A 56045-nucleotide genomic window follows, 5' to 3' on the forward strand; every position below is an offset into this window, starting at 1 on the left:
GCCCAGCGAGTTGCCGTCGAGGTAGGCGACGAGGTCGTCGTCGATCACGAAGCGGTCGCGGAAGGGTGCCAGAGGATCGGCCGCGTCCAGGACGTCAGGGGGTGTCATCACCGGCTGATGCTCTCACGGCTGCGGGCCGCCCAGCCGCTCGAACGGTGGATTCTCCACCTTCTGGCGACTCAAACGGTGGAACTTCCACCGCTCATACCCAAACGGTGGAGAATCCACCGCCCAGGGCAGGGATGCCGAAGGGCCCGGCTGCCGAAGCAACCGGGCCCTGCAGACGTACGGATCAGGCGTCGGAGCTGACCGGCTCCTCGGCCGGGGCAGCCTCGTCGCCCTTGTCCTCGAGCACGGGGACCAGCGAGAGCTTGCCGCGGTCGCCGAGCTCGGCGATCTCGACCTGGATCTTCTGGCCGACCTTGACGACGTCCTCGACGTTGTTGACGCGCTGGCCGCCGTTGAGCTCACGCAGCTTGCTGATGTGCAGCAGGCCGTCGCGCCCCGGAGCCAGCGACACGAACGCGCCGAAGTCGACCGTCTTGACGACGGTGCCGAGGTAGCGCTCGCCGACCTCGGGCATCGTCGGGTTGGCGATGGCGTTGATCGCGTCGCGGGCGGCCTCGGCAGCTTCGCCGCTCTCCGCACCGACGTAGACCGTGCCGTCGTCCTCGAGCGAGATGTTGGCGCCCGTCTCGTCCTGGATCTGGTTGATGATCTTGCCCTTGGGGCCGATGACCTCACCGATCTTGTCCACGGGGATCTTGATCGTGATGATCCGCGGGGCGTAGGGGCTCATGTCGTCGGGCTCGTCGATGGCCTCGGCCATGACGTCGAGGATCGCGACACGCGCACCGTATGCCTGGGTCAGCGCGCCGGCCAGCACGTCGGCGGGGATGCCGTCGAGCTTGGTGTCGAGCTGCAGGGCGGTGACGAACTCGCGCGTTCCGGCGACCTTGAAGTCCATGTCGCCGAAGGCGTCCTCGGCTCCCAGGATGTCGGTCAGCGTGACGAACGTCTGCTTGCCGTCGATCTCACCGGAGATGAGGCCCATTGCGATGCCGGCGACCGGCGCGCGCAGCGGCACACCGGCGTTGAGCAGGCCCAGCGTCGAGGCGCAGACCGAGCCCATCGAGGTGGAGCCGTTGGAGCTGAGCGCCTCGGACACCTGACGGATCGCGTAGGGGAACTCCTCGCGCGTCGGCAGGACCGGGAGGAGCGCACGGCCCGCGAGGGCACCGTGGCCGATCTCGCGGCGCTTCGGCGAACCGACCCGGCCGGTCTCACCGGTCGAGTAGGGCGGGAAGTTGTAGTTGTGCATGTAGCGGCGCGACGTCTCGGGCGAGAGCGTGTCGAGCTTCTGCTCGAGGCCCAGCATGTTGAGCGTCGTGATGCCCATGATCTGGGTCTCGCCGCGCTGGAACAGCGCCGAGCCGTGGACGCGAGGAACGATGCCGACCTCGGCACTGAGGGCACGGATGTCCTCGAGGCCACGGCCGTCGATGCGGACCTTGTCACGCAGGACGCGCTCACGGACGACGGCCTTGGTCACGGCGCGAACAGCGGCGCCGATCTCCTTCTCACGACCCTCGAACTGCTCACCGAGCTTGTCGATGACGTCGGCCTTGATCTCGGACTCGCGCTCCTCGCGGTCAGCCTTGCTGACGATCGTGAGGGCCTGGGCCAGGTCGGCCTTGGCTGCGGCCTCGACGGCGGCGTAGACGTCGTCCTCGTAGTCGAGGAAGATCGGGAAGTCGCGGACCGGCTTGGCGGCGGTCTCGGCGAGCGCGATCTGCGCCTCGCAGAGCTGCTTGATGAAGACCTTGGCGGCGTCGAGGCCACCGGCGACGATCTCCTCGGTCGGCGCCTGGACGCCACTCTGGACGAGGTCCCAGGTCGACTCGGTCGACTCGGCCTCGACCATCATGATGGCGACGTCGTCACCAGCGATGCGGCCGGCGACGACCATGTCGAACACGGCGTTCTCGAGCTGGCTGTGCGTCGGGAAGCCGACCCACTGGCCGTCGATCAGGGCGACGCGGGTCGCGCCGACCGGGCCGGTGAACGGCAGGCCCGAGATCTGGGTCGACGCGGAAGCCGCGTTGATCGCCAGGACGTCGTAGGGGGTGTCGGGGTTGAGCGCCAGGACCGTGATGACGACCTGGACCTCGTTGCGCAGGCCCTTCTTGAACGTGGGGCGCAGCGGGCGGTCGATCAGGCGGCACGTGAGGATCGCGTCCTCGCTGGGGCGTCCCTCACGGCGGAAGAACGAGCCCGGGATGCGGCCGGCGGCGTACATCCGCTCCTCGACGTCGATCGTCAAGGGGAAGAAGTCGAAGTGGTCCTTGGGGTGCTTGCCGGCCGTGGTGGCCGACAGGAGCATCGTGTCGTCGTCGAGGAAGGCTGCGACGGAGCCGGCAGCCTGCTGGGCGAGGACGCCGGTCTCGAACCGGATGGTGCGGGTGCCGAAGCTGCCGTTGTCGATGACGGTCTCAGCGGTGTGAAGTGTGGATTCCGACATGGAAGTCCCTTCCGCAGGCGTGTGCCTGCCTGTTGGGACGAGAGGTGCCAGACGGTGGAACCTTGTCGGTCTTCGATCGAGGCCTGCGGGCGTTCGTTGCCGAACATCCCGAGGGCCACTACCGAGGACCGAGCACGTCGTGCCTGGGCACTCTCGTCATGGGTCGTGCGATGTGCAGTTATGTGGAAAGGCGGTCACTCCACGGGGAGTGACCGCCTCAGGGGTCTAGCGGCGCAGACCGAGACGCTCGATGAGCGAGCGGTAGCGCTCGATGTCGTTGTTCTGCAGGTAGTTGAGCAGACGACGACGCTGTCCGACGAGGAGCAGCAGACCACGACGGCTGTGGTGGTCGTGCTTGTGCTCCTGCAGGTGCGCGGTCAGGTGCGAGATGCGACCCGTCAGAAGAGCGATCTGGACCTCAGGGGATCCGGTGTCGCCGTCGCTGAGCGCGTACTGCTTGATGATGTCTTCCTTGGCGATTCCTGCGACCGTGGGCGCAGCAGTCTTCTTTGACACTGTTCTCCTCTGAGGGTTCCGTTGCACGGCGCGCCCGGGCTTGTCCACCGGGGCACTCTGGATCCGTGGCCGATCAGACGGCAACGTCCAGAGTATCAGCGCCACTGCTCCCGGGGCGAATCGCCGGTGGAGCCCAACGCCTCCGGCAGAGCGGCGGTGACCACGTCCCGGCTAGCGTCGTGGCATGTCGTGGAGAGCCCGGATCGCCGGCGTTGCCGTCGTGGTGACGGCACTGCTGGCCGCGTGCTCCTCAACCCCCGACGATCCAGGGCCCACGCGGTCCACGCCGACTGCGAGCCCGACTCCCATGCGTACGCCTGACCTGCCGACCGTACGTTCGTACGTCGCCCTGGGTGACTCGTTCACCGCCGGTCCGGGGCTTGCCGACCTGCGCAAGGGCGGTGAGCTGTGCTTGCGGTCCGACCACAACTGGCCGTCGCTCGTCGCGCGACGGCTCGACGCGAGGTCGTTCACCGACGTCAGCTGCGCCGGCGCGACGACCCACGACGTGCTGCAGAAGGGCGGCGGCCTGGTCGGTGCGCCACCGCAACTCGCCGCCGTCAGGACGGGCACGGACCTCGTCACGGTCGGCATCGGAGGCAACGACGGCAACCTGTTCGCGTCGCTCATCTCGGCCTGCACCCGCGGTCAGGGCGCGTGCGCGCCGTTCTCCCGCGACTCGGCCCCCACGATCCTGCGACAGACCGTCAGCGACATCGCCACGGTGCTCGACGACGTTCGCGCCAGGGCACCCGAGGCGACCGTGCTGCTGGTCGGCTACCTGCGGATCATGCCGAGCTCGGGCACCTGCCCGACGATCGGCATCCCGGCGGCCGACGCTGCTGCGGTCGCCGCGACCGAGGCGGCTCTCGACCAGACACTCGCCGACGCCGCCCGGCAAGCACGTGTCCCGTACGTCTCGATGCGGCGCGTGTCGCGCGGCCACGACGCGTGCGCCGGGGCTCGCGCCTGGACCAACGGACGTACGGTTCGGGACGCCGACGGCATCGCGTTCCACCCGCGGCTCGCCGGCATGAAGGCGGTCGCGCGGGCGGTCGAGGCTGAGCTCGCGCGCTAGCAGGTGCCTCCGCCGATGGGCAGCTGACCGTCGAGCGGCAGGTCGCGCGAGGAGAACCCGACCTTGACCGCGGCGCAGCCCTTGGTCACCTTCCATGACGACGAGGTGGTGTCCCAGTACGACAGTGCGCGCTCGTCGAGCGGGAACGACACCGTGCGCGACTCCCCCGGTGCGAGCTGCACCTTGCTGAAGCCCTTGAGTGCCGACGGGGGCTGCTGCACGGACGCCGACTGGTCGGGCAGCCCGAGGTAGAGCTGAGGCACCGCATAGCCCTTGCGTCCGCCGGTGTTGGTGACGACGGCCTTGACCGTCGCACCGCTGGCGGTGCGCACGACCTGCAGGCCCGACAGGGAGAACGACGTGTAGGACAGCCCGAAGCCGAACGGGTAGGCCGGCGCCAGCTTCTTCTCGTCGTACCAGCGATAGCCGACGAAGACGCCCTCGTCGTAGTGCGTGTCCAGACCCAGCACACCGCTGCCGGGATAGCGCGCCGCGCTCACCGCGGTCGGCAGCTGCGACTGGCTCTCGGGGAACGTGATGGGCAGCCGTCCGCCGGCGTCGACATCGCCGAACAACACCCTGGCGAGTGCCGGGCCACCGTGGGCGCCGGGATACCAGGCCTGCACGAGCGCTGCGATCTTCGACCGCCACGGCGTCAGATCGGCTCCGCCGGACTCGAGCACGACGACCGTCTTGGGCTGGGAGGTGGCCACCGAGTCGATCAGCGCGTCCTGGTTGCCGTTGACGCTCGGGCACTCCAGCGTCAGGCAGTTGCGGTCGGAGCCCTCGCCGTACTGGTCCTTGGCCACCACGATCGCCAGGTCGGCCGCCTTCGCGGCAGCGCTGGCTCGCGCCTTGTCGGAGCCGTCGTCGTACGTGACCTTGACCCCGGACCCTGCGCGGGCCGTGATGCCCTCGAGGAGCGAGTGGTTCGCGAACGGCTCGACCTCACCGGATCCCCCGCCCACCGCGAACTGGGTGGCCGGCTTGCCGATCACGACGATCGACCTCACTGCCGACGAGATCGGCAGGATGCCGTTGTTGCGCAGCAGCGTCGTCGACTGCTCCGCGATGCGTTGTGACGCGAGACCGTCTGCGGTCTGGTCGATCTGCGCGTCGTCGTTGCGGTACGCCTCGCGGTCGAACACACCGAACCGGAACCACGTCTCGAGCATCACGCGCACGTGCTGGTCGATCGTCGCCCGCGAGACCTGGCCGAGCGTGACGGCGGTGCTGACCAGCAGGGGCTGGTAGCCGACCGGCGGCCAGGGCTCGAAGTCGAGGCCGTTGTTGAGGCCCCCGGCGGTCGTGTGGATCGCCAGGTAGTCCGCGATCGTATAGCCCTTGAAGCCCCACTCGTCGCGCAGGATCTGCTTGAGCAGCGTCGGGTTCTGGCAGGCGTACTTGCCGTTGACCCGGTTGTAGGCGCACATGATCGTGCCGACCTTGGCCTCCTTGACGGCGGCCTCGAACTGCGGCAGGTAGATCTCGCGCATCGTGCGGTCGTCGACGATCGAGTTCTGCGCATAGCGGGTCCCGATGACCCCGAGCCCGGCCGGCAGGTATTCGTTGAGCGCTCCTCCGGTGAGGTCGATGCCCTCCTGGTTGTTGGCGGCGAAGTGCTTGACGTTGCCGATCACGCCGGTCGCCTGCGCACCCTCGATCCACGCGACACCGAGGCGGCTCGTCAGCCACGGGTCCTCGCCGTATCCCTCGAACGTACGGCCGGCCAGCGGGGACCGGGCGATGTTGACCGTCGGGGCGTAGATGACGTCGTTGCCCTTGGCCTTGGCCTCCGATGCGGCAACCGTGCCGTGCGCTCGAGCCAGCTCGGGGTCGAACGTCGCGGCGAGCGTCAACGGCGCCGGCAACCCGATCGACTTGCCCTGGCGGGGTCCCACCGGACCGTCGCTGTAGTAGATCGTCGGCACGTCGAGCCTCAGTATGCCCTTCTGGACGCCGGTGTGGGTCTCGGGGCTGCTGACTGCGCCGCCCTTGAGCTCGTCGCCGCCGAGCATGCCGATCTTCTCGCTCAACGTCATCTGGGCGAGGAGCAGGTCCGCGCGCTTGCTGGGACTCAGCGACGTGTCGCACCACGGATGATCGCCGCAGCGGCCGGCCGCGACGGCCGGCGAGACCGGCATCAGGGCGAGGGTCGAGCTGACCGTCGCAGCGGCAATGGCCAGGCCGAGCAGGCGTCGCGTCGTCATGGGGCTCCCCACGTCAGGCGTGCGCACGCACGCAGAATGCGGACAACGTACCCGCGTTCCGCCCGAGGTGGAACAGGTTTCAGGTTTGGAGAATCTGACGCGTCTTCTCGACGTCCTGGTGCATCTGCGCGATCAGCGGGTCGATGCCTTCGTACGTGACCATGCCCCGCAGGCGGTCGACGAGCTCGACCCGGATCGCCTCGCCGTAGAGCTCGAGATCCGTGCGGTCCAGCACGTACGACTCGACGCGTCGCTCGACGCCGTCGAACGTCGGGTTGGTGCCGACCGAGATCGCCGCCGGCAGCCGCTCGCCGTCCGCGCGCACGAGCCAGCCCGCGTAGACACCGTCAGGCGGCACGGCATACGCCTCGTCGACCGGCACGTTGGCGGTCGGGAAGCCCAGCTCACGGCCCCGCTGGTCGCCCTTGGTGACGACTCCGGACACCTCATGGGGACGGCCGAGCACCTCCGCGGCCTCGACCAGCCGGCCTTCTGCGACCAACGTACGGACCAGGGTCGAGGAGTACGGCACGGCACCGCCGTCGAGGGCGAGCCCGTCGACGGCGAACCCGCCTCGCTCCCCCGCCTCGCGGAGGAACGTCGTGTCGCCACTGGCCTTGGAGCCGAAGCGGAAGTTGTCGCCGACAGCCACGAGAGCCGCGCTCAGCTGCTCGACCAGGACCCGGTCGACGAACTCCTGCGGAGACCACGAGGCCATCTCGGCGGTGAAGTTGAGGATGCGGACCTCGTCGGCACCGGCGGCGCGCAGCAGCTCGACGCGGCGCTCGATCGTGGTGAGCCGGGTCGGCGCCTGCTCAGGACGTACGACGGCCAGTGGGTGTGGCACGAACGTCACCGCGATGACCGGCAGCCCGCCGGACAGCTCACGGGTGCGGGCCAGCACGTGCTGGTGACCTTTGTGCACGCCGTCGAAGTTGCCCACCGTGACAGCGGACGGCTCGGTTCGCGGATCCGTCGCAGCTCCGCGGAAGTCACGCCAGATCATCACGGCAAAACTGTGCCACACCGCCGCACGCCGCCCGGCAGGGGCCGAACCTAAGAACACTCTCATCGCCACCTCATCGACCAGTGCCGAGGCATGGGGCAGGCTGGAGCCATGGACCTGCGCAGACGACTCCCCGCGGCGGCGCTGGCCGTCGTGGCGCTGGCGCTCACCGCGGTCATCGTCTCGAGGGTCTCGGCCGGCGCCGACCCCGCACCCCAGGACCTCAGGCCGATCGTGATCTCCCCCGCCGCCAGCCCGACTCCTCCCGCCACGACCACGACGCCGTCGTCGGACGACGACGGCGATGATGACGACGACTACGAGCGCGAGGTGCCCGAGCCCAAGGACATCGACGACGGCGACGACCACAGCGGCAAGGGCCGCGGCGGGGACGACGACCACAGCGGCCGCGACCATCCAGAAGACGACTGAGGTCCGATGGCAGTCCCCTCCCTGTCGCGCCTGTCGGTGCGGCATCGCCTGACCATCACGATCGCGCTGCTCACGACGCTGGCGCTCGTCGCCGTCGGCCTGACCCTGTACGTGCTCGAGGCACGCCGGATCGACCGCGCGATCGAGACCAGCCTGAGCCAGGAGACCGGTGAGTTCCGCGCGCTCCAGAAGGAGCCCGATCCGCGGACGCAGCGTCGATTCGCCTCCGCCGACCGGCTGCTCGAGGTGTTTCTGCAGCGCAACCTGCCCGACGACAACGAGGAGCTGTTCGCGTTCCCCACGAGCGGGACCCCGACGTACCAGGGCGAGTACGACCCCGTCCTCCAGCGGTCCCAGGCGTTCCCGGCGTTGGTCGAGAGGCTGAAGGCGACCGGCGGCACTCGCTCGCTCGAGGTCGGCGGGCGTACGTACCGGGTCGCCGTGCAGCCCGTGAAGGTCGGCGCGCAGTCGGCGGCGTTCGTCGTCGTGCACGACGTCGGCTCCAGCCGCGACGACCTGCACGAGCTGATGGTCACGTATGCGCTCCTGGCGGCGTTGTCCGTCATCCTCATCGCCGGGCTCGCGTCATGGAGCGCAGGACGACTGCTCCGACCCGTCCGCCGGCTCCGGGACACCGCGCGAGGCATCAGCGACGGGGACCTCGGGAGACGGCTGGAGGTCACCGGCCACGACGACCTGTCCGACCTGCAGCGCACGTTCAACGACATGCTCGACCGGTTGGAGTCCGCGTTCGCCACCCAGCGCCAGCTCCTCGACGACGCCGGCCACGAGCTGCGTACCCCGTTGACCGTCCTGCGCGGTCACCTCGAGGTCCTCGACACAGCAGACCCCCACGACGTCGCCACCACCCGAGCCCTCCTCCTGGACGAGATCGACCGTATGGCTCGCCTCGTCAACGACTTGCTGATGCTCGCCAAGGCGCGGCGGCCGGACTTCGTCGACCCGCACCCGACGGACGTCGAGGCACTCACGCACGGCGCGATCGACCGGGCGCGCGCCCTGGCAGACCGCCGGTGGCTGCTGGACGGCGTGGCGCGACACTCCGCACTCCTCGACGGGCAGCGCATCACCCAGGCGCTCCTGCAGCTGTCGGACAATGCCGCGCGTCACACGGCCCCTGGCGACGAGATCGGCATCGGCTCACGCCTGCACGAGGGATGCCTCGAGCTGTGGGTACGCGACGAGGGTCCGGGCGTCGATCCCGCCATGCGCGCGAAGGTCTTCGAACGGTTCACGCGTGGCGACCACGACGACGAGGGCTTCGGCCTGGGACTGTCCATCGTCTCCGCGATCGCCGAGGCGCACGGAGGTGAGGTCGTGATCGACGAGACGCCGTCCGGTGCCACGTTCAGGCTCCGGCTACCGACGGGAGAGGTCGCGTGACGAACCGGATATTGATCGTCGAGGACGAGGACCGCATCGCCTCGTTCGTGTCCAAGGGGCTCAGGGCCGAGGGATTCACGCCGACGGTCGTCGGTGACGGGATCACAGGGCTCGACTACGCCCTGACGGGCGAGTTCGACCTCATGGTGCTCGACATCGGGCTGCCCGGCATGGACGGCTTCCGCGTCCTCGAGCGGGTCACGGCGGAGCGCCCGACCTTGCCGGTCATCGTCCTGACCGCCCGCGACTCGGTCACCGACACGGTCGCCGCGCTCGAGGGCGGAGCCGCGGACTACATGTCGAAGCCGTTCACGTTCGGCGAGCTGGTGGCCCGTGTACGCCTGAGGCTGCGCACGCCAGGTGAGGCAGCGCCTGACGACGAGCTGTCGGTGGGTGACGTCCGCGTCGACCTGCGCCGCCGGCGGGCATACGTCGGAGACCGCGAGGTCGAGCTCTCGGCGCGTGAGCTGACCCTCGCGGAGGTCCTGATCCGCAACCGCGGTCTCGTCCTGTCGCGCGAGCAGCTGTTGTCGCAGGTGTGGGGCTACGACTTCGACCCCGGCTCCAACGTCGTCGACGTCTACGTCGGCTACCTGCGCAAGAAGCTCGGCGCCGAGCTGGTCACGACGGTGCGCGGGCTGGGTTACCGCGTCGACTGACCTCGCGATCAGAGGCTGATCTTGAAGCCTGACAGCCGGGCCTGCGGGAGGCGCTCCAGCATGGGCTCGAGCGCACGCGCGGCCTCGTCGGGCAGGGGACGGTCCGCGGGGTCGCGGGACAGGCACGCGTGGAGCAGGTCGCCGAGCGCGGTCGGCACGAAGTGCGGCAGGACGTACGGCTCCTCGGTGAGCTGCTGCCAACGGGGCTCGCGCTCGAACGCCCGGTAGCCCGCTGCGGCGCGGAACATCGTGGCGCCGAAGCCCCACATGTCGCTCGCGTGACCGACCGTGCCGCGCTCTCCCGGGACGCACTGTTCGGGCGCCATGTACTCGTCGCTGCCGAGCGGATCGGTCAGCTCCACTGCGGCCTTGGCCTCCATCGCGATGCTGAAGTCGATGAGCTTCGCAGGCGCACCCATGATGACGTTGCTGGGCTTGACGTCGAGGTGACAGACCTCCCTCGCGCGCAGGTAGTGCAGCGCCGAGGCGAGCTCGAGACCCAACGGCAGCAGCTGGTGCAGCGGCACATACCCGTGCTTGCCGATCAGGGACGACAGGCTCGGCCCGTCGATGTTCTCCAGCACCAGATAGGGCCGCTCGCCCTCGTCGTCGTACGCGAACAGCCTCGCGATGCCGGGGTGGCTCAGCCGGCTCACCATGCCGACCTCCCGTTGGAGGTCGCGTCGCGCCGACTCGCTGACCTGACCGGGTCGCATGACCTTGGCGACGACCGGCGCATACAGCCGCTCGTCGAACGCGAGCCAGGCCTCGTACATCGTGCCGCCGCCGACCGGCTTGACGGCCGTGAGGCCGGGGGCGATCGTGTCGCCCCCGGCCAGGCCCCAGGTGTCGGACATCAGCGGGTGTTCGCGGACGGCGCCGTGTTCCTGGTCGGCGCGGTGTTCACGGTCTTGACGGTGTGGTGCGTGTTCGTCGTCGGCGCGGTGTTCTTGCTGTTCGCCGTGTTCGCCGTGTTCGCCGTGTTCGCCGTGTTCGCCGTGTTCGCCGTGTTCGCCGNGACGGTGTGGTGCGTCGGCGAGTCCGCCCTGCCGGCCTGGTCGTCGTCCGGGTCGTCGTCGACGTTCGCGGACTGGACCCAGGAGCTCGACGTGTCCTCCCGCTTGACCACCGGGTCGGCGTCCTTCGCCGTCGCGCCGGCCAGCGCGAAACCCGCTGTGCCGATGGCGACGGAGCCTGCGACGGCCACGATTCCTGTGCGTACCAACGTGTGCATGTGTCTCTCCTCGTTCGGATGTGCTGTGGGATTCAGCCTGTCGCCGGTTCATGAGGCCGCAGTGAGTGCGGCATGAGAGGCCTCTCATGTGCCCGGCCGGCAGAACGCGGAACGGCCGGGGGTGCGAGCACCCCGGCCGTTCACACGATGCGGTCAGTCGTCGTCAGATCCCGAGCCGCTGTCGTGGTGGCCGGAGTCGTCCGACCCGGGTCCGCTGTTGTCGTCGTCACGGCCGGAGTCGTCCGACCCGTGATGGCGGCCGTGGTGCCCGTCGTCGTCACGATCGTCACCCGGCTCGACCCGGTCGTCACGGTCCCGGAGCCCGCCCTTGTCGTCGTTGACGTCGTGGTCGGCCGGGTCGTCCGCACCGTGCCGCCGTGCGTCGTCGTCGCGATCGTCACCCGGCTCGACCCGGTCGTCGCGGTCGCGGAGCCCGCCCTTGTCGTCGTTGACGTCGTGGGTCGAGCTCGGTGCCGGGACGGCCGTCGTGGCGGACGAACGTGCCGGGTCCGGTGAGTCGTCCGAACCGTTGCGCGCCACGGCCACTCCTGCGGTTCCCACGACGACGGTGGCAGCCAGGGCCACGACTCCTGCGCGGATGTACCTGTCCATGATGTCTCCTCGAAATCGGTGGTGCTGACAGCGCTGAGACTCCGCGGCGCACGTGAGGCGCCCATGAGCCGGGCATGAGAGGTCTCTCATGTGGCGGCGGTCCCGGGTCGCGCCTAGCGTCGAGACCATGCCGACCGCACCCGACCTGACCGTCCTGCGCGACACCGTGAGCCTCGTGACCGGCGGGGCCTCGGGCCTCGGCGCGGCCGTCGTGTCCGAGCTCGCGTCCCACGGCGCGCACGTCGTGGTGCTCGACCCTGACGCGGCGGCCGCTCGCGAGCTGGTGGGGAGCATCCAGCACCACGGCGGCAGCGCGGAGGCCGTGGTCGCGGACGTACGCGACGCGGATCGCCTCGCCTGGGCCGTCGACCTGGCTTCGTCACAGGGCACCCTGTTCTCCGTCGTCAGCAATGCCGGCGGGTGGGGCGGGCTCACCAGTCACTACCCCGACGTCTCACCCGACGACTGGCTGAGCGTGCTCGACCTCAACCTGGTCGCACCCATGCGCCTGCTGCAGCTGGCGCGTGCGGCAGTGGTGGACGGCGGCGCGGTGGTCCAGGTGTCGTCGAGCGCCGGCATCGAGTCCAGTCCGTACGCCTCGCCTGAGTATGCCGTCTCGAAGGCCGGCGTCGTCCGCCTCACCTCGGCCGTCGGGGCCTGGGCGAGCCCACGCGTCAGCTGCGTCGTGCCGGGCTGGATCGCGCTGCCCCGCGCTCAGCGCGAGCTCGCCGCGCTCGACCCGGAGGACCGGGTCTCGGCTCCCCCGCTCGTGCCGGTCGGGGACGTGACCGACGAGATCGTCCGGCTGATCGTCGATCCGTCGTCCGCCGGTGAGGTCGTGGTGCTCGACGGGGCCGGTCCGCCGCATCCCCTCTAGAGCAGCGGCCGCAGCGGCGCGAGGATCCACTCGCACGCCTTGGCGACCAGCGGGCGCGACGACCACTCGGCCCGGGTCAGCACCCGCGCGTTGGACGCATCGGTCTCGAACACCGTCTCCAGGTGCTGCGCCAGCGCGTCGTCGAGGATCTCGAGGTTGATCTCGTAGTTGCCGGTCAGGCTCAGCCGGTCGATGTTGGCGGTGCCGATCGTCGTCCATCGGCCGTCGATCGTCGCGGTCTTGGCGTGCACCATCCAGTCCTGGTAGAGCAGGATCTCCACGCCGCCGTCGAGCAGCTGAGAGTAGAAGCCGCGCGAGAGCCAGTCGGCCACGACGTGGTTGGAGATCTCGGGAACGAGGATCCGCACGCGCACGCCACGGGCGGCCGCCGCGAGCAGCCCGTCGAGGATGTCCCGGTCGGGAATGAAGTAGGCCGCCGTGATGTAGATGTGGTCGCGGGCCCGGTCGATCGCCTCGATGTACATGCCACGGATCGGGAACAGCAGCTGTCGCGGCACGTTGCGGTGCGCACGGATCTGCGGCTCCCAGCTCGCGTCGCCGCGCTCCTTGAGCATCCGGGCCCGCCTGCGGCGTCGCAGGTTCCAGAAGTCGACGAACGCGTTGTCGAGGTCCCACACCGAGGGACCCTCGATCTTGAGGTGCGTGTCGCGCCACTCCGACGCGTACAGCGAGCCGATGTTGTAGCCGCCGACGTAGCCGACCTCGTCGTCGACGACCAGCACCTTGCGGTGGTCGCGGCCCATCTGTCGCGGGCTGAAGAACCGCCAACCGGTGGCGAACACGGGATAGCGCAGGACGTGGATCGGCGCGGGGAACGTGAGGAAGCTCGGCGTGACGACCAGGTTGGCGAAGCCGTCATAGATCACGTAGACGTCGACGCCGCGCTCGGCCGCATCGACGAGGGCCTGCTTGAAGCGGCGGCCCATCTCGTCGGCCTTGATGATGTAGGTCTCGAACAGGATCCGCTCGCGCGCGTTGCCGATCGCCGCGAGCATGTCCTCGAAGAGATCGGAGCCGTACGTGTAGACCGTCGCCGTGTTGCCCGCGCCGACCTCGAGGGGCGCTGGCGGGGTCACCGGGAACGTGTCGTGGCTCTTGCTCCCGCGCATCAGCTTGCGCACCTTGGTCGTCACCATGAGCGCGACGACGATCAGGAACTGCGCCGAGAGCATCGTGAACAGGGCCCGCTTGAGGATGCCGCGGGTCGACGGCCGGCGCATACGCATGGTGGACCTCACCCTAGCGATTCAGACGAAGACGGCGACGGGCTTGGCGACGCCGCCACGCTGCTCGTAGAGCGCGAGGAACTCGCCCGACGGCGCGAACACCGCGACCGCGCCGGGAGCGCCGAGGTCGATGCCCGTGAGCGGACGGCCGAAGCGTACGTCCGAGGCCTCGCGTTCGGCGAGGTCGTACGACGGGAAGCTCGCGCGCGCCACGTCGTCGAGGCCGACCACGACGAGCTCCTGCTCGAGCTCCTCGAGCGTGTGAGCCTGGTCGAGCGAGAACGCTCCGACCCGCGTGCGCCGCAGCATCGTGAGGTGTCCGCCGACGCCGAGGTCGGCGCCGATGTCGCGCGCCAGGGCACGGATGTAGGTGCCGCTGGTGCACACGACCCGCACGTCGACGTCGACCACGTCGCCCTCGACGCGCAGCGCGTCGAGCTCGAACACCGAGACGGTCACCGGCCGGGCCTTGAGCTCGACCTCGTCACCGGCGCGGACTCGGGCGTACGAGCGCACGCCGTCGACCTTGATCGCCGAGACCGACGACGGGACCTGCTGGATGTCGCCCGTGTAGGCCGGCAGCACAGCGCGCACGGCGGCTTCGTCGACATGTGAGGCCGGCGTCGACGACGTGATCTCGCCCTCGGCGTCGTCGGTGACGGTGGCCTGGCCGAGCCGGATCGTCGCGACGTACTCCTTGTCGGCGAGCGTCAGGTGACCGAGCAGCCGCGTCGCCCGGTTGATGCCCAGCACGAGGATGCCGGTCGCCATGGGGTCGAGCGTTCCGGAGTGGCCGACCTTCTTGGTGCCGGCGATGCGGCGCATGCGGCCGACGACGTCGTGCGACGTCCAGCCGGCCGGCTTGTCGACGACGACGAGCCCACTGACGAGGTCAGTCATCGAGCTCCGCGTCGTCCTCGTCCTTCTTCTTGTACGGATCGGGGTCGCCGGCATACTGCGCACCCGCCGAGCGGGACGCGACCTGCTCGTCGGACTCCTTGACCTTGGCCAGCAGCTCCTCGATCTCCTTGGCCGTCTCCGGGACGGCGTCGAGGAAGAACTCGATCGACGGCGTGATGCGGGTGCCGAGCTGCTTGCCCACCTCGGAGCGGATCAGGCCGGTCGCACTGCGCAGCGCCGCTGCGGTCTCGGCGCGAGCGGTCTCGTCGCCCATCACGGTGTAGAACACCGAGGCCTGCTGACCGTCACCGGTCATGCGTACGTCGGTGATCGTCACGAAGCCGAGGCGCGGATCCTTGATCCGGCGCTCGAGCATCTGCGCCACGACGACCTTGATCCGGTCGGCGACCTTGTGGATCCGAGGTCCAGCCATGATTCTCTCCAAACTGAGTGGGACGCCTCCCCCACGCAAGCGCGTGGGGGGAGGCGTCCGACGGGGGTGTCGCTTACGCGCGAACCTTCTCGCGCAGCTCGAACGTCTCGACGATGTCGCCGACCTTGATGTCGTTGAAGCCCTTGAGCACGAGACCGCACTCGAAGCCTTCGCGGACCTCGGACACATCGTCCTTCTCGCGGCGCAGGCTGGAGAAGTCGAGGTTGTCGGCGACCACGGAGCCGTCGCGAAGCAGGCGTGCCTTCGCGTTGCGCCGGATCACGCCGCTCGTGACCATGCAACCGGCGATGTTGCCGATCTTGCTGGAGCGGAAGATGTCGCGGATCTCGGCGGTACCGAGCTGCGCCTCCTCGAACTCCGGCTTGAGCAGGCCCTTGAGCGAAGCCTCGATCTCCTCGATCGCGTTGTAGATGACCGAGTAGTACTTGATCTCGACACCTTCGCGGTCGGCCAGCTCCGTCGCCTTGCCCTGCGGGCGGACGTTGAAGCCGATGATGACGGCGTTGGACGCGGCGGCCAGCATGACGTTGGTCTCGGTGATCGCACCGACGCCGCGGTCGATGACCCGGAGTGCGACCTCCTCGCCGACGTCGATCTGGGCCAGTGCGTCCTCGAGCGCCTCGACCGAACCGGATCCGTCACCCTTGAGGATGAGGAGCAGCTCGTCGGTCTCGCCCTTCTCCATCGAGGACATGAAGTCCTCGAGCGTACGACGACCGGTGCGCTGCGCCAGGAGGGCGTTGCGCTCGCGCGCCTCGCGCTTCTCGGCGATCTGGCGGGCCAGACGATCGTCCGCGACGACCATGAAGTTGTCGCCGGCACCGGGCACTGCCGTCAGGCCCAGCACGAGTGCCGGCCGCGACGGAGTGGCTTCCTCGATGTTCTCGCCGTGCTCGTCGAGCATGGCGCGGACACGTCCGAACGCCGGACCGGCGACGATCGAGTCGCCGACCTTGAGCGTTCCGCGGTGGACCAGCACCGTGGCGACAGGTCCCCGACCGCGGTCAAGGTGTGCCTCGATGACGAGACCCTCGGCGTTCTGGTTGGGGTTGGCGCGCAGGTCGAGCGAGGCGTCAGCCGTGAGGATGACGGCCTCGAGCAGCTCGTCGAGACCCGTGCCGGCCTTGGCCGAGACGTCGACGAACATCGTGTCGCCGCCGTACTCCTCGGGCACGAGGCCGTACTCGGTGAGCTGGCCACGAGCCTTGGTCGGGTCGGCGTCGGGCTTGTCGACCTTGTTGACCGCGACGACGATCGGGACACCGGCGGCCTTGGCGTGGTTGAGCGCCTCGACCGTCTGCGGCATGACGCCGTCGTCGGCCGCGACCACGAGGATCGCGATGTCGGTCGCCTGCGCACCGCGGGCACGCATGGCGGTGAACGCCTCGTGACCCGGTGTGTCGATCAGGGTGATGCGACGCTCGGAGCCATCGACCTCGGTGGCGACCTGGTAGGCGCCGATGGTCTGCGTGATGCCACCGGCCTCCTTGTCGACGACGTTGCTGCTGCGCAGCGCGTCGAGGAGCTTGGTCTTTCCGTGGTCGACGTGACCCATGACGGTGACGACGGGGGGACGCGCGGCCAGGTCGGCCTCGTCGCCCTCGTCCTCGCCGAACTCGATGTCGAACGACTCGAGCAGCTCGCGGTCCTCGTCCTCGGGCGAGATGACCTCGACGTTGTAGTTGAGCTCTTCGCCCAGCAGCATCAGGGTCTCGTCGTTGGCCGACTGCGTCGCCGTGACGACCTCACCGAGGTGGAACAGCACCTCGACGAGCGATGCGGAGTCGCCGCCGATCTTGTCGGCGAAGTCCGCCAGCGAGGAACCGCGGGTCAGGCGTACGGTCTCGCCGTTGCCCTTGCGGACGCGGACGCCGCCGATGGCGGGCGCCTGCATCTGGTCGAATTCCTGACGCTTCGCGCGCTTGCTCTTGCGTCCACGACGTACGGGTCCGCCGGCGCGACCGAACGCGCCCTGCGTGCCACCACGCGTGTTGCGGCCACCGGGGCCACCCGTGCGCGGAGGACCGCTGAAGCCGCCTCCACCGCCGGGAGCACCACGACCGGGAGCACCGCCACCACCGGGACGGCCGGCGTAACCGCCGCCGCCTCCGCCGGGAGCGCCGCGACCCGGTGCACCACCGGGTCCACCGCGACCGGGAGCTCCACCAGGACCACCGCGGCCGGGCGCACCGCGACCGGTCGAGGGGCCGGCGAGGCCGGACTGGCGCGGCATCATGGCCGGGTTGGGGCGCGGCATGCCAGGTGCGCCACCGGGCGTCGGGCCACCGGCACGTGCGGCCGGCGGACGCGGGGCCTGCATGCCCTGCGTCGACGAGAACGGGTTGTTGCCGGGACGGGCACCGGGCGCCTTGGGTCCGGGACGGGGCCCGGGGGCGGCCGGAGCCGAGGATGCCGCAGCAGCGGGCGCCTCGGGCTCGGCTGCAGGTGCCGGGGTCTCCGCGACCGGAGCCGGCTCGGGCTCGGGCGTCGGGGCGACCCGAGGTCCGGGCGTGGGGCCGGGCGTACGCGTCGGGGCAGGGGCAGCGGGCGCAGCAGCCTCGACCGGGGCCGGTGCGGCCTCGGGCTCGGCGGCGGGTGCCGGTGCGGCCTTCTTGGCGGCGGCCTTGCCGCCTGACTTCTTGGCGCCCTGCGCGCGCAGGGCTTCGCCGTGCTCCTCGTTGAGGCGCCGGACGACGGGGGCTTCTACGGTCGAGGAGGCCGACTTCACGTACTCACCCATGTCTTTCAGGGTGGACAGGACGACCTTGCTCTCGACACCGAACTCGCGTGCGAGCTCGTGGACTCTTACAGCCACTCTTCTCCTTCAGGGGGGTCCGACCCCGAAGGAGGATCAGACCACTAGTTGACGAACGTGCTCATTGCGCAGTACTCATCGCGCAGTACTCACTTGGTCTTCATGAGCGAAGTGCTCCGATTTCGTGTCGTGAAGCGCCCATCGCGTGGACGCTCCTGGTGGTCAAGCTGTGGGCCCCGAGTTCTCGACCAGAGCCGCCACGGCGCCCAGGTCGAGCGGCCCCTCGACTCGAAGGGCCCGACCGAACGCCTTGCGGCGAGTCGCGAGCTCCAGGCACCGGGTCGTGGGGTGCAGGTGCGCCCCTCGCCCCGGCAGCGTGCCGTGCGGATCAGGTGTCACGACCGTGATCGTGGGCTCCTGAACTGCGACGACGCGCACCAGAGTGGTCTTGTCCGCACGCTGCCTGCAACCGATGCATGTCCGGACGACCTCGACCAGTCTACCCGTTTCGCGAAGCGGTCGCGCCACAGCCTCAGGCGCCTTCGGTGCGGGGCGCCTCGGTGTCCGAGCGGATGTCGATGCGCCACCCCGTGAGCTTGGCGGCGAGGCGGGCGTTCTGGCCCTCCTTGCCGATCGCGAGCGACAGCTGGAAGTCGGGTACGACGACGCGTGCCGAGCGCGTCGCCTGGTCGACCAGCGTCACGCCCTTGACCTGCGACGGCGACAGGGCGTGCGCGATGAATTCCGCGGGATCGTCGCTGTAGTCGACGATGTCGATCTTCTCGCCGTGCAGCTCGTGCATCACGTTGCGCACGCGCTGGCCCATGGGGCCGATGCACGCGCCCTTGGCGTTGACGCCGGGCACGTTGGCGCGCACCGCGATCTTGCTGCGGTGACCGGCCTCGCGGGCGATCGCGACGATCTCGACCGAGCCGTCGGCGATCTCCGGCGCCTCGAGGGCGAACAGCAGCTTGACGAGGTTGGGGTGCGTCCGCGAGACCTTGACCCGCGGACCGCGCAGGCCCTTCTCGACCTCGTAGACGTACGCCTTGAGGCGCTCGCCATGGGCGTACTTCTCCTCGGGCACCCGCTCGGACGCCACGAGGATCGCCTCGATGCGGCCGAGGTCGAGCGCGACGTCGCCGGGACGGCTCTGCTGGATGACGCCGGAGACGATGTCGCCGACCTTGCCGGCGAACTCGCCGTACTTGGACTCGTCCTCGGCGTCGCGGATGCGCTGCATGATGAGCTGGCGGGCGATCGTCGCGGCGAACCGGCCGAAGTCGTCCGGCGTGTCGTCGAACTCCTCGGTGAACTGCGGCGCAGGCCGCTCCTGCGGCTCCTCGCCCTCGGCGGGCTCCGGCAGCGGCTCGGCCTCGAGGCGCTCCTTGGCCCACACGGTCACGTGCCCGCTCTTGCGGTCGAGCTCGACCCGCGCGTGCGGGTGGGAGCCACCGGTCTTGTGGTACGCGGAGAGCAGTGCGGTCTCGATCGCCTCGACGACGACGTCGAAAGAGATGTCCTTCTCGTGCTCGAGGGCGCGCAATGCGGCCATGTCGATGTCCATCAGGCGTCCTTCCTGTTCAGCTCGGTTTGCACGAGCGCGGTGGTGATCTGGTCGTAGGTGAGGCGTTGGCTGGTGGTGCGGCCCTCGATCACGACGCCGTGGTCGTCGCTCTCGCCGATGCGGCCGTCGATCGACGAGTCGTCGGTGAGCCGCAGGCGTACGAGCCGGCCCGCGTTGCGACGCCAGTGGCGGGGCGCGGTGAGGGGGCGGTCGACGCCGCGCGACGTGACCTCGAGGGTGTAGGGCTGCGAACCCATCACGTCGGACGCGTCGAGCTCCTCCGACAGCGCCCGGGTGGCGTCGGTGATGTGGTCGATGCCGACACCGCCGTCACGGTCGAGCGCGATGCGCAGGACCCGCTTGTTGCCGGCCGGAGTGAGCTCGATCGCCTCGAGGTCGAGCCCGAGCGCCGAGACACATTCCTCCACGAGAGTCGCGAGTCGTTCGTCCATGGCTCGTCCTCCAGTGTTCACTTGTGATTCGGCTGTCGTCGGCACCGGCATCAGTGTCGGGTCCACCCTACCGAACGAGCGGCCCTCCGGTGAACGTGACGAGTCGGCTAGCCTGCCGTGGTGATCAGCCGACGCGCGCTCCTGGGGACCGGTGCAGCCACCGTGGCGGTCGCCGCGGGTCTCGGTGGCGCAGCCCTCGGCCACCGCCTCGACGACCTCGCGCGCTCCGTGGGCATCGAGCCGCACCAGGAGCCCGATCCTGCCGACGACCGGCTCATCGCGCGGGTCGCCACCGACCAGAACACGCTGCTCGCGCAGGTCGAGGCCGCCGCGGTCAAGCACCCCAAGCTCGGGCTCGGCCCGTTCGTCGCGATCAGCACCGCGCACGCCAAGGCTGTCGGCGTCTCAGCGGTCGTCCCTGACATCGCCCCTCCACCGGCGAACCGCGCCAAGGCCGTCGACGAGCTGGTCGCCGCGTACGCAGCGGCGTCGAAGCAGCGCGCGGCCGACTCGGTCAGGGCGGCCTCACCGGCGCTCGTCCGCGTCCTGGCGTCGATGTCGGCCGGCCTGGCCCAGTGCGCGCACGAGATCGGTGGGCTGCGATGACGTCGACCGAGACCCTGCAGGACTGGCTCGCGCTGGAGCACGAGGCGGTGTGGCTCTACCCCGTCATCGGCGCCAGGTACGGCGCACTGGCCGAGCGGGCGCGCAGGTCGTACGACGATCACGGCACCGTGCGAGACGGCCTGCTCACGCGCCTGCACCAGCTCAAGGTCGAGCCGGTCCCGCCCGCCCTGTCGTACGACGTGGGGCGCGTGCGCACCAAGGGCCGAGCGGTCGCCGCCGCTCGACAGCTCGAGCGCGACATCGCCGCGGTGTGCCTGACGCTCGTCGGCGACAGCACGGACGAGCTACGGACGTACGCGACGCGGGGGCTCCGCCGTGCGGCACTCGCCGAGCTGGCGTGGGACGGCCGCCCCGACGCGTTCCCCGGCCTCCCCTAGTCCCCGAGATGTGGATGCTGCTGCACCACGCTGGGTCCCTGCCTGGTGCAGCTCGATCCGAATCTCGGTGACTCAGTCGCGGAGGTGGGCGATGAGGTCGGCCAGCGCGACGTCGGTGCGTTCGCCGGTGGCCCGGTCCTTGACCTCGACGACGCCGTCGACGAAGCCCTTGCCGACCACGACGATCGTGGGCACGCCGATCAGCTCGGCATCCTTGAACTTGACGCCGGGCGAGACCTTGCCGAGGCGGTCGTCGAACAGCACGTCGATGCCTTCACCGATGAGGTCCTGGTAGACCTGCTCGGCTCCGGCGACGACTGCCTCGTCCTTGCCGGCCACGATCAGGTGCACGTCGAACGGCGACAGCTCCTTGGGCCAGATGAGGCCGAGGTCGTCGTGGGCGTACTCGGCGACAGCCGCGACCGCACGGGAGACACCCACGCCGTAGGAGCCCATCGTCACGGTGACGAGCTTGCCGTTCTCGTCGAGCACCTTGAGGCCGAGCGCCTCGGCGTACAGGCGGCCGAGCTGGAAGATGTGGCCCATCTCGATGCCGCGGGCGAGCTCGAGCGGACCCGAGCCGTCAGGCGCCGGGTCGCCCGGACGGATCTCGGCCGCCTCGATCGTGCCGTCCGCGGTGAAGTCGCGTCCCGCGACGAGGTCGATGACGTGCGAGCCCTCGACGTTGGCGCCGGTGACCCAGCGCGTGCCGTCGACGACGCGGGGGTCGACGAGGTAGCGGATGCCGGACTCGCTCTCGGCACCCAGCGCAGCCGGGCCGATGTAGCCCTTGACCAGCGCGGGGTTGGCGGCGAAGTCCTTGTCCTCGAACGGCTCGACCTCGGCCGGCGTGACGACGGCCTCCAGGCGCTTGGCGTCGACTTCACGGTCTCCGGGCAGCCCGATCGCGAGCGGCTCGCGGGTGCCGTCGGGGTGCCGAAGGATCACGAGCACGTTCTTGAGCGTGTCGGCCGCCGTCCACGGGCGGTCGTCACGGGGGAACGCCTCGTTGAGGTGCGCGACCAGCGTGTCGATCGTGGGCGTGCCGGGGGTCTGCTCCGCATGCGCGGCAGGCAGGCCGTCGTACGAGATGGCGTCGGGCACGACGGTCGTGACGGCCTCGACGTTGGCGGCGTAGCCACCGGGCGAGCGTACGAAGGTGTCCTCGCCGGTCTCGGAGACGGCGAGGAACTCCTCGCTCGCCGAGCCGCCCATCGCGCCGGACTGCGCGTGCACGATGACGTACTCGAAGCCCAGCCGGTCGAAGATGCGGACGTACGCCTCGCGGTGCGCCTGGTAGGACGCAGCCAGGCCGGCATCGTCGACGTCGAACGAGTAGGAGTCCTTCATGATGAACTCACGACCGCGCAGGATGCCCGCACGGGGACGCGCCTCGTCGCGGTACTTCGTCTGGATCTGGTAGAGGCTGAGCGGCAGGTCCTTGTAGGACGAGTAGAGGTCCTTGACCAGCAGCGTGAAGAACTCCTCGTGCGTGGGGCCGAGCATCATGTCGTTGCCCTTGCGGTCCTTGAGGCGGAACACGTTGGGGCCGTAGTCGGTCCAGCGGCCCGACGCCTCATAGGGCTCGCGGGGCAGCAGCGCCGGGAAGCGCACCTCCTGCGAGCCGATCGACTCCATCTCCTCGCGGATGATCTTCTCGACCTTGGCCAGCACCTTGAGGCCGAGCGGCAGCCAGGAGTAGATGCCGGGGGCCACGCGGCGGACGTAGCCGGCGCGCACCAGGAGCTTGTGGCTCGGCACCTCGGCGTCGGCCGGATCGTCGCGGAGGGTACGCAGGAAGAGCCGGGACATTCGCATGATGACGACCTTATTCGGTCGGCCTCACGTCAGCTTCGGGCGGCCTTCATCGCGATGCGGATCATCGGCAGCTGCAGCGGGAGGCGCAGCACGGTGCCGAGCGTGAACCACCACGGCCTGCGTGAGTCACGGGCCGCGTCGAGCGACATCTGCACGTTGGCCGGGAGCACCGCCACGAGCAGTGCCGCCGAACCCAGCCCACCCAGGCGGCGCCCGCGGGGATGCAGCAGCATCCCGGCCAGGGCGAGCTCTGCCGCGCCGGACACCTGCACGAGCTCGCGCTTGCGTGGCAGCGGCTTGGGCACGATCGCCTCGTACATGCGAGGCGTCACGAAGTGGAGCACACCGGACACTGCGAAGATGCCGGCCAGGACCTTGATGTCACGACTCATGCTGCGAGCGTAGTGGCGCGTGAGAGTGCCGGCCGGTCGAGTCTCAGAGCAGGATCGAGGCGAACGTCGCCGTCTGCTCGAAACCCACCCGCTCATAGGCGCGACGTGCCGCGGTGTTGTGGTCGTTGACGTAGAGCGTGACCCGTGGCGCGACCGTCGCCCGGGCTTGCTGCACGACTGCCGCCAGCGCGGGCGCGGCGATGCCCTGGCCCCGCAGGTCCGGCCTGACGTAGACGCCCTGGATCTGGCAGGCGTACGGCGTCGCGGCGCCGACCTCGGCCTTGAACAGCACATCGCCGTCCTCGATGATCGCGAACGCCCAGCCCTGCGAGATCAGCTGGGCGACGCGGGCGCGATAGCCGCTGCGGTTGCCGATCTCGGGGTCGACACCGACCTCCTCGGTGAACATCGCGACGCAGGCTGGATAGACCGTGTCGAACTCGTCGAGCACGACGGGGCGTACGCGCGGGTCAGGGCGCAGGTGGCTGTCGTGCTCCAGCACCATGAACGGCTGGTCGAGGCGCGGTGAGCGGGCCGGGCCCCAGTGCGGCTCGAGGAGCTTCCACATCGGCAGCACGGCGTCGCGAGGTCCGACGATCGACGACGGGCGTACGTTGTCGGTGATCGCCTGCCCGGCGAACGCCTCGACAGCCGCCGGCGTCGCCTGTGCCGGTACGACGTTGGCACCGGCATGGCACGCCGACACGAGAGCGCCGTCCTCGAAGTAGCCCCAGACCTGCCCGCCGAGCCAGCGGGTCTGCAGCTTGGTGGCGTCGACGCGGTTGCGGATGAACAGGTTGACCAACGGGTCACGGTCGAGCAGGGCGTTGAGCTCAGGGAGGTCGGACGTCGTCAGCGCACGGACGTGCGTCGTCGTCTTGAGCACAGCGCCTCCCTGGGTGGTGCCACCAGCCTACGACGGACCCGGGGCGGACGCCCGCGGCACACCGATCAGCTGACGGTGACGGCCGGTGAGCCGCCCTCGACGGGCTCCATGCCCTCGGCGATGCGCATGGCTTCCTCGATCAGCGTCTCGACGATCTTGGACTCCGGCACGGTCTTGATGACCTCGCCCTTGACGAAGATCTGGCCCTTGCCGTTGCCGGACGCGACACCGAGGTCGGCCTCCCGGGCCTCCCCCGGTCCGTTGACGACGCAGCCCATGACGGCAACGCGAAGCGGCACCTCCATGCCTTCGAGGCCTGCGGTGACCTCCTCGGCGAGCGTGTAGACGTCGACCTGGGCGCGACCGCACGACGGGCACGACACGATCTCGAGCTTGCGCTCACGCAGGTTGAGCGACTGCAGGATCTGGAGGCCGACCTTGACCTCCTCGACCGGCGGCGCCGAGAGCGAGACCCGGATCGTGTCGCCGATGCCCTGGCTCAGCAATGCGCCGAATGCCGTGGCGCTCTTGATCGTGCCCTGGAATGCCGGTCCGGCCTCGGTGACGCCGAGGTGCAACGGCCAGTCGCCACGCTGCGAGAGCTGCTCGTAGGCCTGCACCATCACGACGGGGTCGTTGTGCTTGACCGAGATCTTGAAGTCGTGGAAGTCGTGCTCCTCGAACAGCGACGCCTCCCACACGGCCGACTCGACGAGCGCCTCGGCGGTCGCCTTGCCGTACTTGTCGTAGATGCGCTTGTCGAGCGAGCCGGCGTTGACGCCGATGCGGATCGAGACGCCGGCATCCTTGGCGGCGCGGGCGATCGCGCCGACCTGGTCGTCGAACTTGCGGATGTTGCCGGGGTTGACGCGTACGGCGGCACAGCCGGCGTCGATCGCGGCGAAGACGTACTTGGGCTGGAAGTGGATGTCGGCGATGACGGGGATGTTGGAGTGCTTGGCGATCTCCGGCAGCGCGTCGGCGTCGTCCTGGCTCGGGCAGGCCACCCGCACGATGTCGCAGCCGGCCGCGGTGAGCTCGGCGATCTGCTGCAGCGTCGTGTTGACGTCGGACGTCAGCGTCGTGGTCATCGACTGCACCGAGATGGGCGCGTCACCGCCGACGTCGACCGTGCCGACCTTGATCTTGCGGGTCTTGCGGCGCGGCGCCAGCACCGGAGGCGGCATGGCGGGAAGTCCGAGATCAGTCATCTTTTCAGCTCAGTTTCACGGGGTTGACGATGTCGGCGTAGATCAGGATCACACTCATCAGCATAAGGAGGGCACCCACGGCGTAGGCGACCGGCAACATCTTGGCGACGTCGACGTATCCGGGGTCGGGCTGGCCACGCAGCCGGGCGATCGCGCGGCGTACGGCCTCGTAGAGCGCACCGGCGATGTGGCCGCCGTCGAGGGGCAGCAACGGGATGAAGTTGAACAGCGCGAGGAACAGGTTGAGCCCGGCGAGCAGCACGAGGACGCGTTGCACCCGCTCGCCCCACGTCGGGTCGTCGACCGTGACCATCTCACCGGCGACGCGGCTGGCCCCGACGACGCTGATCGGCCCGTCGGCGTCGCGCTTGCCGCCGAACGCGGCCTTGGTCACGTCGACCATGCGCTGCGGCAGGTGGACGATCGCGGTGGCCGTGCCCTTGACGTACGTGCCCATGGTCGACGCGACGTAGCCCGGGCCCTGCCGGACGTACGTCTCGGTGGGTGCGACGCCCAGGAAGCCCACGTCGACGGTCTTGGTCGGGTCGTTGACGTCGGCCCGCGCCAGCACCGAGGTGGCGACGCTGACCTCGCGGGGCTTGCCGGCGCGCTCGAAGCCGATGTCGGCCTCACGGGAGCCGTTGGCGCGGATCAGCGTCGTCAGCTCGTCCCACGACGAGACCCGGTGCCCGTTGAACGAGGTGATCCGGTCGCCCGGGAGCAGCCCGGCCTTCTTGGCGGGCGTGATCGGGTCCTTGGACGTGCACGTGCGGCCGGCCTCGGCGTCGCTGATGGCGCAGTCGGACACGGTCTGGACCGTCGTCGACGGCTTGAGCGCGCCGAAGCCCATGAACACGATCGTGAACAGCACGATCGCGATGAGGACGTTGACCATCGGGCCGCCGGCCATGACGATCAGCTTCTGCCACCACGGCTTGCGGTAGAACAGCCGGTCGAGGTCCTTGTCGTCGACGTGCTCGTACTCGGCGTTGCGGGCGTCGGAGATCAGCTGGGTGAACAGGCCCGTGTTGGTCTTGCGCACCTCGTGCGGGTCGGCGTCCTTGGCCGGCGGCAGCATGCCGACGAGCTTGACGTAGCCGCCGAGCGGGATCGACTTGATGCCGTACTCGGTCTCGCCGCGCTTGACCGACCACACGGTGTTGCCGAATCCGACGAAGAACTGGGTGACCTTGATGCCGAACTTCTTGGCCGGATACATGTGGCCGAGCTCGTGCAGGCCGATCGAGACCGCGACGCCGATGATGAATCCCACGACACCGAGGGTGTAGATCAGCGCGTTCATCGTTTCTCCACCAGCTCCGCGGCCCGGGTGCGGGCCCATGCATCGGCGCCGAGCACGCCGTCGAGGGTCAGGTCCTGGCGGGCGACGTCCGGTTCGCCGAGATGCTCCTCCAGGACGATGCCCACCGTGTCCACTATGCCGAGGAAGTCCAAGTCGCCGCTGACGAATGCGTCGACGCACACCTCGTTGGCGGCGTTGAACACGGCAGGGCCCGTGCGCCCGAAGGTGCCGGCCTTGCGAGCGAGGCTGACAGCCGGGAACGCCTCGTCGTCGAGTGGGAAGAACTCCCAGGTTGCCGGCTGCGTCCAGTCGCACCCTGCGGCGGCGTCGGGCACGCGGTCGGGCCAGGCCAGCCCGAGGGCGATCGGCAGCTTCATGTCGGGCGGCGACGCCTGGACCATCGTGGCGCCGTCGATGAACTCGACCATCGAGTGGACGATCGACGGCGGGNGCCCCTTGTTGACCAGCGTTGCCGAGTTGATCGTGATGACCGGGCCCATGTCCCACGTCGGGTGCGCCATCGCCTCGGCGGGCGTGACGTCGGCGAGCTCCGCGCGCGTACGTCCACGGAACGGGCCACCGCTCGCCGTGACGATGAGCCTGCGGACCTCGTCACGCCGTTCCCCCCGCATCGCTTGGGCGAGGGCCGAGTGCTCGGAGTCGACCGGCACGAGCTGGCCGGGCTTGGCGGCGCCGATCACGAGCTCTCCGCCGATGATCAGCGACTCCTTGTTGGCGAGCGCGAGGGTCGTGCCGGCCTCGAGCGCGGCCAGGGTCGGGAGCAGTCCGACGGCGCCCGTCATCCCGTTGAGCACCACGTCGCACTCGATGCGAGCCACGTCGACCGCTGCGTCGGGCCCAGCGATCAGGCGCGGCACGCGGTGGTCGCCCTGGGCGTACCCGTTGCGCTGGGCCTCGGCGTAGAGCGCGAGCTGGACGTCCTCCGCCGCGCTCGCCTTGGCGACGGCCACGAGGGGCACGTCGAACGCGATCGCCTGCTCGGCGAGCAGTCGCGGGTTGCTGCCGCCGGCTGCGAGCGCGACGACCTCGAACCGTTCGGGGTTGGCGGCGATGACCTCGAGGGCCTGGGTCCCGATGGATCCTGTCGAGCCGAGAACGGCGACACGCTTGCGCATCCGACCATTGTCCCCGATGCACCTGCGGTGACCTAGGCCGGACATGCAGGATGGCGACCTCCTCGCAAGGAAGTCGCCATCCTGGGTGAGCCCCGGAGCGGCGGCAGACGAGGGATGTCCTGTCGCCGCGCCCCCTCCGCTCCGGGAGTTCGGTTACTTGACCTCGGACTTGAGGACCGCCATGACGCCCAGGGTCAGCGGGATGATGAACCAGATCAGGCTCGAGGTGCCGATCTGGGCCCACTGCTCACCGCTCGGACCACCGTCGAAGAGCGGGGTCTGCGCGTCGTTGAAGTCGATCCACGGCTGGATCTTCTCGAACCAGTCCTGGGTCGCCGCCAGGAACCCGAAGATGCCGGGGATGACGAACGAGTACACGAAGTAGGCGACGATCGCACCGGCGGAGTTGCGGATCAGCACACCGAGCATGAAGCCGACCATCAGGCCGAGAATGTTGGCCAGGACGATGTAGAGCATGTCGGCGAGCGACACGTCCCACGTGGTGTCGACACCGTTGAGCGCGGAGCCGATGACGTTGCCGAGCGCGCCGACCGCGAACGAGAAGATCATCGAGACGACCGCGACGAGGATCGCCGCGATGGCCTTGGCGAGGATGACCTGCCCGCGGTGCGGCAGCAGCGTGAACGTGATGAGTCCCGTCCGCTGGCTCCACTCCCCTGTCACCGACAAGATCGCGACGACCGGGAGCAGGATCGCGAACGGCACGCCGATCGCGGTGCCGAACACCGAGTACTCGAGGTTGTCGTTGGGCACGAAGATGATGCAGGCGATCGTGGCGATCGTCGCAACGATGCCGATGCTCATCATCAGCCAGAACCCTGAACGAGTGTCGAACATCTTGCGGAGCTCGACCTTGACGAGGCGGCTCAGCGGAATTGCGGGCCTGGTCGTGTCGATCGTGGCGACTGCGGTGCTCATGACTGTGCTCCTTCAGGAGTGATCTCTTCGCGTTGGGTGTCCGAGGTCAGCTCGAGGAACATCTCCTCGAGTCCGGCGCCCTCGGCGGGCCGCAGCTCGACCAGGGCAACTCCCGCGGACGCGGCTGCCTTGCCGACCTGCTCAGGCGTGGCTTCCGAACGAAGCCCGCCATCGCCGGAGGGAGATGCCGTGATGCCCGCCGAGGTCAGCGCGTTGGCGAGAGCCGACATGTCGCCGGCCTTCACGAACGTGCCGGCGGTCTGCAGCAGCTCTGCCTTGGTGCCTTGCGCCACGATGCGGCCGTTGCCGATGACGATGATCTCGTCGGCGATGACCTCGATCTCGTGCAGCAGGTGAGACGACAGCAGCACGGTGCCGCCACGGTTGGCGTACTCCCGAAGCAGGCTGCGCATCCAGTGGATGCCGGCCGGGTCGAGGCCGTTGGCCGGCTCGTCGAGGATCAGGATCTTCGGGTCGCCCAGCAGCGCGTTGGCGATGCCGAGCCGCTGGCGCATGCCGAGCGAGTAGTTGCGTACGCGACGCTTCGACTCCTCAGGCGTCAGGCTGACGAGCTTGAGCATGTCGTCGACGCGTGACATCGGCAGGCCCATCGTCAGCGCGCTGAGCGTGAGGATCTCTCGGCCGGTGCGGCCGGCGTGCTGTGCCGAGGCGTCCAGGAGGACGCCGATCTGGGTACCGGGGTTGGGGATGTCTTGGTACAGGACGCCGCCGACCCGCGCTTCACCGGCGGACGCGGGCGTGAGCCCGGCCATGATGCGCATCGTGGTCGACTTGCCGGCACCGTTCGGGCCGAGGAAGCCCGTGACGGCTCCTGGTCGGCACTCGAACGAGACATTGTCGACGGCCTTGAAGCCGCCGTACGTCTTGGTGAGTCCTTCAACTGTGATCATGACACCCAGTCTGCCCGCGGGAAGGGGCACAAACATCGGTCGAGCGACCATTGATCGCTAGCCGAAAGTATGAGAAGGGCGAGCCGATAGACCGTCGTGGCTCCCGCNCCGACTACCAACCACCGCTCCGCTGGTGGAACCACGCGTGGCGCTACGTCCTCGTCCTGACGATCTCCGGCACAGCGTGGTTCGAGATCGCGTACTGGCAGTGGGACCACCATCGCCTGTGGTTCTGGAGCGACCTCGGCCTCGGGCTCGCGGGTCTCGTCGCCGTGCACTGGCGCCGCCGTCTCCCCGTCGCCGTTGCCGTGCTCACCAATGTCGCCTCGTTCGTGTCATGGTCGTCCGCCGGGCCGGGCACGCTCGCCCTCGTCTCGCTGTCCACCCGTCGGCGGTGGCGCGAGATCATCCCGATCGGCCTGCTCGCGATCGCCGCAAGCCTGATCGCCGAGAACAACAACCCGGTCAGCGACGACGTCCTGGCGTTCACGATCCCGTTCATCGTCGCTGTCGTCGGCGTCTCGGTCGGCTGGGGCATGTACATCGGCTCACGCCGCGAGCTGCTCGCCACGCTGCGCGAACGCGCCCGTACCGCCGAGTCGGAGCAGTCAGCACGCGTCGCCCAGGCGCGTACGGCCGAGCGTGGCCGCATCGCGCGCGAGATGCACGACGTCCTCGCGCACCGCATCTCGCTCGTCACGATGCATGCCGGTGCGCTGACCTATCGCGAGGACCTCACGGCTGAGGAGATGCGCGCGACTGCGGCGGTGATCCAGGAGAGCTCGCACCAAGCGCTGGTGGAGCTGCGCGACGTCCTCGGCATCCTCCGAGACGACGCCGGCGATGCCGGTCCCGAGCGCCCGCAACCGTCTGCCGTCGACGTGCCGGCCCTGCTCGACGAAGCGCGGGCGACCGGCATGCGGATCGAGACCGAGGAGCTCGTCGCGCTCGACGGCATACCCGAGACCCTCGGACGTACGCTCTATCGCGTCGTGCAGGAGAGCCTCACGAATGCCCGCAAGCACGCGCCCAACACGCTCGTCACGGTGTCGGTGACCGGCAGCCCGTGGGCCGGGCTGACGATCGTGGTGGCCAACCCGCTCGAGGTCGGCTCGAGCCGAGTCGCGGTCCCGGAGTCGGGGCTCGGCCTCATCGGTCTCGCCGAGCGCACGGCCCTGGTCGGCGGCAAGCTGACGCACCGGATCACCCCGGGGCGCGAGTTCGTCGTCGAGGCATGGCTACCGTGGCCGGCATGACGACACGGGTGCTGCTGGCCGACGACGATCCACTCGTCCGGGCTGGTCTGGCACTGATCCTCGGTGGCTCCGACACCATCAGCGTCGTCGGCGAAGCGGCCAACGGCCAGGAGGCTGTCGACACCGTGCGGTCGGGCGGAATCGACGTCGTGCTGATGGACATCCGGATGCCGGTGCTCGACGGCATCGCGGCCACGGCCGCCGTGCTCGAGCTGCCGGATCCTCCCAAGGTCATTGTGCTCACGACGTTCGACGCCGACGAGTACGTCGTACGGGCACTCGCTGCGGGTGCGAACGGGTTCCTCCTCAAGGACACACCGCCGGCCGAGATCGTCGCGGCGATCGGCAAGGTGATCGACGGCGAGCCCATGCTGTCGCCCACGATCACCCAGCAGCTCATCCGTCAGGTGACGGACGCTGCGCCCGGACACCGCGACGATGCCGCAGCGGTGTCGCGGGTCGCCTGCCTCACCGAACGCGAGCGCGAGGTGGCGATCGCCGTGGGTGGCGGCTCGTCGAACGCCGAGATCGCCGCCGATCTCCACATGAGCATCGCCACGGTCAAGGCGCACATCTCGCACATCTTCACCAAGCTCGACGCGACCAACCGGGTGCAGGTCGCCATCGCGATGCACGACGCCGGCCTGCTCTAACGCGTACGCACGCCGACTTTTGAAGCGTTGCGCATGTTCTGCGGCTCAAGTACCTGCGCAACGCTTCAAAAGTTGGCCGTCGACGTCAGGAGTGGGCGGCGTTGAACGCCTCGATCACCTTGGACGGCGCTCGGCGGTTGTCGCTGACCTGGTGGCCGTTGGCTCGCGCCCATTCACGGAGGTCGTGGATCGTGTAGCCGTCCATGATCGCGACGCCGGCGCCGCCCCGCCCACGGCTGCTGCGCGGCGCGTAGGTGTCACGGACCTCCTCGGCCCCGTCCAGGAGGTTGCGGAGGAAGTCGTCGACAGCCTTCTTGGACTCGTCTGACAGGTAGAGCTCGTACGTCCGGCCGTTGATCCGATAGCGCTCCGGAGGCGTGTCGGGGTGCAGCTCCTTGCCGTCGTAGTCGTCGATCACCGTCACGATCGGCTCGGGGACGATCTCGCGCTTGGGCATACGTTCTCCTTCGGCTGGACGCGGTCAGGATAGTCCAGCCCACGCCTGCGCGATCGGGATGTCGTGCTGCAGCACGTTGACGGCGGCCCGGTGACCCGAGGCCATCGCCGCCGTCACGGTCGCCGGGTCGTCCGTCCATGTCGCCTCGCCCGCGATGTGCAGGACGCCGCCGATCGGGGTCGCCAGATCGTCGTGGTCGGCTGTCGTGGAGCCCACCGTCATGTACGCGTAGGAGCCGCGTGCGAACGGATCGCCCTGCCAGTCGGTGGTGTGGACCTCGACCGGCTCCTCCACCCGATCGCCGTACAGCCGTCGAAGCTGCGCGAGGACCGACTCGACGATCTTCGACTGCTTCCACCCGCGCGTCGCCACGGCCGCAGGCCCGGCCGCGAACGTCAGGAGCGTCGGTTCGCCGTGCAGCGACGTGAGGTCGTACCAGGAGTGCCACCACGCCCCCTCGGGACCCTGTTGGCGTACGACGTAGACGTCCTCGTCCCAGAACCGGGTCCGGAACCGCAGGAAGACCTTCTCGAAGGCGTTCATCTCAAGGCGGCCCAGCGCCCCGGCCACCGGCTCAGGCAGCGGAGGCTCGATGACCAGGTCGGCGCTGCGCAGCACCCCCACCGGCACCGTCAGGATGACGCACCGGCTCGACATCTCGGTCCCGTCGACGGTGACGACCACGCCGTCCGACCCCCAGCGCACGTGCGACACGACGTGCTCGAGGCGAATGTCGAGCCCGGCCGCGAGGCCTTCGGGGAGGCGATCGTAGCCGTCAGGGAACACCACCTCGTCGCCGTCGATCACGTCGTCGTCGAGACCGTGGGCCGCGAGGTCCTCGCTCGCCACCCCGTACTGCTCCTCTGAGCGGTGCCGGAGGTACTCGCGCACGCGCTCGCTGCGGGCCCCGTCCCACCCCAGCGACGCGACCACGTTCTCGCACACGTCGGCGTACGACGCTTCCGCCTCGGAGGCGGCGATGACCTCGGGCAGCAGGGAGTCGACCGTGTGGATGTCGTCGACGAAGCGCCGAGCCGCGGCGTCCGGCAGGCGCACGCCGTCCGGACCGAAGTAGGCGATCGGACGACCGTCGGGCTGGTAGCCGCCCACCGTGAACTCGTGCATCCGCATCCCGAACGCCGTCGCAGCCGCTGCGACCGGGCTGTCGGCGGTCCCATGGATCCACGAGGCGCCGAGATCCGTGGCACGCCCGTCACGTCGGTCGGTCCACACGCGGCCGCCGACCCGGTCACGGGCCTCCAGGACGACCACGCGTCTGCCCTCGCGTGACAGCAGCCGGGCGGCCGTCAGCCCTGCCACGCCGGCGCCGACCACGATGACGTCGTGGTGCTCCACCATCGTCCGACCCCGGCCCTAGGCGTCCAGGTTGGTCATGACGTGCTTGATGCGGGTGTAGTCCTCGAGCCCGTACATCGACAGGTCCTTGCCGTAGCCGGAGTGCTTGAAGCCGCCGTGGGGCATCTCCGCGACGATCGGGATGTGCGTGTTGATCCAGACGCAGCCGAAGTCGAGGCGCCGGGCCATGCGCATCGCCCGGCCGTGGTCCTTCGTCCACACCGACGACGACAGGCCGTAGTCGACACCGTTGGCCCACCGCACGGCCTCGTCCTCGTCGCTGAACTGCTGGACCGTGATGACCGGGCCGAAGATCTCGTCCTGGCTGGCGTGGTCGTCCTGCCGCAGGCCCGAGAGCACGGTCGGCTCGAAGAAGTAGCCCTCGCCGAGCGCCGTCATCCGCGAGCCGCCGGTCTCGAGCCGCGCGTGGTCAGGCAGGGAGTCGATGAACTCCTTGACGTGGGCGAGCTGGTTGGCGTTGTTGACCGGACCCAGGTCGACGTCGTCGTCGGGCATGCCGACCCTGGTGCCGCGAGCGGCCTCGGTCAGCGCCGCCGTGAAGTCGGCTGCCACCCGCGGATGGACCAGGACGCGCGTCGCCGCGGTGCAGTCCTGCCCGGCGTTGAAGTAGCCGGCACCGGCGATGCCCTCCGCGGCGGCTGCCAGATCGGCATCGTCGAACACGACGACAGGAGCCTTGCCACCGAGCTCCAGGTGCGGCTTCTTGAGGTCGGCGGCTGCCGCAGCGGCGACCTCCATGCCGGCGCGTACGGACCCGGTGATCGCGACCATCTGCGGCGTCGGGTGCGTCACCAGGGCCCGGCCGGTGTCACGGTCGCCGCAGACGACGTTGAAGACGCCCGGCGGGAAGAACTCCTGGGCGATCTCGGCCAGCAGCGTCGTGGACGCCGGCGTCGTGTCGCTGGGCTTCAGGACGATCGTGTTGCCGGCAGCCAGGGCGGGCGCGATCTTCCAGATCGCCATGACGAACGGGTAGTTCCACGGCGTCACCTGGGCCACGACCCCGATCGGCTCGCGGCGAATCATCGAGGTGTGGCCACGCAGGTACTCCCCTGCCGACTTGCCCTCCAGCACCCGCGCCGCACCGGCGTAGAACGTCATGGCGTCCAAGGCCTGGCCGAGGATCTCCTCGGTCAGGGTCAGCGCCTTGGGCTTGCCGGTGTCGCGTGACTCGACGTCAACGATCTCGTGAGCCCGGTCCTCGATGGCCCGGGCGAGCTGGTGCAGCATCTTCGACCGCTCGTACGGTGTCGTGTCCCGCCACGTCTCGAACGCCGTCGCGGCGGCTCCGAACGCACGATCGACGTCCTCCGCGCCGGACAGCGGCGCCGAGGCATACACCTGACCGGTCGACGGATCGATGACGTCGTACGTCGCGCCGCTCACCGCCGGGACGAGTGCTCCGTTGATGACGTTGGTGATCGCTCGGTCCATGGGCTCCATCCAACCTCAATCTCCCGCGAGAGGCAACGGAATCCGAAGCAAACAGCAGATCACACGACGAATTCCCTTGTCTTTGTGACCAGCATCTTGCGATCATGGCTGCATGAGCTACTCCGACGAGGAATACACCCGACTGCAGAAGGCCGGCAAGCGCCACCTGTGGATGCACTTCTCCCGCCACGGGAGCTACGACGATGCCCACGACATCCCGATCATCACCAAGGGCGACGGCATGTACGTGTGGGATGCCAAGGGGCGCAAGTACCTCGACGGGCTCGCCGGGCTGTTCGTCGTCCAGGCCGGGCACGGCCGCCAGGAGCTGGCCGAGGCCGCCGCGAAGCAGGCCGCCGAGCTGTCGTTCTTCCCCATCTGGACGTTCGCACACCCCAACGCGATCGAGCTCGCCGAGCGCATCGCGGCATACGCGCCCGGCGACCTCAACCGGGTGTTCTTCACGACGGGCGGCGGCGAGGCGGTCGAGACCGCGTGGAAGGCCGCGAAGCAGTACTTCAAGCTCACGGGAAAGCCGCTCAAGACCAAGGTCATCAGCCGCCAGATCGCCTATCACGGGACCCCGCACGGCGCGCTCTCGATCACCGGCATCCCGGCGCTCAAGCAGATGTTCGAGCCCCTCGTGCCGTCGACCGTGCACGTGCCCAACACGAACTTCTACCGCGCGCCCGAGCACGGCGACAACCTCGACGACTTCAGCATCTGGGCGGCCGACCAGATCGAGCACGCGATCCTCGCCGAGGGTCCCGACACGGTCGCCGCGGTGTTCCTCGAGCCGGTGCAGAACGCCGGTGGCTGCTTCCCGCCCCCGCCCGGCTACTTCCAGCGCGTACGCGAGATCTGCGACCGGCACGACGTCCTGCTCGTCTCGGACGAGGTCATCTGCGCGTTCGGCCGGCTCGGCGAGATGTTCGGCGCCACCCGGTACGACTACGTGCCCGACATGATCACGTGCGCCAAGGGCCTCACGTCCGGCTACTCCCCCCTCGGCGCGATGATCGCGACCGACCGGGTCATGGAGCCGTTCCTGCAGGGTGACAACAGCTTCGCCCACGGCTACACGTTCGGCGGGCACCCCGTGTCGACTGCCGTCGCGATGGCGAACCTGGACATCTTCGAGCGGGAGAAGCTCAACGAGAACGTCCGCAACAACGAGGCCGCGTTCCGGGCGACGCTCGAGAAGCTCCTCGACCTCGACATCGTCGGCGACGTCCGCGGCGACGGCTTCTTCTACGGCATCGAGCTGGTCAAGGACAAGGCGACCAAGGAGACGTTCGACGACGACGAGTCGGAGCGCCTGCTGCGCGGGTTCCTGTCCAAGGCGCTGTTCGAGAACGGCCTCTACTGCCGCGCCGACGACCGCGGCGACCCCGTCATCCAGCTCTCGCCGCCGATCATCGCCGATCAGAGCCACTTCGACGAGATGGAGTCGATCCTGCGATCGGTGCTGACCGAGGCTCAGGGTCACCTCTGACCTGCGGTTTACCAAGAGGTCAGGGCAAACAGCCACTCCTCAGGGCGCACGCGCCTTGCGGAGTGGCTGTTTGCCGTGCGGGGTCGACGCCCGCGCGAAGTTTGCCGTGACCTCTTGGTAAACCGCCAACCCGGTCAGGCAGCCAGGGCCTTCTCCTGGCGACGGCGGAAGATCTCGTTGCCCAGGACGATCGCGATCGCGATGACGAACATCGCCGTGCCGATCACGTTGACCTGCATCGGCACGCCACGTTGGTTGGCGCCATAGACGAACATCGGGAAGGTCACTTCCTGGCCCGCGTTGAGGTTCGTGATGATGAAGTCGTCGAACGACAACGAGAAGCTCAGCAACGCCGCACCGATGATGCCCGGCAGGACCAGTGGGAACGTCACCCGCCAGAACGTCTGCACCTCGTTGGCGTACAGGTCCATGGCGGCCTGCTCGAGATTGTCGTCCAGCCCACTCAGGCGCGCCTTGACCGTGACGATCACGAACGACAGGCAGAACATCACGTGCGCGATGAGGATCGTGACGAAGCCCAGCTGCCCGCCGAAACCACGTGACACGAAGAGCGCCAGCAGCGACGAGCCCATCACGATCTCGGGCGACGCCATCGGCAGGAAGATGATGAGGTTCGCCGCCCTGCGCCCCACGAACTTGTGCCGGGACAGCGCGAACGCGGCCAACGTGCCGAGGATCGTCGCGACCAGCGTCGCCAGGAGGGCGATCTCGATGCTGAGGATGACCGAGTCCTTCATGCCGCCGGGCTTGAACGGGTGCAGCCAGTTGTTCCACGTGAAGTCCTGGAACTTGTAGACGTTCTTGGACTTGCTGTTGTTGTTGAAGCTCATCAGCACGACGACGGCGATCGGCACGAACGTGTAGACCAGCACCAGGAGTCCGAGTCCGAGCACGAGGTGCTTGCCGATCCAGCGCCTGAGGCGCGCGAGCGTGCTCATACGAGGTCCTCCGTTCCCGAGGTGCGGACATAGACCAGGACGAGCCCGACGATGATCGCCATGAGGGTGACCGACAGCGCGCCGGCCGCCGCGTAGTCGCCCTGGGTCGTGAACAGGCTCTGGATCACGTTGCCGACCATCTTGGTGTTGGTGTTGCCGAGCAGCGTGGCGTTGATGTAGTCACCGGCCGCCGGGATGAACGTCAGCAACGTGCCGGCGACGACGCCGGGCAGCGAGAGCGGGAACGTGACCTTGAAGAAGCCGCGTATCGGCGAGGCGTACAGGTCGCTGGACGCCTCGATCAGGCGCACGTCGATCTTCTCCAGGCTCGCGTAGAGCGGCAGCACCATGAACGGCAGGAAGTTGTAGGTCAGGCCGGCGATGACGGCGAACGGCGTCGCCAGCAGCCGGTCGTCGGTGCCGGTCAGGCCGATGAAGTTGAGCAGGTTGGTCAGGTGGATCGTCTGGGCGAACCCGACGACCCAGCCGTCATCGGCGAGGATCAGCTTCCACGACAGGGTCCGGAGCAGGAACGACGTGAAGAACGGTGCGATGACCAGGACCAGCATCAGGTTCTTCCACCGGCCGGCCTTGAACGCGATCGCATAGGCCAGGACGTACCCGATGACGAGGCAGGCGAGAGTCGCGATGCCGGCGTACCAGATCGACCTCCAAAGCTGGGCCTTGTAGTCGTTGATCGCGTCGAAGTAGTTCGCGAAGTGCCACGTCATGTCGTAGCCGGTCAGGACCGATCCGTTCGGGTCGAACAGGCTCGAGGAGACCAGCGAGTAGAACGGGATGACGAAGAACACCCCGAGCCACAGCGCGGCGGGCAGGATCAGCCAGTAGCCCGTGAGCTTGCGACCCCGCGGCGCTGGCGCGGCGGTGTCGTGCGGGTTGGCCGGGGCGATGCCGGCGGTCGAGGTCATGGTCAGTCCTCCTCGATGCCGGCTTTGGCGTCCTGGCTGGCGTCGAGCAGGAAGGCGTACTCGGGCCGCCACGAGACATCGACCTTGGTGCCGACCGGCAGCATGCGTCGTGCGCCGGTGTTCTGCTCGAACACCATGAGCTCCTGGCCCCACGGCATCTTGACCATGTACTGCGTGCTCACGCCGACGAAGCTGACATCCGTGATGAACCCGCCGGTGATGACGTCACCCGGCGCGTCGATCGGCTGCCCGGCCTCGGCGATGAGCACCTTCTCCGGACGGATCCCGAGCCAGCCCTTGCCGGACTCCGAGTGAGCCCGCTCGGCCGGGATCGACGCCACAGCGCCCTGCACCCGCACCTTGACCTGGCCGCCCTCGCGACCCTGGATCTCGGCCTCGATGAGGTTGGACTGGCCGAGGAAGTTCGCCACGAACGTGGTCGTCGGGTTCTCGTAGAGGTCGTTGGGCGCACCCATCTGCTCGATCACGCCCTGGTTCATGACCGCGATGGTGTCGGCCATCGTCATGGCCTCCTCCTGGTCGTGCGTCACGTGGACGAACGTCAGGCCGACCTCGGTCTGGATGCGCTTGAGCTCGAGCTGCATGCCGCGGCGCAGCTTGAGGTCCAACGCGCCGAGCGGCTCGTCGAGGAGCAGCACCTCGGGCTGGTTGATCAAGGCGCGGGCCAGGGCGACCCGTTGCTGCTGGCCACCCGACATCTGGGCCGGCTTCTTGTGCGCCTGCGAAGTCAGCTCGACGAGCTCGAGCATGTCGGCGACCTGCTGGCCGACGTTCTTCACACCGCGACGCTCCAGGCCGAAGGCCACGTTCTTGGAGATGTTGAGGTGCGGGAACAGCGCGTAGTTCTGGAACACCGTGTTGACCGGCCGCTTGTAGGGCTTCGCGTACGTGATCTCGGTGTCGCCGAGGTGGATCGTGCCGGAGGTCGGGGTCTCGAGGCCGGCCACCATGCGAAGGGTCGTGGTCTTGCCGCAGCCCGACGGGCCGAGCAGGGCGAAGAACGATCCCTGTGGCACGACGAGGTCGAGTGACTTCACTGCGGTGAACGCGGCGTACTCCTTGGTCAGTCCGCTCAGCCGGAGGTCACGCGATCCGCTGGCGGATCGGTCCGTGGTCGTTGACTCATGAAGCTGTGACACTGGAAAAATCCCCTTCGTAGGTGCGCGCCTTGGCCTCGTCGAGAGCCATGAAGCCGTGGGTCTGGGACAGCGTCTTCTCCGTGGGGAAGATCAGCTCGTTGTGGACGTTCTCGGGATTGACCTTCTCCATCGCCTCTTGAGCCCCCTTCACCGGGCAGATGTAGCTGTTGTAGTTGGCGAGCTTCGCGCCGACCTCGGGCTCGTAGTAGTAGTTGATCCACTCTTCGGCGTTGTCCTTGTGGGTCGCGAGGTTGGGGATCAGCATGTTGTCGGCCCAGATCATGATCCCCTCCTCCGGCGGGATCCAGACGAGGTTGTCGTCGCCCGCGTTCGCGATGTCACCCGACCACGCCTCGGCCGCGAGCACGTTGCCCGATGCCAGGTCCTGGACGTAGTCGTTGCCGGTGAAAGCCCTGAACTGCCCGTCGCCGTCGGCCTTCTTGAGCCGTTCCATCGCCTGCTCCCACTGGGCGTCGGTGAAGTCCGACGGATCGGCACCCTCGAGCAGGAGCATGAACCCCATCGTGTCCCGCATCTCGGTCAGCAACGTGACGCGGCCCTTGAGATCCTTGCGGGTCAGCAGGTCGCTGAACGACTTGACCTCGCCGACCTTCTTCTTGTTGTACGCGATGCCGGTCAGTCCGCTCTGCCACGGTGCGGAGTATTCACGCTTCTTGTCCCAGCCCGGCGACTTCAGCGAGTCGATGATGTTGGCGTGCAGGTTGGGCACCTTGGAGGCATCGAGCTTCTGGATCCAGCCGACCTGGATCATCTTCGCGGCCATCCAGTCCGTCAGTGCGAACAAGTCGCGCTTCGACGAGCTGCACGAGCCCAGCTGGTTGGCGACCTTCGCGAAGAACTCGTTGTTGTCGTTGACGTCGGCGGTGTAGTCGACCTTGATCCCGGTGTCCTTCTCGAACTGGGTCAACGTCGAGACGTACTTCTTGTCGTCCTCGTCGATGTATTCGGGCCAGTTGGAGAAGATCATCCGCTTGTCAGTCGCCGAGACGTCCTTGGCCTGGCAGTCCGCGGGGTTCTGCTTGCGGTCGGGGGTGTTGAAGCCCCACTTGAGAGCCGCTGCGCTCACCCCCAGTGCGGCGACGCCGGCCGAGCCTTTGAGCAGAGTTCGTCGTTCCAGTTCAGCCATATCCCACCCTCGCGATTGCCCTGACCACGAATACTCGCAAGATAATGGGGCCACGACAAGGGATTCCGGCGTAAACATCGTGTTTCGCTCCGGAAAGCGTCAAACTTTCGCGTGACGAGGGGCGACGGAATCCGTCGTGTACGGCACAATGACCGACATGAGCGAGCGTAGACCGGAGGGCCGGGGGCAGAACCTCGACGACACCGCCAAGCAGATCATCGAGCTCTTGCAGGACGACGGACGCCTCTCCTACTCGGCGATCGCCAAGCAGGTCGGGTTGTCCGAGGCCGCGGTCCGACATCGCGTGCAGAAGCTCATCGAGAGCGGCGTCATGCAGGTCGTCGCGGTGACCGATCCCATGCAGATGGGCTTCGCCCGTCAGGCAATGATCGGCGTCAAGGTCACCGGCAACGTGCGTGAGGTCGCCGCCGAGCTGGCCGCCATGGACAAGCTCGACTACGTCGTCATCACCACCGGCCGGTTCGACATCCTCGCCGAGATCGTCGCCGAGAGCGACGACGAGCTGCTGGAGGTCGTGTCGGAGCAGATCAGCGCGCTCGACCGGGTCGTCACGACCGAGACGTTCGTCTACCTGCGTCTCGAGAAGCAGACGTACGCCTGGGGTGTGCGTTAGCAGCTCGTCCCGCTCGCTGGCGCTCGCTCGGCCCACGGTCAGCCAGAGGTGGTGATCGTCTCGCCTGCCTGCAACGCTCGGAAGATCTCGGGGTACGCCCCGCGCATCAGCGCCTCGTAACCGTCGGGGTCGGTCGGCGGTGCCGGTGCTGGGTCCATGCGACCGGCGTGGATCAGCAGGTCCCAGGTCACCTCAGCGCCCGCGGTGTGCAGCACCGGCGGGAGGCCGACGAGCCGGTGCTCGACGTCATCCGCCGGAATCGCGCCCAGCCGAGCGAGGGCCAGCACGGCGACCACGAGCTCACGGCCGTGCGGGACGTCGAGCTGCAGGCCCGTGCCGGCGACGACGCCGACGTTGACCAGCGCGCCGGCGACCGACGCCGACTCGTGGAGCAGCTCGGCGTACGACATCGTGCCGCGCTCGTCCTCGATCGCGAGTTTGTCGGCGAGCCCGTGGATCACGTGCTCGTCGAGCACCCGGTAGATCAGGCTGGCCATCATCGCCCCTCGAACTTCGGCGTACGCTTCTCAGCCCGTGCCGCCGCGCCCTCGCGCACGTCGGCGCTGGCCCAGACCGCGTCGAAGCTCGCCTCGATCGCCGCATCGTCGTCGGTCGAGCCGTTGAGGATCAGCTTGTTGTGCGCCAGCGTCAGGGGTGCGAACTCGGCGATCTCGTGCGCCCACGCGATCGCGTCGTCGAGGGTGCCGGGTCGGTCCGCCAGCCCCATGCCGAGAGCCGTGTCGCGGTCGAAGGTCTCGGCGGCGAGCATCAGCCGCCGCGCCGGGCCCGCTCCCGCGATGGCCGACAGCGTACGGATCGTCCACGCGTCGACCGCGAGACCGTTACGGGCCGTCGGCACCCCGAACTTCGCCCGCTCGTCGGCGACCCTGAGGTCACATGCGATCGCCAGCTGGGTGCCGGCACCGATCGCCGGGCCGTTGAGGGCCGCGACGAGCGGTACGGGCAGCTTGGCCAGGTGGTGCAGCATGCCGTAGAGCGCGTCGAGGAACTCCGGACCGTACACCCCGCCGAGGTCGGCGCCAGAGCAGAACGCCGTGCCCTGTCCGGTGACGACGATGACCCGTGCACCCGAAGCGACCGCCTCGTCGACGGCCTCGTGGATCGCGCGGCAGAGCTCGAGGTTGAGCGCGTTGCGCCGGTCCTCGCGCTGGAGTTCGAGAACCGTGACAGGTCCGTCCGTGGTCACACCGAGCATGGGTCTCCTTCAGGGTCTCGACCACGCTACCGGCCCCGATCGGCGGCGGCCCACCGTGCCCGCAACGCGGCTATATGACCTGTGAGTAACGTCACAGGTGCCGGATCGTTGTTGGTGCATGGCTCTGTCTCGTCGCACGCTCATCCAGTCCAGCGTTGTCATCGGAGGGGCGGCGGCGCTGACCGATCTGTCGTTCTCCACCGCGGCGTGGGCCGTCACCGGTCAGCTCTCCCCGCAGCACACGACCCTCGACAGCAGGCTCGTGCGCGGCACGCCGGGCGCCGGCGGCTACGCCCCGGTCATCGTGCAGTCGGGCGAGCCGCACCTGCTGCGCACCGACCTCGGCGGCACGGCGACCGACACACGTACGACCACGCGGACCCCGGTCCTCGCGTTCGCGCACATGACCGACGTGCACCTCGTGGATGCGCAGTCGCCGATGCGGCTGGAGTACGTCGACAGGTTCGAGGACAAGTACGCACCAAGTGATCCGGTCATCGGCCTGCTCAGCTCGAGCTACCGCGCCCACGAGATGCTCACGCTGCAGGTCGCCGAGGCCATGGTCCGCGCGATCAACAAGGTCAAGGCCGCGGCGCCGGTCAGCGGCACCCCGCTCGCGTTCGCGATCCAGACCGGCGACAACTCCGACAACTGCCAGCTCAACGAGTTCCGCTGGAACATCGACATCATGGACGGCGGCAAGCAGATCGTCCCCGACTCCGGGTTGAAGTCCAAGTACGAAGGCGTGTCCGACAACACGACGATCAACTACGACACCCACTACTGGCACCCGGACACGCCACCCAAGGGCAAGGCCCCCGACATCTACAAGTCGGTGTTCGGCTTCCCGCAGGTCCCGGGCCTGCTCGACGCCGCACGCAAGCCGTTCATCTCCGAGGGCCTCAAGATGCCGTGGTACGCCGCGTTCGGCAACCATGACGGCCTGGTGCAGGGCAACTTCCCTCACACGTTGCCGCTGAGCCTGATCTCCACGGGTGCCCTCAAGGTGACGACGGTGCCCCCTGGCGTGTCGCAGGCTGACCTGCTCAAGAGCATCTCGGGTGCCGATGCCGGTGCGCTGGTCAACGCCCTCAACCTCGATCTGCCGGTCCGGCTCGTCTCGCCCGACCTCAACCGGCGGCAAGTCACCCGCGGGCAGGTCGTCGACGAGCACTTCAAGACCACGGGCACACCCAAGGGACACGGGTTCACGGCCCAGAACCAGAAGGACAACACCGCCTACTACGCGTTCGACAAGGGCGACGTCCGCTGCATCGTGATGGACACCGTCAACCCCAACGGCTACGACACCGGCTCGATCGACGCGAAGCAGATGACCTGGCTCAAGACGCTGCTCGCGATGTCGAAGAACAAGTACGTCATGGTCTTCAGCCACCACACGTCCGAGACGATGGACAACGGGCTGGTCGTCACCGGGCTGGACCTCCAGCCCCGGGTGCTGGGACCCGAGGTCGTCGCGCTGCTGCTCGCCAATCCCAACGTCGTCGCATGGGTCAACGGCCACACGCACGAGAACCAGATCTGGGCGCGCACGCGACCGGACGGCAGCGGCGGGTTCTGGGAGATCAACACCGCGTCGCACATCGACTTCCCGCAGCAGTCCCGGCTCATCGAGCTCGTCGACAACCATGACGGCACGCTGTCGATCTTCACCACGATGGTCGACCATGCCGGACCGGCGGCCTACGGCGGTGTGCTCAACAATCCCGTGGCGCTGGCCGGCCTGGCCCGCGAGCTGGCGATGAACGATCCGCAGCAACGCACCTCGGGTCAGGAAGGCACGCCGACGGATCGCAACGTCGAGCTGCTGACCCCGAAGCCCGTGCTGGCCTAGCCTCCCCGCGATTCGTGAAGCTGGAGGCGCTTCACGCGCGTTGAGACGCCTTCAACGTCACACATCGCGGAGGTGCGGTGCTACTCCGCGGCGGCGAGCTGGCCGCAGGCGCCGTCGATGTCGCTGCCGCGCGTGTCGCGGACCGTCGTCGGGATGCCCTTGGCGATCAGCCGGCGGACGAACTCGCGCTCGTCCTCGGGCCGCGACGCGGTCCACATGGACCCCGGCGTCGGGTTGAGTGGGATCAGGTTGACGTGCACCCAGCCCCAGTCGCCGTACGACTGCAGGACGTCGCCCAGCAGGTCGGCGCGCCAGGCCTGGTCGTTGATGTCCTTGATCATGGCGTACTCGATCGAGACGCGGCGCTTGGTCTTGTGGGCGTACTCCCACGCCGCCTCGACCGCCTCGTGCACCGACCAGCGGGTGTTGATCGGCACGAGCTCGTTGCGCAGCTCGTCGTCGGGTGCGTGGAGCGACAGCGCGAGCGTGACGGGGATGCCCTCGTCGGCGAGCTGCTTCATGCGCGGCACGAGGCCGACGGTGCTGACCGTGATGTTGCGCGCTGACATGCCGAGGCCGTCGGGCGCGGGCGCCACCATGCGGCGTACGGCACCGATGACGGCCTTGTAGTTGGCCATCGGCTCACCCATGCCCATGAACACGACGTTGGACAGCCGGCCGGGCCCGCCCGCGATCTCACCGCGGGCCATCTTGCCGGCCGCGTCCTGGACCTGGTCGACGATCTCTGCGCAGCTCATGTTGCGTTCGAGGCCACCCTGTCCGGTGGCGCAGAACGGGCACGCCATGCCGCAGCCGGCCTGGCTCGAGACGCAGATCGTGGCGCGATCGGTGTAGCGCATCAGCACCGACTCGACGAGCGCTCCGTCGAACAGCTTCCAGAGCGACTTGACCGTGGCGCCCTTGTCGGCCTCCATGGTGCGCACGGGGTTGAGCAGCGTCGGCAACAGCTCGGCGACGATCCGGTCGCGACTCGCGGCCGGCAGGTCGGTCATGTTGGCCGGATCGCGCTCGAGGCGCGCGTAGTAGTGGTTGGCGACCTGCTTGACCCGGAACGCAGGCTCTCCCAGCGTCTCAGCGACAGCAGTACGCTCGTCGGCCGTCAGGTCGGCGAGATGCCGCGGTGGCTTGACGCGGCCGCGCTTCTGCTCGAAGACGAGCGGCAGCGGGTTCGGGTTGACGGAGGACACGCCCCCATTCTCGCATTCGGGCCCTGACTTCCCCGAATCGCAGAGCTACGTCCGAGCGAGGCGCGCGACGAAGTCCAGCTTGTCGAGGACGGGCGGCGGGATCACGAACGGGTAGAGCGGGTCCTTGCCCATGCTGCGGTTGATCTGGTTGAGCGCGATGCTCAGTGGGACCCACACGCCGGTCACGAGATCGCGGAACGACGAGAACTGCTTGGGCGACGCGACCGTGGCCAGCCCGTACGCCGAGGCGGTCTCGACCGTGTCGCAGATGTGCAGGTAGTGCGCGAAGGTCTCGGCGAAGTCCTCCCACGGATGCATCGTGGCGTACTGGCTGATGAACTCGTCCTGCCAGCCCGCTGGCGCGCCCTGGCTGTAGTGCCGGTCGACCGCCTCGGCGTAGCTGGCCCGTTCATCGCCGAACAGCTCGCGAAACGCCTCGAGCAGGTCGCCGGTGACCAGCTGTTGCCAGTAGAAGTGCCCGATCTCGTGGCGGAAGTGCCCCAGCATCGTGCGATAGGGCTCGTCCATCGACACCCGCAGCTGCTCGCGGTGCACGTCGTTGCTCTCCGCGAGGTCGAGCGTGATGATGCCGTCGGCGTGGCCGATCGTCACCTTCTCGTTGACGCTCGAGAGCAGGTCGAACGCGAGACCCGTGTCCGGGTCGTCCCGCCGCGTCGGGACGGCGAAGCCGAGGTCGTCGAGCTCGACGATCAGGCGTCGCTTGGCGCTCTCGGCGATCGGATACTCCGACAACCCCTTGACGTCGTCGTCGGACGGCCGCGTGCGGGTGAGCCGGCAGCTGAAGCAGCGACCACCAGGAGCATCAGCCAGCCAGGTGCAGCCGGAGAGGCCTGAGTTGGCGCACACGTGCCACACCCGCCCGGACGCATCGACGTACTGCCCGTGCTCGTCGACCGGCACGATCGCCTTCTCGTCGCGGGAGAACCCGAGGCGGGTGCCGCACTGCACGCAGCTCGAGTTGCCGAAGTAGAGCGCGTTGCCGCAGACCCGGCAGGAGAAGGCCTTCACACCCTCAATCCTGTCAGGGTTGCGACAGCTCGCTCGCCGGGGCGACGTCGACCTCGACCGTGAGGGTCGACTTCTTCGCCTCGGTGAAGATCACGCCCTTGACGGGAGGCACGTCGGCGTAGTCGCGGCCCCACGCGACCGTGACGTAGCGGTCGTCGACCCAGTGGTCGTTCGTCGGGTCGAGCGCGAGCCACCCGCCGTCGGGAATCCATACGGCCGCCCAGGCATGTGTCGCGTCGGCGCCGACCATGCGCTCCTTGCCCGGCGGCGGCGTGGTCGCGAGGTAGCCGCTCACGTAGCGCACCGCGAGCCCGTGCGTCCTCAGGCAGGCGAGGGTCAGATGAGCGAAGTCCTGGCACACGCCGGCCCGCTTGTCGAAGATGTCGTCGACGGTCGAGCTCACGGTCGTCGCGGTCTTGTCGTACGCGAAGTCGGCGTGGATCCGGTGCATCAGGTCGGTCACCGCCTCGCCGACCGGCCGCCCGGGAGTCAACGACTCCGCTGCGTACGCGCGCGCCTCGGCGGTCTGGTCGGCGAGCGACGAGGTGAGTGCGAAGTCCTGAGCCTGCCACGCGTCCGCGACGTCGTCGCGCTGCATCGGCCGCGCCGATTCCCATGGCATGGCCAGCGCTTCGGGGTCGTACCTCGGGGTGTCGACCTCGACCTGGCTCGTCGCGAGGATGTCGAGCACGCGGTGCGGCGTGGTCACCTGGAAGTAGGTCGCCGAGTTGCCGTAGTAGTCGAGGTCGATGGACGCGTCGTTGGTCGCCGGGTCGAGCACGAGGTCGTGCGAGACCACGCGCTGCCACGGGAGCTCACGCGGCACGAGGTAGGCGATCCCGAGGCTGTCGCTGACGTCCTCGTCGTACGAGTACGTCGTGCGGTGCGACACCCGGTAGGCAGTCACTCGGTCACCGTCGCGAAGCCGAAGGACCGCGGCGCGGGACCGGCCGCGAAGTGCAGCTCGGCGACGGCATCGGCGAAGCGGGTCAGCTGCGCCACGTAGCCGTCGAGGAAACGCTCGAGGTTGGGCCGGTCCTCTCCCGCGATCGCGGTCAACGCGGCGATGTCAGCCCGGTCGAGCTCGTCCGCGAGATCGTCGAGCAGCCGCTCAGGACGAGTCGAGCCGGTCGACCCGGGCATCGCGGCCAGGTGCTCGCGGAGCTCGCCGATCCCGAACGTCAGCGACCGTGGGTTGTCAGGGTCGGCCAACAGGAGCTCGAGGACGCCGGACAGGCGTACGTATCCGCGGTAGCGCATGCGGTGCGTGACCGCGCTCTCGGCCGCGGACAGCACTGCGGTGTTGAGGTCGCGGTCGACGTCGATGCCGCGCCGGACGGTGGTCGTCGACCGCAGGAGGTGGCACAGCTGCAGGCCGCGCTCGACCGCTCGACCCGTGCCGATCATGCGCCAGCCGGGGTCGCGGATCATGTTGGCCGTGACGCCCTGCAGTGACAGGATGCCGGTCAGCATGCGCCCGGCGCTCTCGGACACCTGATGGCTGTAGTGATAGCTCCGCAGGGCGGCGGCCGCGCGATCGGTGGAGCTGAACGCCTGCCACGTGTCGGGCGAGAGCTGGTCGCGGACGCTCTGGGCGGCGTCGCGCAAGGCGCTGATCGACTGCGCGACGGAGCCGGGCCGGTGCGCGTCGAGCAGCAACGACCGGAAGTCCTCGTCGAGCTGGTCCGACCCGAAGGGCGATCCGCTGAGACGGCCGATGGCCCCCATCAGGACGGCGAGGCTCGCCCCGCCTGCGGACTGCGGGCGCGACCGGAAGTCCTCGGCGCTCGCGTGCGCCGTCAGGACGAGGCGCAGCATGTCCTCGGCCCGCTCGGCGTAGCGCCCGAACCAGAACATGTCCTCGAGGACTCGCGGCACCATCGCCGCCGGTGCGCGTACGTTCGTCAGGGGCAGCACGTCGGTCAGGCCCTGGTCGGGGTCCTCCGGCTTGTCCTTGAGCACCCAGACGTCCTTGCTCGATGCCGGTCGGCCCGACTCGAAGACGTTGGCGAGGCCGCCGATCAGCGGCCGGTAGGTCGAGCCGTAGCGCAGCGTGAACGTCCGCAACGTCAGGACCTGCGGGCGTACGCCCCGGGCATCGAGCGTCGGGGACTGCGAGAGCGCGAGCGGCTCCTGGCCGACGTAGCGGTGCGGCTCGGCGAGGATCGCGGCCAGCAGCTCGTCGCGCGGGCGCACGAGCTCGTTGGGCTGGTCGATCGACCGCACGACCAGGTCGTCGAGGTGGTCCAGCACGTACGCCTGGGAGCGCGGGTCGCCGGTCCACCAGGTCTGCACCGAGGGCAGTCGCAGCGGCTCGTCGAGCAAGGTCTCGCACATGGCCGACAGGAACGGCAGCAGGCCGGGGTTCTCGAGCACGCCGGAGCCCAGACCGTTGACGACCCGCACGGTGCCGCGCCGCACCGCCTCGGACAGCCCGGCGACGCCGAGCTGCGAGTTCTTGCGCAGCTCGAGCGCATCGCTCCACGCGGCGTCGACGCGTCGCAGGATCACGTCGACCCGCTCGAGCCGGCCGAACACGCGCATCCACACGGCGCCGTTGCGCATCACGAGGTCACTGCCCTCGACGAGCGGGAAGCCGAGGCTCGACGCGACGAACGCCTGGTCGTACGCGGTCTCCGAGTGCGTGCCGGGCGACAGCACGACGACCCGTGGATTGGGGCTGCTGTCCGGAGCCGAGTCAATCAGCGTCGACCGCAGGGCCTGGAAGAACGGCGCCATGCGGTGCAGCCCGGCCTGGCGGTACATCTCGGGCATCACGCGCGAGATGACCCTGCGGTTCTCCATCGCGAAGCCGATGCCCGACGGCGCCTGAGCCCGGTCGGCGAGCACCTGCCACTCCCCCGCGGCGTTGCGACCGAGGTCGGCCGCGGCGAGGAGCAGCGGCTGCGGGTCGGCCGCCGACGCCCGGGCTGCCACGCGCAGGAATCCCTCGTGCCCGAACACGACCGACGGCGGCAGCACGCCGGATGACAGCAGGCGCTGCGGGCCGTAGAGATCGACCAGGATCGCGTTGAGGAGCTCCGTGCGCTGTGCGAGTCCGACCTCGAGCTGCGCCCACTCGGCCGCATCGATGATCAGCGGGATCGGGTCGAGCCGCCACGGCCCGGGCTTGTCCTCCGGTGGCGTGTAGGTCACCCCGTCGTTGGCCAGGAATCGCTCGATGTCGCGGCCGACCCGGCGGAGGTCCGCATCCGTCAGCGTGACGGCGGTCTCGGCGAGCAGCTTCCAGCCCGCGCGGAGCGAGCCGTCGGGGCCGACCACCTCGTCGTAGCGCGCCGGGTCACCGGTCAGCGTGGGCTGGGTGACGGCTGCGGAGTAGTCCCGCAGCGCCGTCATCGGCTGACCGCCGACATGATCAGGTGACCGGGACCAGCGTGTGCAGGATCAACCAGGCAACCGGCGCCACGGCGATCAGCGAGTCGAGGCGATCCATGAGGCCGCCGTGCCCGGGCAGCAGGTCGCCCATGTCCTTGATGCCGAGGTCGCGCTTGATGAGCGACTCGGACAGGTCGCCGAGCGTCGCGAACACGACACCGGCTATGCCGAGGACGATGCCGACCCACCAGTCGCCGTCGAGGGCGTAGGTGATCGTCACGATGCCGGCGGCGATGCCGAAGATCAACGAGCCGGTGAAACCTTCCCAGGACTTCTTGGGACTGATCGTGGGCGCCATCGGGTGCTTGCCGAACAGCACGCCTGCGACGTAGCCACCGATGTCGGAGGCGATCGTGGCCACGATGAACGCGATGATGCGCCAAGGACCGTCGTCCTCGGTCAGCATCAGCACGACGAACGTGCCCATGAGGTAGAGGTAGCCCAGCACGAACACGCCCGCGCTGCTGTCGCGTACGAAGCCCTCGGCACCGTCGGACAGCCGCCAGACCAGCGTGCCGATGATCGTCAGGGCGAGGGCGACCGACGCGGTCTCCATGCCGCCCCAGTAGCTGCCGACGAGCATGATCGTGCCGCCCGTCAGCACCGGTGCGACCGGGATCTTGATCCGCGCGGTGGAGAAGGCCCGGGTCAGCTCGAACACGCCGATGCCGAGTGCGATCACCACGACCGGGATGAACGCTTCCTTCTGGATGAACAGCGTCGCGATGACGAGCCCGATCAGGCCGACGCCGACTGCGATCGACGCAGGCAGGTTGCGGCCCGCACGGCTCGTCTTCTTCGCCGCGACTGGCGTCTCCGCCGACTCCGGGGTCTCGGCAGGAGACTCAGATGTCAAGGAGCTCTGCCTCTTTGTTCTTGAGCAGCTCGTCGACCGTGTCGACGTACTTCTTGGTGAGGCCGTCGAGGCGCTTCTCGGCGCCGACGTTCTCGTCCTTGCTGATCTCGGAGTCCTTCTCGGCCTTGTCGAGCGCCTGCTTGGCGGCACGACGGAGGTTGCGCACCGAGACCCGGCCTTCCTCGGCCTTGGTCTTGGCGAGCTTGATGTACTCCTTGCGGCGGTCCTCGGTCAGCTCGGGCAGCGTCACGCGCAGCACCTTGCCGTCGTCGCTCGGGTTGACGCCGAGGTCGGACTCGCGGATGGCCTTCTCGATCGCGGGCTTGGCGCCGGCGTCGTAGGGCTGGATGATGACGGTGCGCGGCTCGGGGACCTGGAAGCCCGCGAGCTGGTTGAGCGGGGTCTGCTGGCCGTAGTAGTCGGCCGTGATCTGGGCGAACATCGCCGGGTGGGCGCGGCCCGTGCGGATCGCGGCAAACTCCTCGCGGGTGTGCTCGACGGCGCGGGCCATCTTGCTGTCGGCGTCACGCAGGGTCTGGTCAATCACGATGTCTCCATCCGGTTCTGGTCGGTCCGTACGCCTAAGCGGCGTGGACCAGCGTTCCGATCTTCTCACCACGGAGGACGCGGGCGATGTTGCCCTCACCCTCCATGCCGAACACGATCATGGGGAGCCTGTTCTCCATGCACAACGCGAATGCTGCCGCATCGACGACCTTGAGGCCCAGCCGCAACGCGTCGTCGAACGTGATCTCGTCGAACTTGCGAGCGGTCGGGTCCGTGCGCGGGTCGGCGGAGTAGACGCCGTCGACGCCGCTCTTGGACATCAGCACGGCGTCGGCACCGATCTCCAGCGCACGCTGCGCCGAGACCGTGTCGGTCGAGAAGTAGGGCATGCCTGCGCCGGCACCGAAGATCACGACGCGCCCCTTCTCGAGGTGCCGGATCGCGCGGCGTGGGATGTAGGGCTCGGCGACCTGACCCATCGTGATGGCCGACTGCACGCGGGTCTCGATGCCCTGCTTCTCGCAGAAGTCCTGCAGGGCGAGGCAGTTCATGACGGTGCCGAGCATGCCGATGTAGTCGGCACGAGAACGGTCCATGCCGCGTTGGCTGAGCTCGGCGCCACGGAAGAAGTTGCCACCGCCGACGACGATCGCCACCTCCACGCCCTCGGCCACGGCTTCGGCGACCTGCTTGGCGATGCCGTTGACGACGTCCGGGTCGATCCCGATCTTGCCGCCGCCGAACACCTCACCGGACAGCTTCAGCAGCACCCGCTTGAGCTCATGACCAGAGGCCGGAGCGTCGACTTCCTGAGCGGTGTCAGTGTCCACGTTCCGGCCTCCGATGTTGGTCGTGCGAGCTGGTTGAGCTGGTTCGAAGGGTCAGGCGCCGATCTCGATGTGCGCGAAACGCTTGAGCGTCACGCCGGCCTCATCGAGGAGAGCCTTGACGGTCTTCTTGTTGTCCTGGACCGACGCCTGGTCGAGCAGCACCGTGTCCTTGAAGAACCCGTTGAGGCGTCCCTCGGTGATCTTGGCGATGGCCTGCTCGGGCTTGCCCTCTTCGCGAGCTGTCGCCTCGGCGATCTCGCGCTCCTTGGCGACGACGTCCGCGGGGACCTCGTCGCGCGTGAGGTAGCGAGGACGCATCGCGGCGATCTGCATCGCGACACCGCGAGCCACGTCGTGACCGGCCTCGTCACCCTCGAACTCCACCAGCACACCGACGGCGTGCGGCAGGTCGCTGGCGCGACGGTGCATGTAGGTCGCGACGTTGCCCTCGAAGCTGGCGACGCGGCCGAGCTCGATCTTCTCACCGATGACGACCGCGAGATCCGCGACGGCCTCGGCGACGGTCTTGCCGCTCTCGAGCGTCTCGGTCGCGAACGCCGCAGCGTCGGCGGGCTTGACCTTGTCGGCCAGGACCGCGAGCTCCTCGGCCAGCGCGATGAACTGGTCGTTCTTGGCGACGAAGTCGGTCTCGGAGTTGAGCTCGACGATCGCGTTGCCGTAGTTGGCGACGAGCCCGGCCGAAGCCTCCCGCTCGGCGCCACGCTTGGCAGCCTTGGCGGCGCCCGAGATGCGGAGCACCTCGATCGCCTTGTCGAAGTCGCCGTCAGCTTCCGTGAGCGCCTTCTTGGCGTCCATCATGCCCGCGCCGGTGGCGTCGCGGAGCTTCTTGACCTCTGTGGCGGTGATAGCCATGTTTCTTCTCGCTTCTCAGGTAGTCGTGTGTGCCGAGATCACTCGGCGGCGTCGGCGTCGACCTTCTCGGCAGCCTTCTTGGCGGGCGCCTTCTTGGCCGGGGCCTTCTTGGCGGGAGCCTCAGCCTTGTCGGCAGCGGCCTTCTTGGCGGGCGCCTTCTTGGCCGGGGCCTTCTTGGCGGGAGCCTCGTCGGCCGGGGCCTCGTCGGCAACGGCCTCGGTGGCCTCGACGACGGGCGCCTCGGTCTCGGCAGCGGCGTCCTCGACGGTCACGGCGGTCTCGTCAGGAGCAGCGTCGGCCTTGACCGGCGAGACGGCGCCGGTCTGGGCGGCGTCCTTCTGCTCCAGGAGCTCGCGCTCCCAGTCGGCCAGGGGCTCCTCGGCGCCGAGCTCGGCTCCGGGCTCCTCTTCGCCGGTCTTGCTGCCGCCACGGGCGATGAGGCCCTCGGCGACGGCGTCGGCGATGACGCGGGTCAGCAGGCCGACCGAGCGGATGGCGTCGTCGTTGCCCGGGATCGGGAAGTCGACGTCATCGGGGTCGCAGTTGGTGTCGAGGATCGCGATGATCGGGATGCCGAGCTTCTTGGCCTCGTCGACCGCGAGGTGCTCCTTCTTGGTGTCGACGATCCAGACAGCGGACGGCGTACGGCCCATGTCGCGGATTCCGCCGAGGGTGCGCGAGAGCTTCGCGTACTCGCGGCTCATGCCGAGGAGCTCCTTCTTCGTGCGGTTGGATCCCGCGACGTCGTCGAAGTCGATCTCCTCGAGCTCCTTCATGCGCTGGAGGCGCTGGTGCATCGTCTGGAAGTTGGTGAGCATGCCGCCGAGCCAACGCTGGTTGACGAACGGCATGCCGACGCGCTTGGCCTGCTCCTCGATCGGCTCCTGCGCCTGGCGCTTGGTGCCGACGAACAGGATCGTGCCGCCGCGGGCGACGGTGTTCTTGACGAACTCGTAGCCGGCGTCGATGTACGCGAGCGACTGCTGCAGGTCGATGATGTAGATGCCGTTGCGCTCGGTGAAGATGAATCGCTTCATCTTGGGGTTCCAGCGACGGGTCTGGTGCCCGAAGTGAACGCCGCTCTCGAGCAGCTGGCGCATGGTGACGACGGCCATGGTCGTATCTCCTTGTGGCACACGTGTGCCGTTCCTGGTTGTCTCACCGCCGGTTGACGGTGACCTGGCGCCTGCTGCATACGACCCACTCCCTGCCGGGAGACCAGGATCGCGTCCGTATTCAGCTCTCGCGTCATACGGAAACAGGCGCGCGAATTCCACTTCCGAAAAAGTGGTTGCCACCAGTCTAGGGCACCGGACCTCTCGGGAGGAAATCCACAAACCCGGCTTCGCGGGCGGTTGTCCCCAGCTCGTACGCCGACCGGTGCGCCCCGCCCGTCACCGGACTTGGCTGGGCAGATGCTCCGTCGAATCGCCGTCGCCCCGCTCCTGCTGCTGCTCGTCGTGTCGCCACCGGTGCAGGCGGGCACTCCCGATCCGTGGACGTGGCCACTCGAGGATCACGCGATCGGCGATCGATTCGACCCTCCGGCCACCGACTACGGCCGGGGGCACCGCGGAGTCGACCTGGCAGCGACGGCCGGAGACGCCGTCCGCGCGGTCGCGGCTGGTCGGGTCGTGTTCGCCGGTCAGGTCGGCGGCATCGGGGTCGTGACGATCGATCACGGCCGCGAGCGATCGACCTACCAACCCGTCACGGCGCGGGTGAAGGTCGGCGACGCCGTTCGCGCGGGCCAGGTGATCGGCACGCTGCTCGGCTCGCCGAGTCACTGCGCGGGAGCCTGCCTGCACCTCGGGCGGCTCGCCGGCGACGACTACCTCGATCCGCTCGAGCTGCTCGGCGGCGGCCGGTTCCGGCTCATCGACCCCACGGGCAAGCCTCCCGCGCCACCGGCCGGCGTCGGAGGTCACGGCCTGCAGCGCCCGGTCGGCGGACGGATCACGTCGCCGTTCGGGATGCGGGTCCACCCCGTCACGGGTGAGCGCAAGCTGCACGACGGCACCGACTTCGGCGTCCCGTGCGGCACCCCCGTCCACGCGGCGGCGGCCGGCACCGTGGTCGGGCGCTCGCACAGCAAGGCCTACGGCAAGCGGGTCGTGATCCGCCACCAGCCGGACTTCGAGACGTCCTACAACCACCTCAGCGCGCAGTCCGTGTCCGTCGGCGACCGGGTCACGGCCGGCCAGGTCATCGGGCGTTCGGGCAACACCGGGCTGTCGACCGGGTGCCACCTGCACTTCATGGCAGTGAAGTCCGGCAAGCCGGTGAATCCCCAGGACTACCTCTAGGCCCTCGGGTGGGCGAGCTTGTAGGCCGCGCGGAGGCGTTCGTTGCTGACGTGGGTGTAGATCTGCGTCGTGCCGAGCGAGGCGTGGCCGAGAATCTCCTGCACGCTCCGCAGGTCCGCTCCGCCTTCGAGCAGGTGGGTCGCCGCCGTGTGGCGCAGGCCGTGGGGCCCGAGGTCAGGTGCGCCGTCGACGGCCGCCAGTCGCTCGTGCACGATCCGGCGCACCGCACGCTGGTCGATGCGGCTCCCCCGCATGCCGAGGAACACCGCCGCACCGCTGGAGTCGTTGGCGATGGCGGGACGGCCGCGTTCGAGCCACAGCTCGATCGCCTCGGACGCCGGCAGCCCGTAGGGCACCGATCGCTCCTTGCGCCCCTTGCCGAACACGCGGACGACCCGGCGCCCACGGTCGAGGTCGTCGATGTCGAGCCCGACCAGCTCGCCGACGCGGATGCCCGTGGCGTACAGCACCTCGAGGATCGCGAGGTCGCGCAGGCCGCGCGGTCCGTCGACGGCCAGCGAGCCGGCCGTCGTGTCGAGCAGCCCACGCACCTCGACCTCGCTGAGCGCCACGGGCAGCTCGCGGTGCGCCTTGGGACTCGCGAGGAGCGCCCCGGCATCCGCGGCTGCCCGGCCGGTCCTGGCCAGCCAGAGCGTGAACACCCGAGCCGAGGTGGCCCTGCGGGCGATCGTGGTGCGGGCGCGGCCGAGCGTCTGGAGGTTGGCGAGCCAGCTGCGCAGCGTGCGGATCGACAGGTTCTGCGGGTCGTGCACGCCCAGTCGCTCGGCGTGCAGGGCGAGGCTCTCGAGGTCGGTGAGGTAGGCACGCACCGAGTGGGCCGAGAGGTCGCGCTCGGCCCGCAGGTGCTGTTCGTAGGCGGCCAGGACCGCCGACCAGGCCTCGCCCGGTCCCTCTGACTCCGTCATCCACTCCAGTGTCGGTCG

At 68.9% G+C, this 56045-nt stretch carries 53 protein-coding genes and 2 pseudogenes (1 of these 55 running past the window's edge); 13 read left to right on the forward strand and 42 right to left on the reverse strand.

Going from position 1 to position 56045, the window contains the following annotated elements; all coding sequences use genetic code 11:
- The 3 genes from kynU to rpsO all read right to left on the reverse strand — a co-directional run.
- On the reverse strand, positions 1-108 hold the start of the coding sequence (kynU, locus tag ASC61_RS18850) for a kynureninase (protein WP_056214862.1). It extends 1092 nt beyond the left edge of the window; only the first 108 of its 1200 coding nucleotides appear in the window; the start codon lies at positions 106-108; the stop codon falls past the left edge of the window.
- Positions 109-292: 184 nt separating this feature from the next.
- Entirely contained in the window at positions 293-2521 is a 2229-nt protein-coding gene (locus ASC61_RS18855) for a polyribonucleotide nucleotidyltransferase (RefSeq protein ID WP_056214865.1), read from the reverse strand.
- Positions 2522-2746: 225 nt separating this feature from the next.
- Entirely contained in the window at positions 2747-3001 is a 255-nt protein-coding gene (rpsO, locus tag ASC61_RS18860) for a 30S ribosomal protein S15 (RefSeq protein WP_056215938.1), read from the reverse strand.
- A gap of 220 nt (positions 3002-3221) precedes the next feature.
- On the opposite strand from rpsO, the gene ASC61_RS18865 reads away from it, so the two are divergent.
- The gene (locus ASC61_RS18865) at positions 3222-4115 is read left to right on the forward strand and encodes an SGNH/GDSL hydrolase family protein (RefSeq protein WP_082530773.1); all 894 of its coding nucleotides are present in this window, start codon (positions 3222-3224) and stop codon (positions 4113-4115) included.
- On the opposite strand, the gene ASC61_RS18870 is transcribed toward ASC61_RS18865, so the two are convergent.
- Together ASC61_RS18870 and ASC61_RS18875 are read right to left on the reverse strand one after the other, a co-directional pair.
- On the reverse strand, positions 4112-6325 hold the full coding sequence (locus tag ASC61_RS18870) for a beta-glucosidase family protein (RefSeq protein WP_056214870.1): 2214 nt from the start codon (positions 6323-6325) through the stop codon (positions 4112-4114). The genes ASC61_RS18865 and ASC61_RS18870 overlap by 4 nt on opposite strands.
- A 79-nt stretch (positions 6326-6404) precedes the next feature.
- Entirely contained in the window at positions 6405-7331 is a 927-nt protein-coding gene (locus tag ASC61_RS18875; RefSeq protein ID WP_056214873.1) for a bifunctional riboflavin kinase/FAD synthetase, read from the reverse strand.
- 111 nt (positions 7332-7442) lie between these two features.
- Here ASC61_RS18875 and ASC61_RS19870 point away from each other — a divergent pair, with 111 nt between their 5' ends.
- The 3 genes from ASC61_RS19870 to ASC61_RS18890 are packed head-to-tail and all read left to right on the forward strand — an operon-like array spanning position 7443 to position 9826.
- Positions 7443-7763: a hypothetical protein gene (locus ASC61_RS19870; protein WP_056214876.1), complete on the forward strand. Its 321-nt coding sequence runs from the start codon at positions 7443-7445 to the stop codon at positions 7761-7763.
- 6 nt (positions 7764-7769) lie between these two features.
- Entirely contained in the window at positions 7770-9167 is a 1398-nt protein-coding gene (locus ASC61_RS18885; RefSeq protein WP_157439562.1) for a sensor histidine kinase, read from the forward strand.
- On the forward strand, positions 9164-9826 hold the full coding sequence (locus ASC61_RS18890) for a response regulator transcription factor (RefSeq protein ID WP_056214879.1): 663 nt from the start codon (positions 9164-9166) through the stop codon (positions 9824-9826). The genes ASC61_RS18885 and ASC61_RS18890 overlap by 4 nt, the downstream gene beginning before the upstream one ends.
- Positions 9827-9834: 8 nt before the next feature.
- Here ASC61_RS18890 and ASC61_RS18895 read toward each other — a convergent pair whose 3' ends face one another.
- Complete coding sequence (locus ASC61_RS18895; RefSeq protein WP_056214882.1) at positions 9835-10683, reverse strand: serine/threonine-protein kinase; 849 nt, start codon at positions 10681-10683, stop codon at positions 9835-9837.
- A 530-nt stretch (positions 10684-11213) separates the two neighbouring features.
- Positions 11214-11672 (reverse strand): hypothetical protein, encoded by a 459-nt coding sequence (locus ASC61_RS18905; protein ID WP_056214888.1) that lies wholly within the window; start codon positions 11670-11672, stop codon positions 11214-11216.
- Positions 11673-11799: 127 nt separating this feature from the next.
- Here ASC61_RS18905 and ASC61_RS18910 point away from each other — a divergent pair, with 127 nt between their 5' ends.
- Complete coding sequence (locus tag ASC61_RS18910; RefSeq protein WP_056214891.1) at positions 11800-12549, forward strand: SDR family NAD(P)-dependent oxidoreductase; 750 nt, start codon at positions 11800-11802, stop codon at positions 12547-12549.
- On the opposite strand, the gene ASC61_RS18915 is transcribed toward ASC61_RS18910, so the two are convergent.
- The 7 genes from ASC61_RS18915 to rimP form a co-directional block, all read right to left on the reverse strand.
- Complete coding sequence (locus ASC61_RS18915) at positions 12546-13796, reverse strand: phospholipase D-like domain-containing protein (protein WP_157439564.1); 1251 nt, start codon at positions 13794-13796, stop codon at positions 12546-12548. The two genes, ASC61_RS18910 and ASC61_RS18915, sit on opposite strands and share 4 nt — an antisense overlap.
- Before the next feature lie 21 nt (positions 13797-13817).
- Positions 13818-14696, reverse strand: coding sequence for a tRNA pseudouridine(55) synthase TruB (truB, locus tag ASC61_RS18920; RefSeq protein ID WP_056214895.1), 879 nt, complete (start codon positions 14694-14696; stop codon positions 13818-13820).
- Entirely contained in the window at positions 14689-15129 is a 441-nt protein-coding gene (gene rbfA / locus ASC61_RS18925) for a 30S ribosome-binding factor RbfA (protein ID WP_056214897.1), read from the reverse strand. The genes truB and rbfA overlap by 8 nt, the downstream gene beginning before the upstream one ends.
- Positions 15130-15202: 73 nt before the next feature.
- Positions 15203-17965 carry a translation initiation factor IF-2 gene (infB, locus tag ASC61_RS18930; protein WP_056214900.1) on the reverse strand — a complete coding sequence of 921 codons (2763 nt, stop codon included), beginning with the start codon at positions 17963-17965 and terminating at the stop codon, positions 15203-15205.
- A gap of 162 nt (positions 17966-18127) precedes the next feature.
- Positions 18128-18433, reverse strand: coding sequence for a YlxR family protein (locus tag ASC61_RS19510; RefSeq protein ID WP_082530775.1), 306 nt, complete (start codon positions 18431-18433; stop codon positions 18128-18130).
- A 4-nt stretch (positions 18434-18437) separates the two neighbouring features.
- Positions 18438-19472, reverse strand: a complete 1035-nt coding sequence (gene nusA, locus ASC61_RS18935) for a transcription termination factor NusA (protein WP_056214904.1) — start codon at positions 19470-19472, stop codon at positions 18438-18440.
- Entirely contained in the window at positions 19472-19924 is a 453-nt protein-coding gene (rimP, locus tag ASC61_RS18940) for a ribosome maturation factor RimP (RefSeq protein ID WP_082530776.1), read from the reverse strand. The genes nusA and rimP overlap by 1 nt, the downstream gene beginning before the upstream one ends.
- A 120-nt stretch (positions 19925-20044) precedes the next feature.
- Here rimP and ASC61_RS18945 point away from each other — a divergent pair, with 120 nt between their 5' ends.
- Together ASC61_RS18945 and ASC61_RS18950 are read left to right on the forward strand one after the other, a co-directional pair.
- The gene (locus ASC61_RS18945; protein WP_157439565.1) at positions 20045-20530 is read left to right on the forward strand and encodes a hypothetical protein; all 486 of its coding nucleotides are present in this window, start codon (positions 20045-20047) and stop codon (positions 20528-20530) included.
- Positions 20527-20928 (forward strand): DUF4439 domain-containing protein, encoded by a 402-nt coding sequence (locus ASC61_RS18950; RefSeq protein WP_056214918.1) that lies wholly within the window; start codon positions 20527-20529, stop codon positions 20926-20928. Before ASC61_RS18945 ends, ASC61_RS18950 begins: the two co-directional genes overlap by 4 nt.
- A gap of 72 nt (positions 20929-21000) precedes the next feature.
- Here ASC61_RS18950 and ASC61_RS18955 read toward each other — a convergent pair whose 3' ends face one another.
- The 9 genes and pseudogenes from ASC61_RS18955 to ASC61_RS18990 all read right to left on the reverse strand — a co-directional run bounded on the left by ASC61_RS18955 (position 21001) and on the right by ASC61_RS18990 (position 29524).
- Positions 21001-22740 (reverse strand): proline--tRNA ligase, encoded by a 1740-nt coding sequence (locus tag ASC61_RS18955; RefSeq protein ID WP_200935561.1) that lies wholly within the window; start codon positions 22738-22740, stop codon positions 21001-21003.
- Between the two features lie 35 nt (positions 22741-22775).
- Positions 22776-23138, reverse strand: a complete 363-nt coding sequence (locus ASC61_RS18960; protein WP_056214924.1) for a DoxX family protein — start codon at positions 23136-23138, stop codon at positions 22776-22778.
- A gap of 43 nt (positions 23139-23181) precedes the next feature.
- Positions 23182-24024 (reverse strand): GNAT family N-acetyltransferase, encoded by an 843-nt coding sequence (locus ASC61_RS18965; RefSeq protein ID WP_056214927.1) that lies wholly within the window; start codon positions 24022-24024, stop codon positions 23182-23184.
- Between the two features lie 65 nt (positions 24025-24089).
- Positions 24090-25235: a flavodoxin-dependent (E)-4-hydroxy-3-methylbut-2-enyl-diphosphate synthase gene (ispG, locus tag ASC61_RS18970; RefSeq protein WP_056214930.1), complete on the reverse strand. Its 1146-nt coding sequence runs from the start codon at positions 25233-25235 to the stop codon at positions 24090-24092.
- 4 nt (positions 25236-25239) lie between these two features.
- Positions 25240-26538 (reverse strand): M50 family metallopeptidase, encoded by a 1299-nt coding sequence (locus ASC61_RS18975; protein ID WP_056214939.1) that lies wholly within the window; start codon positions 26536-26538, stop codon positions 25240-25242.
- Positions 26535-26988: pseudogene (locus ASC61_RS20320) on the reverse strand (1-deoxy-D-xylulose-5-phosphate reductoisomerase); the annotation flags it as partial. The pseudogene ASC61_RS20320 and the gene ASC61_RS18975, both read right to left, overlap by 4 nt.
- A 1-nt stretch (position 26989) precedes the next feature.
- A pseudogene (locus ASC61_RS20325) lies at positions 26990-27674 on the reverse strand (1-deoxy-D-xylulose-5-phosphate reductoisomerase); the annotation flags it as partial.
- A 153-nt stretch (positions 27675-27827) separates the two neighbouring features.
- The gene (locus tag ASC61_RS18985) at positions 27828-28613 is read right to left on the reverse strand and encodes an ABC transporter permease (RefSeq protein ID WP_056214945.1); all 786 of its coding nucleotides are present in this window, start codon (positions 28611-28613) and stop codon (positions 27828-27830) included.
- A complete protein-coding gene (locus tag ASC61_RS18990) occupies positions 28610-29524 on the reverse strand; it encodes an ABC transporter ATP-binding protein (RefSeq protein WP_056214948.1) in 915 nt (304 codons plus the stop codon). The genes ASC61_RS18985 and ASC61_RS18990 overlap by 4 nt, the downstream gene beginning before the upstream one ends.
- Positions 29525-30060: 536 nt before the next feature.
- On the opposite strand from ASC61_RS18990, the gene ASC61_RS20330 reads away from it, so the two are divergent.
- Positions 30061-30780, forward strand: a complete 720-nt coding sequence (locus ASC61_RS20330) for a sensor histidine kinase (protein WP_268750633.1) — start codon at positions 30061-30063, stop codon at positions 30778-30780.
- Positions 30777-31433, forward strand: coding sequence for a response regulator transcription factor (locus ASC61_RS19000; protein WP_056215946.1), 657 nt, complete (start codon positions 30777-30779; stop codon positions 31431-31433). Before ASC61_RS20330 ends, ASC61_RS19000 begins: the two co-directional genes overlap by 4 nt.
- An 85-nt stretch (positions 31434-31518) precedes the next feature.
- Here ASC61_RS19000 and ASC61_RS19005 read toward each other — a convergent pair whose 3' ends face one another.
- The 3 genes from ASC61_RS19005 to ASC61_RS19015 are packed head-to-tail and all read right to left on the reverse strand — an operon-like array spanning position 31519 to position 34701.
- The gene (locus tag ASC61_RS19005) at positions 31519-31890 is read right to left on the reverse strand and encodes an Lsr2 family DNA-binding protein (protein WP_056214951.1); all 372 of its coding nucleotides are present in this window, start codon (positions 31888-31890) and stop codon (positions 31519-31521) included.
- A gap of 24 nt (positions 31891-31914) precedes the next feature.
- Positions 31915-33249: a flavin monoamine oxidase family protein gene (locus tag ASC61_RS19010; protein WP_327019497.1), complete on the reverse strand. Its 1335-nt coding sequence runs from the start codon at positions 33247-33249 to the stop codon at positions 31915-31917.
- 15 nt (positions 33250-33264) lie between these two features.
- On the reverse strand, positions 33265-34701 hold the full coding sequence (locus ASC61_RS19015; protein WP_157439566.1) for a gamma-aminobutyraldehyde dehydrogenase: 1437 nt from the start codon (positions 34699-34701) through the stop codon (positions 33265-33267).
- A gap of 112 nt (positions 34702-34813) precedes the next feature.
- On the opposite strand from ASC61_RS19015, the gene ASC61_RS19020 reads away from it, so the two are divergent.
- Positions 34814-36196, forward strand: a complete 1383-nt coding sequence (locus ASC61_RS19020) for an aspartate aminotransferase family protein (RefSeq protein ID WP_056214957.1) — start codon at positions 34814-34816, stop codon at positions 36194-36196.
- A gap of 134 nt (positions 36197-36330) precedes the next feature.
- On the opposite strand, the gene ASC61_RS19025 is transcribed toward ASC61_RS19020, so the two are convergent.
- Genes ASC61_RS19025 through ASC61_RS19040 form a run of 4 tightly spaced genes read right to left on the reverse strand, consistent with a single transcriptional unit; the run spans position 36331 to position 40391 of the window.
- Entirely contained in the window at positions 36331-37155 is an 825-nt protein-coding gene (locus ASC61_RS19025; protein ID WP_056214960.1) for an ABC transporter permease, read from the reverse strand.
- Positions 37152-38084, reverse strand: coding sequence for an ABC transporter permease (locus tag ASC61_RS19030; RefSeq protein WP_056214963.1), 933 nt, complete (start codon positions 38082-38084; stop codon positions 37152-37154). Before ASC61_RS19030 ends, ASC61_RS19025 begins: the two co-directional genes overlap by 4 nt.
- A gap of 2 nt (positions 38085-38086) precedes the next feature.
- Positions 38087-39244, reverse strand: coding sequence for an ABC transporter ATP-binding protein (locus ASC61_RS19035; RefSeq protein WP_056214966.1), 1158 nt, complete (start codon positions 39242-39244; stop codon positions 38087-38089).
- A complete protein-coding gene (locus ASC61_RS19040) occupies positions 39228-40391 on the reverse strand; it encodes an ABC transporter substrate-binding protein (protein WP_056214969.1) in 1164 nt (387 codons plus the stop codon). Before ASC61_RS19040 ends, ASC61_RS19035 begins: the two co-directional genes overlap by 17 nt.
- A gap of 157 nt (positions 40392-40548) precedes the next feature.
- Between ASC61_RS19040 and ASC61_RS19045 the strand changes: the two genes are divergently transcribed.
- Positions 40549-41025 carry an Lrp/AsnC family transcriptional regulator gene (locus ASC61_RS19045; RefSeq protein ID WP_056215950.1) on the forward strand — a complete coding sequence of 159 codons (477 nt, stop codon included), beginning with the start codon at positions 40549-40551 and terminating at the stop codon, positions 41023-41025.
- Positions 41026-41063: 38 nt separating this feature from the next.
- Here the strand turns inward: ASC61_RS19045 and ASC61_RS19050 are convergent, their stop codons facing one another.
- Positions 41064-41522, reverse strand: coding sequence for an AMP-binding protein (locus ASC61_RS19050; protein ID WP_162243688.1), 459 nt, complete (start codon positions 41520-41522; stop codon positions 41064-41066).
- Positions 41522-42241, reverse strand: coding sequence for an enoyl-CoA hydratase (locus ASC61_RS19055; protein ID WP_056214975.1), 720 nt, complete (start codon positions 42239-42241; stop codon positions 41522-41524). The genes ASC61_RS19050 and ASC61_RS19055 overlap by 1 nt, the downstream gene beginning before the upstream one ends.
- 118 nt (positions 42242-42359) lie before the next feature.
- Between ASC61_RS19055 and ASC61_RS19060 the strand changes: the two genes are divergently transcribed.
- Positions 42360-44096: a TIGR03767 family metallophosphoesterase gene (locus ASC61_RS19060; protein WP_056214978.1), complete on the forward strand. Its 1737-nt coding sequence runs from the start codon at positions 42360-42362 to the stop codon at positions 44094-44096.
- Between the two features lie 80 nt (positions 44097-44176).
- On the opposite strand, the gene rlmN is transcribed toward ASC61_RS19060, so the two are convergent.
- The 9 genes from rlmN to rpsB are packed head-to-tail and all read right to left on the reverse strand — an operon-like array spanning position 44177 to position 53910.
- The gene (gene rlmN, locus ASC61_RS19065; RefSeq protein WP_056214979.1) at positions 44177-45304 is read right to left on the reverse strand and encodes a 23S rRNA (adenine(2503)-C(2))-methyltransferase RlmN; all 1128 of its coding nucleotides are present in this window, start codon (positions 45302-45304) and stop codon (positions 44177-44179) included.
- 45 nt (positions 45305-45349) lie between these two features.
- The gene (locus ASC61_RS19070; RefSeq protein WP_056214982.1) at positions 45350-46333 is read right to left on the reverse strand and encodes a zinc-binding metallopeptidase family protein; all 984 of its coding nucleotides are present in this window, start codon (positions 46331-46333) and stop codon (positions 45350-45352) included.
- A gap of 13 nt (positions 46334-46346) precedes the next feature.
- Positions 46347-47240 carry a transglutaminase family protein gene (locus ASC61_RS19075; RefSeq protein WP_056214984.1) on the reverse strand — a complete coding sequence of 298 codons (894 nt, stop codon included), beginning with the start codon at positions 47238-47240 and terminating at the stop codon, positions 46347-46349.
- Positions 47237-49690 carry a circularly permuted type 2 ATP-grasp protein gene (locus ASC61_RS19080; RefSeq protein ID WP_056214987.1) on the reverse strand — a complete coding sequence of 818 codons (2454 nt, stop codon included), beginning with the start codon at positions 49688-49690 and terminating at the stop codon, positions 47237-47239. Before ASC61_RS19080 ends, ASC61_RS19075 begins: the two co-directional genes overlap by 4 nt.
- A 19-nt stretch (positions 49691-49709) precedes the next feature.
- On the reverse strand, positions 49710-50585 hold the full coding sequence (locus ASC61_RS19085) for a phosphatidate cytidylyltransferase (RefSeq protein ID WP_056214990.1): 876 nt from the start codon (positions 50583-50585) through the stop codon (positions 49710-49712).
- On the reverse strand, positions 50575-51129 hold the full coding sequence (gene frr, locus ASC61_RS19090) for a ribosome recycling factor (protein WP_188110618.1): 555 nt from the start codon (positions 51127-51129) through the stop codon (positions 50575-50577). Before frr ends, ASC61_RS19085 begins: the two co-directional genes overlap by 11 nt.
- 37 nt (positions 51130-51166) lie before the next feature.
- Positions 51167-51922, reverse strand: a complete 756-nt coding sequence (gene pyrH, locus ASC61_RS19095) for a UMP kinase (protein ID WP_056214997.1) — start codon at positions 51920-51922, stop codon at positions 51167-51169.
- Between the two features lie 51 nt (positions 51923-51973).
- Complete coding sequence (gene tsf / locus ASC61_RS19100; protein WP_056214999.1) at positions 51974-52795, reverse strand: translation elongation factor Ts; 822 nt, start codon at positions 52793-52795, stop codon at positions 51974-51976.
- 38 nt (positions 52796-52833) lie between these two features.
- Positions 52834-53910 carry a 30S ribosomal protein S2 gene (rpsB, locus tag ASC61_RS19105; protein ID WP_056215002.1) on the reverse strand — a complete coding sequence of 359 codons (1077 nt, stop codon included), beginning with the start codon at positions 53908-53910 and terminating at the stop codon, positions 52834-52836.
- A 300-nt stretch (positions 53911-54210) separates the two neighbouring features.
- Between rpsB and ASC61_RS20175 the strand changes: the two genes are divergently transcribed.
- Complete coding sequence (locus tag ASC61_RS20175; protein WP_056215005.1) at positions 54211-55101, forward strand: M23 family metallopeptidase; 891 nt, start codon at positions 54211-54213, stop codon at positions 55099-55101.
- Here ASC61_RS20175 and ASC61_RS19115 read toward each other — a convergent pair.
- Positions 55098-56027, reverse strand: a complete 930-nt coding sequence (locus tag ASC61_RS19115; protein ID WP_056215008.1) for a tyrosine recombinase XerC — start codon at positions 56025-56027, stop codon at positions 55098-55100. The two genes, ASC61_RS20175 and ASC61_RS19115, sit on opposite strands and share 4 nt — an antisense overlap.
- Positions 56028-56045 lie beyond the last annotated feature (18 nt).

This window comes from Aeromicrobium sp. Root344 (genome assembly GCF_001425755.1).
In the GTDB taxonomy this organism is placed as follows: Bacteria; Actinomycetota; Actinomycetes; order Propionibacteriales; family Nocardioidaceae; genus Aeromicrobium.

Coding starts and splice junctions, on each gene's coding strand:
- rbfA (WP_056214897.1), bottom strand. CDS start 15,129: ATGGCTGGACCTCGGATCCACAAGGTCGCCGACCGGATCAAGGTCGTC.
- ASC61_RS18865 (WP_082530773.1), top strand. CDS start 3,222: ATGTCGTGGAGAGCCCGGATCGCCGGCGTTGCCGTCGTGGTGACGGCA.
- ASC61_RS19870 (WP_056214876.1), top strand. CDS start 7,443: ATGGACCTGCGCAGACGACTCCCCGCGGCGGCGCTGGCCGTCGTGGCG.
- ASC61_RS19040 (WP_056214969.1), bottom strand. CDS start 40,391: ATGGCTGAACTGGAACGACGAACTCTGCTCAAAGGCTCGGCCGGCGTC.
- ASC61_RS19050 (WP_162243688.1), bottom strand. CDS start 41,522: ATGGCCAGCCTGATCTACCGGGTGCTCGACGAGCACGTGATCCACGGG.
- nusA (WP_056214904.1), bottom strand. CDS start 19,472: ATGGACATCGACATGGCCGCATTGCGCGCCCTCGAGCACGAGAAGGAC.
- ASC61_RS19045 (WP_056215950.1), top strand. CDS start 40,549: ATGAGCGAGCGTAGACCGGAGGGCCGGGGGCAGAACCTCGACGACACC.
- ASC61_RS18915 (WP_157439564.1), bottom strand. CDS start 13,796: ATGCGTATGCGCCGGCCGTCGACCCGCGGCATCCTCAAGCGGGCCCTG.
- rimP (WP_082530776.1), bottom strand. CDS start 19,924: ATGGACGAACGACTCGCGACTCTCGTGGAGGAATGTGTCTCGGCGCTC.
- ASC61_RS19030 (WP_056214963.1), bottom strand. CDS start 38,084: ATGACCTCGACCGCCGGCATCGCCCCGGCCAACCCGCACGACACCGCC.
- ASC61_RS18875 (WP_056214873.1), bottom strand. CDS start 7,331: ATGATCTGGCGTGACTTCCGCGGAGCTGCGACGGATCCGCGAACCGAG.
- ASC61_RS20175 (WP_056215005.1), top strand. CDS start 54,211: ATGCTCCGTCGAATCGCCGTCGCCCCGCTCCTGCTGCTGCTCGTCGTG.
- ASC61_RS19000 (WP_056215946.1), top strand. CDS start 30,777: ATGACGACACGGGTGCTGCTGGCCGACGACGATCCACTCGTCCGGGCT.
- ASC61_RS18975 (WP_056214939.1), bottom strand. CDS start 26,538: ATGAACGCGCTGATCTACACCCTCGGTGTCGTGGGATTCATCATCGGC.
- ASC61_RS19020 (WP_056214957.1), top strand. CDS start 34,814: ATGAGCTACTCCGACGAGGAATACACCCGACTGCAGAAGGCCGGCAAG.
- ASC61_RS18990 (WP_056214948.1), bottom strand. CDS start 29,524: ATGATCACAGTTGAAGGACTCACCAAGACGTACGGCGGCTTCAAGGCC.
- ASC61_RS18960 (WP_056214924.1), bottom strand. CDS start 23,138: ATGAGTCGTGACATCAAGGTCCTGGCCGGCATCTTCGCAGTGTCCGGT.
- ASC61_RS19115 (WP_056215008.1), bottom strand. CDS start 56,027: ATGACGGAGTCAGAGGGACCGGGCGAGGCCTGGTCGGCGGTCCTGGCC.
- truB (WP_056214895.1), bottom strand. CDS start 14,696: ATGACTGACCTCGTCAGTGGGCTCGTCGTCGTCGACAAGCCGGCCGGC.
- ASC61_RS18985 (WP_056214945.1), bottom strand. CDS start 28,613: ATGAGCACCGCAGTCGCCACGATCGACACGACCAGGCCCGCAATTCCG.
- ASC61_RS19080 (WP_056214987.1), bottom strand. CDS start 49,690: ATGACGGCGCTGCGGGACTACTCCGCAGCCGTCACCCAGCCCACGCTG.
- ASC61_RS18905 (WP_056214888.1), bottom strand. CDS start 11,672: ATGGACAGGTACATCCGCGCAGGAGTCGTGGCCCTGGCTGCCACCGTC.
- rpsB (WP_056215002.1), bottom strand. CDS start 53,910: ATGGCCGTCGTCACCATGCGCCAGCTGCTCGAGAGCGGCGTTCACTTC.
- ASC61_RS18955 (WP_200935561.1), bottom strand. CDS start 22,740: ATGTCCCGGCTCTTCCTGCGTACCCTCCGCGACGATCCGGCCGACGCC.
- ASC61_RS18885 (WP_157439562.1), top strand. CDS start 7,770: ATGGCAGTCCCCTCCCTGTCGCGCCTGTCGGTGCGGCATCGCCTGACC.
- ASC61_RS20330 (WP_268750633.1), top strand. CDS start 30,061: ATGTACATCGGCTCACGCCGCGAGCTGCTCGCCACGCTGCGCGAACGC.
- ASC61_RS19005 (WP_056214951.1), bottom strand. CDS start 31,890: ATGCCCAAGCGCGAGATCGTCCCCGAGCCGATCGTGACGGTGATCGAC.
- ASC61_RS18855 (WP_056214865.1), bottom strand. CDS start 2,521: ATGTCGGAATCCACACTTCACACCGCTGAGACCGTCATCGACAACGGC.
- ASC61_RS19055 (WP_056214975.1), bottom strand. CDS start 42,241: ATGCTCGGTGTGACCACGGACGGACCTGTCACGGTTCTCGAACTCCAG.
- tsf (WP_056214999.1), bottom strand. CDS start 52,795: ATGGCTATCACCGCCACAGAGGTCAAGAAGCTCCGCGACGCCACCGGC.
- ASC61_RS18895 (WP_056214882.1), bottom strand. CDS start 10,683: ATGTCCGACACCTGGGGCCTGGCCGGGGGCGACACGATCGCCCCCGGC.
- ASC61_RS19025 (WP_056214960.1), bottom strand. CDS start 37,155: ATGAGCACGCTCGCGCGCCTCAGGCGCTGGATCGGCAAGCACCTCGTG.
- ASC61_RS18870 (WP_056214870.1), bottom strand. CDS start 6,325: ATGACGACGCGACGCCTGCTCGGCCTGGCCATTGCCGCTGCGACGGTC.
- ispG (WP_056214930.1), bottom strand. CDS start 25,235: ATGACTGATCTCGGACTTCCCGCCATGCCGCCTCCGGTGCTGGCGCCG.
- ASC61_RS19015 (WP_157439566.1), bottom strand. CDS start 34,701: ATGGACCGAGCGATCACCAACGTCATCAACGGAGCACTCGTCCCGGCG.
- ASC61_RS18910 (WP_056214891.1), top strand. CDS start 11,800: ATGCCGACCGCACCCGACCTGACCGTCCTGCGCGACACCGTGAGCCTC.
- ASC61_RS18950 (WP_056214918.1), top strand. CDS start 20,527: ATGACGTCGACCGAGACCCTGCAGGACTGGCTCGCGCTGGAGCACGAG.
- ASC61_RS19060 (WP_056214978.1), top strand. CDS start 42,360: ATGGCTCTGTCTCGTCGCACGCTCATCCAGTCCAGCGTTGTCATCGGA.
- ASC61_RS19010 (WP_327019497.1), bottom strand. CDS start 33,249: ATGGTGGAGCACCACGACGTCATCGTGGTCGGCGCCGGCGTGGCAGGG.